43 protein-coding genes and 1 pseudogene are annotated in these 50,717 nt (G+C 72.2%); 14 read left to right on the top strand and 30 right to left on the bottom strand.

Going from position 1 to position 50,717, the window contains the following annotated elements; translation table 11 throughout:
- Positions 1-89 precede the first annotated feature (89 nt).
- The 6 genes from AC069T_RS24700 to AC069T_RS24675 all read right to left on the bottom strand — a co-directional run bounded on the left by AC069T_RS24700 (position 90) and on the right by AC069T_RS24675 (position 4,018).
- A complete protein-coding gene (locus AC069T_RS24700) occupies positions 90-935 on the bottom strand; it encodes an isoprenyl transferase (RefSeq protein WP_478784784.1) in 846 nt (281 codons plus the stop codon).
- A 30-nt stretch (positions 936-965) separates the two neighbouring features.
- Positions 966-1,712, bottom strand: a complete 747-nt coding sequence (gene recO, locus AC069T_RS24695; RefSeq protein ID WP_358851062.1) for a DNA repair protein RecO — start codon at positions 1,710-1,712, stop codon at positions 966-968.
- Positions 1,709-1,840 (bottom strand): hypothetical protein, encoded by a 132-nt coding sequence (locus AC069T_RS24690; RefSeq protein WP_478784783.1) that lies wholly within the window; start codon positions 1,838-1,840, stop codon positions 1,709-1,711. Before AC069T_RS24690 ends, recO begins: the two co-directional genes overlap by 4 nt.
- Positions 1,841-1,910: 70 nt before the next feature.
- Positions 1,911-2,162 carry a hypothetical protein gene (locus tag AC069T_RS24685; protein ID WP_478784842.1) on the bottom strand — a complete coding sequence of 84 codons (252 nt, stop codon included), beginning with the start codon at positions 2,160-2,162 and terminating at the stop codon, positions 1,911-1,913.
- Between the two features lie 240 nt (positions 2,163-2,402).
- Entirely contained in the window at positions 2,403-2,837 is a 435-nt protein-coding gene (locus tag AC069T_RS24680) for a protein-tyrosine phosphatase family protein (RefSeq protein WP_478784782.1), read from the bottom strand.
- Positions 2,838-3,256: 419 nt separating this feature from the next.
- Positions 3,257-4,018: a FadR/GntR family transcriptional regulator gene (locus AC069T_RS24675; protein ID WP_478784841.1), complete on the bottom strand. Its 762-nt coding sequence runs from the start codon at positions 4,016-4,018 to the stop codon at positions 3,257-3,259.
- A 220-nt stretch (positions 4,019-4,238) separates the two neighbouring features.
- On the opposite strand from AC069T_RS24675, the gene AC069T_RS24670 reads away from it, so the two are divergent.
- Genes AC069T_RS24670 through AC069T_RS24650 form a run of 5 tightly spaced genes read left to right on the top strand, consistent with a single transcriptional unit; the run spans position 4,239 to position 10,924 of the window.
- Positions 4,239-5,867 (top strand): ABC transporter substrate-binding protein, encoded by a 1,629-nt coding sequence (locus AC069T_RS24670; protein WP_478784781.1) that lies wholly within the window; start codon positions 4,239-4,241, stop codon positions 5,865-5,867.
- Between the two features lie 23 nt (positions 5,868-5,890).
- Complete coding sequence (locus tag AC069T_RS24665) at positions 5,891-6,853, top strand: ABC transporter permease (protein WP_478784780.1); 963 nt, start codon at positions 5,891-5,893, stop codon at positions 6,851-6,853.
- Positions 6,854-6,899: 46 nt separating this feature from the next.
- A complete protein-coding gene (locus tag AC069T_RS24660) occupies positions 6,900-8,888 on the top strand; it encodes a dipeptide/oligopeptide/nickel ABC transporter permease/ATP-binding protein (RefSeq protein ID WP_478784779.1) in 1,989 nt (662 codons plus the stop codon).
- Complete coding sequence (locus AC069T_RS24655; RefSeq protein ID WP_478784778.1) at positions 8,885-9,979, top strand: oligopeptide/dipeptide ABC transporter ATP-binding protein; 1,095 nt, start codon at positions 8,885-8,887, stop codon at positions 9,977-9,979. The genes AC069T_RS24660 and AC069T_RS24655 overlap by 4 nt, the downstream gene beginning before the upstream one ends.
- A gap of 9 nt (positions 9,980-9,988) precedes the next feature.
- The gene (locus AC069T_RS24650; RefSeq protein ID WP_478784777.1) at positions 9,989-10,924 is read left to right on the top strand and encodes a dihydrodipicolinate synthase family protein; all 936 of its coding nucleotides are present in this window, start codon (positions 9,989-9,991) and stop codon (positions 10,922-10,924) included.
- 37 nt (positions 10,925-10,961) lie between these two features.
- On the opposite strand, the gene AC069T_RS24645 is transcribed toward AC069T_RS24650, so the two are convergent.
- The 3 genes from AC069T_RS24645 to leuA all read right to left on the bottom strand — a co-directional run bounded on the left by AC069T_RS24645 (position 10,962) and on the right by leuA (position 14,927).
- Positions 10,962-12,173, bottom strand: a complete 1,212-nt coding sequence (locus AC069T_RS24645; protein WP_478784776.1) for a sialidase family protein — start codon at positions 12,171-12,173, stop codon at positions 10,962-10,964.
- A 143-nt stretch (positions 12,174-12,316) separates the two neighbouring features.
- On the bottom strand, positions 12,317-13,021 hold the full coding sequence (locus AC069T_RS24640) for a TerB family tellurite resistance protein (protein ID WP_478784775.1): 705 nt from the start codon (positions 13,019-13,021) through the stop codon (positions 12,317-12,319).
- Between the two features lie 184 nt (positions 13,022-13,205).
- On the bottom strand, positions 13,206-14,927 hold the full coding sequence (gene leuA / locus AC069T_RS24635) for a 2-isopropylmalate synthase (RefSeq protein ID WP_478784774.1): 1,722 nt from the start codon (positions 14,925-14,927) through the stop codon (positions 13,206-13,208).
- Positions 14,928-15,247: 320 nt separating this feature from the next.
- On the opposite strand from leuA, the gene AC069T_RS24630 reads away from it, so the two are divergent.
- From AC069T_RS24630 to AC069T_RS24615, 4 genes are all read left to right on the top strand, one after another.
- Complete coding sequence (locus tag AC069T_RS24630; protein WP_478784773.1) at positions 15,248-16,321, top strand: M4 family metallopeptidase; 1,074 nt, start codon at positions 15,248-15,250, stop codon at positions 16,319-16,321.
- A 38-nt stretch (positions 16,322-16,359) separates the two neighbouring features.
- Positions 16,360-16,626: a protealysin inhibitor emfourin gene (locus AC069T_RS24625; protein WP_478784772.1), complete on the top strand. Its 267-nt coding sequence runs from the start codon at positions 16,360-16,362 to the stop codon at positions 16,624-16,626.
- A 152-nt stretch (positions 16,627-16,778) separates the two neighbouring features.
- Positions 16,779-18,095 carry a GH1 family beta-glucosidase gene (locus tag AC069T_RS24620; protein ID WP_478784771.1) on the top strand — a complete coding sequence of 439 codons (1,317 nt, stop codon included), beginning with the start codon at positions 16,779-16,781 and terminating at the stop codon, positions 18,093-18,095.
- Positions 18,096-18,185: 90 nt separating this feature from the next.
- Complete coding sequence (locus AC069T_RS24615; RefSeq protein WP_478784770.1) at positions 18,186-19,001, top strand: GNAT family N-acetyltransferase; 816 nt, start codon at positions 18,186-18,188, stop codon at positions 18,999-19,001.
- A 123-nt stretch (positions 19,002-19,124) separates the two neighbouring features.
- Here the strand turns inward: AC069T_RS24615 and era are convergent, their stop codons facing one another.
- Positions 19,125-20,084: a GTPase Era gene (era, locus tag AC069T_RS24610; RefSeq protein ID WP_358851046.1), complete on the bottom strand. Its 960-nt coding sequence runs from the start codon at positions 20,082-20,084 to the stop codon at positions 19,125-19,127.
- 220 nt (positions 20,085-20,304) lie between these two features.
- On the opposite strand from era, the gene AC069T_RS24605 reads away from it, so the two are divergent.
- Together AC069T_RS24605 and AC069T_RS24600 are read left to right on the top strand one after the other, a co-directional pair.
- Complete coding sequence (locus AC069T_RS24605) at positions 20,305-21,612, top strand: ammonium transporter (RefSeq protein ID WP_478784769.1); 1,308 nt, start codon at positions 20,305-20,307, stop codon at positions 21,610-21,612.
- The gene (locus AC069T_RS24600) at positions 21,609-21,947 is read left to right on the top strand and encodes a P-II family nitrogen regulator (protein ID WP_358851044.1); all 339 of its coding nucleotides are present in this window, start codon (positions 21,609-21,611) and stop codon (positions 21,945-21,947) included. Before AC069T_RS24605 ends, AC069T_RS24600 begins: the two co-directional genes overlap by 4 nt.
- Positions 21,948-22,106: 159 nt before the next feature.
- Here AC069T_RS24600 and AC069T_RS24595 read toward each other — a convergent pair whose 3' ends face one another.
- From AC069T_RS24595 to hrcA, 17 genes and pseudogenes are all read right to left on the bottom strand, one after another.
- The gene (locus AC069T_RS24595) at positions 22,107-22,460 is read right to left on the bottom strand and encodes a cytidine deaminase (RefSeq protein WP_388783203.1); all 354 of its coding nucleotides are present in this window, start codon (positions 22,458-22,460) and stop codon (positions 22,107-22,109) included.
- Positions 22,461-22,493: 33 nt separating this feature from the next.
- Complete coding sequence (locus AC069T_RS24590; RefSeq protein WP_478784768.1) at positions 22,494-22,853, bottom strand: MmcQ/YjbR family DNA-binding protein; 360 nt, start codon at positions 22,851-22,853, stop codon at positions 22,494-22,496.
- Positions 22,850-24,157, bottom strand: a complete 1,308-nt coding sequence (locus AC069T_RS24585; protein ID WP_478784767.1) for a hemolysin family protein — start codon at positions 24,155-24,157, stop codon at positions 22,850-22,852. The genes AC069T_RS24590 and AC069T_RS24585 overlap by 4 nt, the downstream gene beginning before the upstream one ends.
- A gap of 12 nt (positions 24,158-24,169) precedes the next feature.
- Complete coding sequence (ybeY, locus tag AC069T_RS24580) at positions 24,170-24,667, bottom strand: rRNA maturation RNase YbeY (RefSeq protein WP_476751619.1); 498 nt, start codon at positions 24,665-24,667, stop codon at positions 24,170-24,172.
- A gap of 12 nt (positions 24,668-24,679) precedes the next feature.
- The gene (locus AC069T_RS24575; RefSeq protein WP_478784766.1) at positions 24,680-26,827 is read right to left on the bottom strand and encodes a PhoH family protein; all 2,148 of its coding nucleotides are present in this window, start codon (positions 26,825-26,827) and stop codon (positions 24,680-24,682) included.
- Positions 26,828-26,958: 131 nt separating this feature from the next.
- Entirely contained in the window at positions 26,959-28,068 is a 1,110-nt protein-coding gene (locus tag AC069T_RS24570; protein WP_478784765.1) for a carbohydrate kinase family protein, read from the bottom strand.
- Positions 28,069-28,290: 222 nt separating this feature from the next.
- The gene (locus AC069T_RS24565; RefSeq protein WP_478784764.1) at positions 28,291-29,586 is read right to left on the bottom strand and encodes a glucarate dehydratase family protein; all 1,296 of its coding nucleotides are present in this window, start codon (positions 29,584-29,586) and stop codon (positions 28,291-28,293) included.
- Positions 29,583-30,545 (bottom strand): 5-dehydro-4-deoxyglucarate dehydratase, encoded by a 963-nt coding sequence (locus AC069T_RS24560; RefSeq protein WP_478784763.1) that lies wholly within the window; start codon positions 30,543-30,545, stop codon positions 29,583-29,585. Before AC069T_RS24560 ends, AC069T_RS24565 begins: the two co-directional genes overlap by 4 nt.
- A gap of 419 nt (positions 30,546-30,964) precedes the next feature.
- Positions 30,965-31,978: an adenosine deaminase gene (locus AC069T_RS24555; RefSeq protein WP_478784762.1), complete on the bottom strand. Its 1,014-nt coding sequence runs from the start codon at positions 31,976-31,978 to the stop codon at positions 30,965-30,967.
- 101 nt (positions 31,979-32,079) lie between these two features.
- On the bottom strand, positions 32,080-32,985 hold the full coding sequence (locus AC069T_RS24550) for a ribonuclease Z (protein WP_478784761.1): 906 nt from the start codon (positions 32,983-32,985) through the stop codon (positions 32,080-32,082).
- 15 nt (positions 32,986-33,000) lie between these two features.
- Positions 33,001-33,354 (bottom strand): histidine triad nucleotide-binding protein, encoded by a 354-nt coding sequence (locus tag AC069T_RS24545; protein ID WP_478784760.1) that lies wholly within the window; start codon positions 33,352-33,354, stop codon positions 33,001-33,003.
- 120 nt (positions 33,355-33,474) lie between these two features.
- Positions 33,475-36,684: pseudogene (locus AC069T_RS24540) on the bottom strand (S41 family peptidase).
- A 72-nt stretch (positions 36,685-36,756) separates the two neighbouring features.
- A complete protein-coding gene (locus tag AC069T_RS24535) occupies positions 36,757-37,305 on the bottom strand; it encodes a hypothetical protein (RefSeq protein WP_478784759.1) in 549 nt (182 codons plus the stop codon).
- Positions 37,306-37,411: 106 nt separating this feature from the next.
- The gene (locus AC069T_RS24530) at positions 37,412-38,161 is read right to left on the bottom strand and encodes a 16S rRNA (uracil(1498)-N(3))-methyltransferase (protein WP_478784758.1); all 750 of its coding nucleotides are present in this window, start codon (positions 38,159-38,161) and stop codon (positions 37,412-37,414) included.
- Positions 38,158-39,240 carry a nitronate monooxygenase gene (locus tag AC069T_RS24525; protein ID WP_478784757.1) on the bottom strand — a complete coding sequence of 361 codons (1,083 nt, stop codon included), beginning with the start codon at positions 39,238-39,240 and terminating at the stop codon, positions 38,158-38,160. Before AC069T_RS24525 ends, AC069T_RS24530 begins: the two co-directional genes overlap by 4 nt.
- A gap of 265 nt (positions 39,241-39,505) precedes the next feature.
- Positions 39,506-40,642, bottom strand: coding sequence for a molecular chaperone DnaJ (dnaJ, locus tag AC069T_RS24520; protein ID WP_358855901.1), 1,137 nt, complete (start codon positions 40,640-40,642; stop codon positions 39,506-39,508).
- Positions 40,643-41,659: a heat-inducible transcriptional repressor HrcA gene (hrcA, locus tag AC069T_RS24515; RefSeq protein ID WP_478784756.1), complete on the bottom strand. Its 1,017-nt coding sequence runs from the start codon at positions 41,657-41,659 to the stop codon at positions 40,643-40,645.
- Between the two features lie 204 nt (positions 41,660-41,863).
- Between hrcA and AC069T_RS24510 the strand changes: the two genes are divergently transcribed.
- The gene (locus AC069T_RS24510) at positions 41,864-42,598 is read left to right on the top strand and encodes an MBL fold metallo-hydrolase (RefSeq protein WP_478784755.1); all 735 of its coding nucleotides are present in this window, start codon (positions 41,864-41,866) and stop codon (positions 42,596-42,598) included.
- Between the two features lie 46 nt (positions 42,599-42,644).
- Entirely contained in the window at positions 42,645-43,448 is an 804-nt protein-coding gene (locus AC069T_RS24505) for a DUF3097 domain-containing protein (protein WP_476751605.1), read from the top strand.
- 227 nt (positions 43,449-43,675) lie between these two features.
- Here AC069T_RS24505 and hemW read toward each other — a convergent pair whose 3' ends face one another.
- The 3 genes from hemW to lepA all read right to left on the bottom strand — a co-directional run bounded on the left by hemW (position 43,676) and on the right by lepA (position 49,049).
- Complete coding sequence (hemW, locus tag AC069T_RS24500; RefSeq protein WP_478784754.1) at positions 43,676-44,908, bottom strand: radical SAM family heme chaperone HemW; 1,233 nt, start codon at positions 44,906-44,908, stop codon at positions 43,676-43,678.
- Between the two features lie 80 nt (positions 44,909-44,988).
- Positions 44,989-46,875 carry an AMP-dependent synthetase/ligase gene (locus AC069T_RS24495; RefSeq protein ID WP_478784753.1) on the bottom strand — a complete coding sequence of 629 codons (1,887 nt, stop codon included), beginning with the start codon at positions 46,873-46,875 and terminating at the stop codon, positions 44,989-44,991.
- A 305-nt stretch (positions 46,876-47,180) separates the two neighbouring features.
- On the bottom strand, positions 47,181-49,049 hold the full coding sequence (gene lepA, locus AC069T_RS24490; protein ID WP_358853740.1) for a translation elongation factor 4: 1,869 nt from the start codon (positions 49,047-49,049) through the stop codon (positions 47,181-47,183).
- 307 nt (positions 49,050-49,356) lie between these two features.
- On the opposite strand from lepA, the gene rpsT reads away from it, so the two are divergent.
- Positions 49,357-49,623, top strand: a complete 267-nt coding sequence (gene rpsT, locus AC069T_RS24485; protein WP_121403109.1) for a 30S ribosomal protein S20 — start codon at positions 49,357-49,359, stop codon at positions 49,621-49,623.
- Positions 49,624-50,717: the final 1,094 nt, after the last annotated feature.

Raw genomic sequence — 50,717 nt, 5'->3', positions numbered from 1 at the left:
CCCAACAAAGACAGAAAAAGAAAAAAAAAAAAAACCCCCCCCCCCCCCCCCCCCCCCCCCCCCCCCCCCGCCCTCGTGGCGTGCGGACGCTACTGCGGGTTGCCCCGCATGGCCGCCTCCATCGCGAGCAGGTCCTCGTTCGGGACGGCGCCGCCGAAGCGGCGGTCGCGGGAGGCGTACTCGACGCAGGCGCGCCACAGGTCACGGCGGTCGAAGTCCGGCCACAGCACGTCCTGGAACACCATCTCGGCGTAACTGGACTGCCAGATGAGGTAGTTGGAGATGCGCTGCTCACCGCTTGGCCGCAGGAACAGGTCGACGTCCGGCATGTCCGGGTAGTACAGGTACTTCTGGATCGTCTTCTCGGTGACCTTGCCGGGGTCGAGCCGGCCCGCGGCGACATCGGCGGCGAGGGCCTTCGCGGCGTCCGCGAGCTCGGCCCGACCGCCGTAGTTGACGCAGAAGTACAACGTCATCTTGTCGTTGTCCCGCGTCTGTTCCTGGGCGACCTGGAGCTCCTGGACGACGGACTTCCACAGCTTGGGCATCCGGCCGACCCAGCGGATGCGGATACCCAGCTCGTCCATCTCGTCCCGGCGACGGCGGATGACGTCCTTGTTGAAGTTCATCAGGAAGCGGACCTCATCGGGCGACCGCTTCCAGTTCTCCGTCGAGAAGGCGTACAGGGACAGGTTCTTCACGCCCAGTTCGAGGCAGCCCTTGAGGACGTCCATGACGACGCCCTCGCCGACCCGGTGCCCCTCGGTGCGCGGCAGCCCGCGTTCCTTGGCCCACCGGCCGTTCCCGTCCATGACGACCGCCACATGGCCGGGGATCAGCTCGCCGGGGAGTTTCGGCGCCGTGGCGCCGGACGGATGCGGCTCCGGCGCCTTGTACTCGCGGCGCTGGCGTCCCAGGATCCCGCGTACGACCATGTGCTTCTCGTCTCCTTGATTTCCGTACGTCTATTTCTCTACGTAGCGCAGGGAGCGCAGACCGCGCTCCAGGTGCCAGTGCAGATAGGCCGACACCAGACCGCTGCCCTCACGGACGTACCGCGGCTCGCAGGCGTCCGCCGTCCCCCAGTCTCCCGTGAGCAGCGCGCCGAGCAGTTCCAGCGCCTGCGCCGAGGGTACGACGCTGCCGGGCACCCGGCAGTCGGCGCAGACGGAGCCGCCCGCGGACACCGAGAAGAACCGGTTCGGGCCGGGCATCCCGCACTTGGCGCAGTCGGTGAAGCTGGGCGCGTAGCCGTTCACCGCGAGGGAGCGCAGCAGGAAGGCGTCCAGGACGAGGTGCGGCTCGTGCTCGCCGCGGGCGAGGGTGCGCAGTCCCCCGACCAGCAGCAGATACTGCTGGACGGCGGGTTCGCCCTCGTGGTCGGTGAACCGCTCCGCGGTCTCCAGCATGGCCGTGCCCGCGGTGTAGCGCGCGTAGTCGGTGACGATCCCGCCGCCGTACGGGGCGATCGTCTCGCTCTGCGTGCACAGCGGCAGCCCGCGCCCGACCAGCTCGCTCCCGCGCGCGAAGAACTGCACGTCCACGTGCGAGAAGGGTTCGAGGCGCGCCCCGAACTTGGACTTGGTGCGCCGCACCCCGCGCGCCACGGCCCGCACGCGCCCGTGTCCGCGGGTCAGCAGCGTGATGATGCGGTCGGCCTCCCCGAGCTTCTGGGTGCGCAGGACGATGCCGTCGTCCCGGAAGAGACTCATCGCCCGCTCCCGCGGTCGTCCGGCCCGCGGGACGGCCGGTGGCCCCCGGCGGGCCGCGGCCCGGCCCGGCCCGCCGCACCGGGCGTCCGGGTGCGCAGCGCGGTGCCGTCGTCGCGGAACAGACTCATGCCCCCCATTCTCGCCCACGGTGTCCGTGCTCCGGGCCGGGCGGGCCCTCTCGGCGCCGGCGGTCCCCTTTCACGGCACCTCGCGGCGGGTGCGTGCGACGGCGTACGCCGTGGCGGCGCCGAGCCGCTCCGCCGCGGTGGCACCCCGCACGGCGTCCGGCTCGCAGTCCCACTCCCTGCCGCCGCCGTAGGGCCTCAGCTGGACGTACGGCCCCTCGTGCCCCATCACGACGCCCACCCGTCCGGTGCGGAGGTCGACGGCGTGCGCGCCGATCGGCGGCTTTACCGGGAGGTCCGGGCGGTCGGTGGACGTCGCCGGGATACCTGTTCCTGCCGCCCGCGATTCCTTCACTGCTTCCTCCGCCTCGTCGACGTGGGGCGCCGGCCCGCGCCGGGCGGTACGTTTTCCGCCCCCTCCCGTGCTCCCCGCCGCCTGCGAGTTTCACGCTTCGCATGTGGAGCGTGACGCACCGCATCTACACTCGGCCGCGGTCCGGACTCCGTACGTGCGCGGCGGGATCCGGGCTTCGTGTGCGTGGCGGACGGTGCCCCGGCGTCGCTCTCAGCCCGGGAAGCGGCGCACGTACCGCCGCTGCCAGGGTGTCTCCACGGCACGAGGGTCGTAGTGGGCGCGGACGAACGCGACGGCCTCCGCCGGCGGCACCCCGTCGAGGACGGCCAGGCAGGCGAGGGCCGTCCCGGTGCGGCCGCGGCCGCCGCCGCAGGCGAGTTCGACGCGTTCGGCGGCGGCCCGCTCCCAGGCGGTGGTGAGCACCTCGCGGGCCTCGGCGCGGCTGCCCGGCAGCCGGAAGTCCGGCCAGCGCAGCCAGTGCGACTCCCAGGGCACCTCGGGCGGCCGGCCGCCGAGGAGGTGCACGGCGTACGCGGGGACGGGGGCGTCGGCCGGGAGCGGGCGGCGCAGGGCGCGGCCGCGGACCAGGCGGCCGGAAGGAAGGCGCAGCACGCCGACGCCGGCCGGGTTCCACGTGTCGGTCACCGCCCCAGCGTAGGACGCACCACGCGCCGAGGGGACCGCCCGTCACAGGACGCGTGCCCGCCCGCCGAGCGCGGTCTGCCCGCCGGGAAGTCGCACGCCCGCCCGCCGAGCGCGGTCCGCCCGCCCCAGGACGCGTGCCCCGCGCCGAGCGGCCCGCTGGCCGCAGGACGCGTGCCGCCCGCCGCGGACGCCCGCCCGCTGAGCGGCCCGCCCACCGGAGGACGCGTGCCCGCCCGCCGAGCGCGGTCTGCCCGCCGGGAAGTCGCACGCCCGCCCGCCGAGCGCGGTCCGCCCGCCCCAGGACGCGTGCCCCGCGCCGAGCGGCCCGCTGGCCGCAGGACGCGTGCCGCCCGCCGCGGACGCCCGCCCGCTGAGCGGCCCGCCCACCGGAGGACGGGACCCCGCCCCGTGCGGCCCGGTCAGCCCACTCCGTGGGACTCCTGAGCGGCCCGGGACTCGATGCCCCGGAAGTGGTCCGCCATCGCGCGCTGCGCGGCCTCGACGTCACGGGCGCGCAGGGCCGTGACGATGTCGCGGTGGCGGCGGACGGTCAGCCCGGGCGCCGGGTCGTCCGTCCAGCCGCGGGCGCCGGCGACCCGCCGGAAGACGGTCCAGAAGGCGCCGAGGAGCTGCGGGACGAGGGCGTTGCCGAGCGAGGCGTAGAGCAACTCGTGGAACTCGCGGTCGAGTTCGGGGAAGGGCAGCCCCTTGCCGCCCGCCTCCTCCATCCGGGCGACCACGGCTTCGAGGCGGTCGAGCTCGGCCTCGGAGAGCGTGGCCGCGACCCGGCGGATCAGGCCCTCCTCCAGCACCTCGCGGACCTGGAGGATCTCGGTCAGCGCGCTGGTGTCGTCGTCCTGCTGGGCGAGCGTGCGGAAGGTGAGGCCGTCGACGAGGGGGGTCAGCGACGCCTGGCCGACATAGGTGCCGTAGCCGTGCCTGATCTCCACTATGTCCAGGGCCTGGAGAGCCTTGAGTGCCTCGCGGACGGAGTTGCGGCTCACGCCGAGGTCCTCCATCAGCTCGGTCTCGGTGGGCAGCGAGGCGCCCGCCTGGAGCCTGCGGTCGAGGATCAGCTGCATGACCTCGCGCTGGATCTGGCTGCTCACCCGCCGTTCGCGGGCGATGCGCGTCCCGGCGGGCCTGGGCCGGTTCCCGGTCTCCTCAACCATGGCCCGCATCGTACGCTCGCCGGACATCGGACGTCCCACCTCGGGCCGGATCAAACCTCAACCACCCTGGTTTCACCGGCTCATCGGTCGCACCCGTGCAAGACGCGCCATTCGTGCGCCACCCCTTGACCGCCCTCGCGGCCCCTCCTATCGTCACGCTGCCGCCCATGACATAGGACGTCGTATCTCCCCTCGTTCGAGCCGCTCTCCCACTCCTGCTGGAGGAACCGTGCGCGACGTGACCCCCGTTCCGGCGCTGCACCGCCGGTCGTTCCTGAAGTACGGCGGCGCGCTGGGCGCGGCCGCCGCCGTCTCCTCGTCGCTGTCCGCCTGCTCGTCCGGGCCCGAGTCCACGAACGACACCGGCGGCGGGAAGGGGGGCGAGGGCGGCACCCTGACCGCCGTCATCGGCTACGGCAACGACGGCAGCTGGGATCCGACGCAGACCGCGTCCGCCTTCTGCATGGCCGCCAACAACCACATCTACGAGGGCCTGCTCGACACCGACCCGATCTCCCGCGAACCGTACGCGGCCCTCGCCACCGAGGTGCCCGCCGATCTGACGGGCATCTCCTGGAAGTTCCGGCTGCGCCCGGGCGCCACATTCCACGACGGCAGGCCCGTCACGGCGGACGACGTCGTCTTCGTCTTCGACCGGATCCTCGACCCGAAGACGCAGACGCTCGCCAAGGGCTTCTTCGCGGGCTGGCTCAGGACGGTCCGCAGGATCGACGCGCAGAACGTCGAGCTGATCCTCAAGTTCCCCTTCCCCGAGGGGATCTCGCGGCTCACCCTGGCGAAGATCATGCCGAAGCACGTCTTCTCGAAGCCGGGCGCCTGGGACGAGGCGATCAAGGGCAAAGCGGTCGGCTCGGGTCCGTACCGGCAGACCGCCCACCACCCGAAGTCGAACACCACCTTCGAGGCCTTCGCCGACTACAACGGCCCGCGCAAGGCGGCCTTCGCGAAGATGAACTGGCTGACCATCGTGGACGCCGCACCCCGCGTCGCGAAGATCTCGGGGGCGAGCGCGGGAGCGCAGATCGCCGACAACATCCCCTACGCCAACATCGAGCAGCTGAAGAAGAGCGGCATGACCGTCCGGGGCGGGGCCGGAATGAACAACCTCTTCCTCATGTTCAACACCCGCCACAAGCCCTTCGACGACGTGCGGGTCCGCCAGGCGCTGCACTACGCCATCGACACCGGCAAGATGATCGAGGTCGCCCTGAAGGGGCACGGCAGGGCGGCGACCTCCTTCCTGAACGAGGCCAACCCCGCCCACCGGCCCGCGAAGACCGTCTACACGTACGACCCGGACCGGGCACGCGAACTCCTGAAGGAGGCCGGGGCCGAGGGATTGAAGATCGACATCCTCGCGGTCAACGTCAGCTGGATCGTGGACTGCCTGCCGACCATCAAGGCGTCCTGGGACGCGATCGGCGTGCGGACCACCCTCTCGCCGCAGGAGACCACGGCCGTGTTCACGAAGATGGACCAGAAGCGGGACTACCAGGTGGTGGCCGCCGCATCGAACCCGAACCAGTTCGGTCTCGACGCCGACCTGATCATGCACTACAACCACGGCCCCCAGAACCTGTGGATGGGCTACGCCCGCTGGGCCGGCGACCCCGTGGCCAAAAAGCTCTTCAAGGACATGGACCAGGCGACGCGGGAACCCGACCCCGACCGCAAGAAGACGATGATCCAGGACTACATCGACGTCGTCGCGGAACAGGCCGTCCTCTACCCGGTGGTGCACAACGAGCTCATGACGGCCTGGGACCCGGAGCGGATCACGGGCGTGCGCGCCCAGCCCTACCCGGGCGTCAACCTCCTCCAGGCCAAGTGGGCCTGACCGGCGGGCGGGAGTAGTCGTCCGTGGTCACCGTCGCCCGCATCCTGGCCCGCCGCATCGCCCTGCTGGTGCCGCTGCTGCTGGGCATCGTGCTCTTCGTGTTCCTGGTGATGCGCTTCTCGGACGTCGATCCGGCGTCCGCGTTCTTCCAGGGCGCCAACCCGACACCCCGGCAACTGCACGACTTCCGTGAGGAGAACGGCCTGCTCGACCCGTTCCCGGTGCGCTACGTCCACTTCATCGGCGACCTGCTCCACGGCGACCTGGGCATCAGCGCGCTGACCCGGGCCCCGGTCGCCGACCAGGTCACCACCGCGCTGCCGCTCACCCTCCAGCTCACCTTCCTCGGGCTGGGCATCGCCGTGGTCCTCGCGCTGCTCGGCGGGGTCACCGCGGCGATCCACCGGGACCGGCTGCCCGACCAGGTCATCCGGGTCGTCTCGCTGACCGGCGTCGCGGCCCCCGGCTTCTGGCTGGCGCTGCTGATGATCCAGTACCTCGCGGTCGGCCGGGGCTGGTTCCCGACCGGCGGTTACGTCAACCCCGGTGACTCGCCGACCGGCTGGCTGAAGACCATGACCCTGCCGGCCTTCGCGCTGTCGCTGCCGGTCGCGGCCCAGCTCACCCGGATCGTGCGCACGGCCGTGGTGGAGGAGCTCGACAAGGACTACGTGCGGACGGCGATCGGCAGCGGCCTCGCGCCCGTCGTGGTCGTCGGCCGGAACGTCCTGCGCAACGCCCTGATCAATCCGCTGACCGTACTGGGCCTGCGGGTCGGGTACCTGCTCGGCGGGGCGGTCGTCATCGAGACGATCTTCTCCCTGCCCGGCATGGGGAAACTGATGATCGACGCGGTGAAGAACGGCGATCCGGCGGTCGTCCAGGGCGTCGTCCTGACGACGGCCACGGGTTTCGTGGTCGTGAACCTCGTCATCGACATCCTCTACCTGCTGGTCAATCCGCGGCTGCGGGACGCGGCCCGGTGACCCCCGCGGCCCGCGGCCCGGCGACCACCCCGGGAGACACGCTCCGATGATCACTCGTACGCGTCTGACGGAGGCGCTCTCCCGTCCCGGCGTCCGGCTGCGCGGCCTGCGCCGGCTGCCACCGCTCTCCAAGGTCGCCGTGTGCTTCCTCGCCCTGGTCGTCCTGCTGGCGGTGTTCGCCCCGCTGCTCGCCCCGCACGACCCGCTCGACCAGCAGACCCCGGTGGACGGCAGCGGCCACCCGTCCGGCGCGCACTGGATGGGCCAGGACAGCCTCGGCCGCGACATCCTCAGCCGCCTGATGCACGGCGCCCGCTGGTCCCTCGCCATCGGCCTGGGCGCCACCGCGCTCGCCCTCGTCGCGGGAGCCCTGCTCGGCGCGGTCGCGGCGACCTCCCGCAAGGCCGTCGACGAGACGCTGATGCGCTGCCTCGACATCGTGATGGCCTTCCCCGGCATCGCGCTGGCGGCGGTCCTGGTCGCCGTGTTCGGCGGCGGCATCACCGTCCTGATCTGCGCGATCGCGTTCCTGTTCACCCCGCCGGTGGCCCGCGTGGTCCGGGCGAACGTCCTCGACCAGTACGGCGAGGACTACGTCACCGCGGAGCGGGTGATCGGCGCCCGCACCCCGCACATCGTGCTGCGGCACGTGGCCGTCAACTGCGCCGCCCCCGTGCTGGTGTTCTGCACCGTCCAGGTCGCCGAGGCCGTCGTCTTCGAGGCGTCGCTGTCCTTCATCGGCGCGGGCGTGCGCCCGCCGGACCCGTCGTGGGGCAGTGTCATCGCCGACGGCAAGAACATGGTGCTGACCGGCGGCTGGTGGGCGACCGTCTTCCCCGGGCTGCTGATGCTGGTCACCGTCCTGTCGCTGAACATCCTGTCCGAGGGGGTCTCCGACGCCTGGGCGGCGCCGGCCGCCCGCGAGGTCGCGACGCGCGGGGAAGCGGACCCCCTGGAGGCACCCCGGCCGGGCAGCGGCCAGGTCCTCGAACTGCCGGGGCTCACCGAGGCGGCACGACGCCTGCGGTCCCGGGGCCGGCCGCTGCCGGCCGGGCCGCCGGTCCTGTCCGTGGAGAACCTGGCCATCGGGTTCGACGCCCGGCACGGCGGGGTGGACATCGTCGACGGCATCAGCTTCGACGTCCGCCCCGGCGAAATCCTGGGCCTGGTAGGCGAGTCGGGCTGCGGGAAGTCGCTGACCGCGCTCGCGGTGATGGGCCTGGAGCCGAAGGGCGCGCGCGTCCGCGGCCGGGTGCGCTTCGACGGCCGGGAGCTGACGGGCGAACCGATGCGGGTCCGGCGCCGGCTGCTCGGACACGAGATGGCGATGGTCTACCAGGACGCCCTGTCGTCCCTGAACCCGGCGATGACGATCCGCGCCCAGCTGCGGCAGGTCGTCCGCAGGGGCGGCGACCGCACCCCCGCCGAACTGCTGGCCCTGGTCGGCCTCGATCCCGCCCGCACCCTGCGCAGCTACCCGCACGAACTGTCGGGAGGCCAGCGCCAGCGCGTCCTGATCGCCATGGCGCTGTCCCGCAGCCCGCGGCTGATCGTCGCCGACGAGCCGACCACCGCGCTCGACGTGACGGTCCAGGCGCAGATCATCGAACTGCTGCTGCGCCTGCGCGCGGAACTCGGCTTCGCGCTGGTCCTCGTCTCGCACGACCTCGCGCTCGTCGCCGACGTCACCGACCGGGTGGTGGTCATGTACGGCGGTCGGCTCGTGGAGACGGGCGTGACCGCGGACCTGGTGGAGGCACCGGCACACCACTACACGCGGGGGCTCCTCGGCAGCGTGCTGTCGCTGGAGTCGGCGGCCGTGCGGATGACGCAGATCAAGGGAGTCGTGCCCTCCCCCGCCGACTTCCCGGCGGGCTGCCGGTTCGCCGACCGCTGCCCGCTGGCGGGCGAGGTCTGCCGGGCGGTGACGCCCGCGCTGCGGGGCCGGGCCGCGCACGCGGCCGCCTGCCACCACCCCGCGGTCGACCTGACCACGGGGGCCGCCACCGCCACGGGGAACGAGGCCGTCACGTGACCACGCAGAGCGGGAGGAACGACGGCACGAGCGCGCTCGTCACGCTGTCCGGCGCCCACGTCGTCCACAAGGCCCGCAGCGGCGGCCTGTTCACCCGGGACCGGGTGTACGCGCTCACCGGAGCCGACCTCGCCGTCGCGCCCGGCGAGACGGTCGGCGTGGTCGGGGAGTCCGGCTGCGGCAAGTCGACCCTCGCCAAAGTGCTGGTGGGGGTGGAGCGGCCGACGTCGGGCACGGTGTCCTTCCGCGGCCGCGACCTGTGGTCCATGAAACCGGCCGAGCGGCGCCTGGCCGTCGGCAGCGGCACGGGCATGATCTTCCAGGACCCCTCGACCGCGCTGAACCGCCGGCTGACGATCCGGCGGATCCTCCGCGACCCGCTGGACGTGCACCGGCGCGGCACGCCCGCCCAGCGGGAGACCCGGGTCCGGGAACTGATGTCGCTGGTCGGGCTGCCGGCCGCGCTGGCCGACGGCCTGCCGGGGCAGCTGTCCGGCGGTCAGCGCCAGCGCGTGGCGATCGCACGGGCCCTGGCACTCGACCCGGAACTGGTGGTGGCCGACGAGCCGACCAGCGCCCTGGACGTCTCCGTACGCGCCCAGATCCTCAACCTCCTCCTCGACCTGAAGGAACGCCTCGGTCTGGCAATGGTCTTCGTCTCGCACGACATCCAGACGGTGCGCCGGATGAGCGACCGGGTCGTCACCATGTACCTGGGCCGGATCGTCGAGGAGTCCCCGGCCGAGGAGGTCACCGACCGCGCCAGGCACCCGTACACCCGCGCCCTCTTCTCCGCGACGCCCGGGCTGCTGGACCCCATCGACCCGATCCCGCTGGCCGGCCCGGTGCCCTCGGCGACCCGCCCGCCGAGCGGCTGCCCGTTCCGCACCCGCTGCTGGAAGGCCGACGACGTCTGCGCCGCGCTGATGCCGGACTTCGCGGCGGCGTCCTCGTCGGAGCACCGCTTCCGCTGCCACCATCCTGTGCAGGAGGGCCAGTCGACGCGGGACCTGGTGGCACAGGCCGCCGCGGCGGGTGCGCCCTCCCCGGCCGCCGCCCCGGCCGGCATCCCGGCCCAGCAACAGCCCTAGGGAGCACCGATGTCGATCCCCGCCCTGCTGCGCGGTGTCGTACCGCCCGTCTGCACGCCCCTGACACCGGACGGCGAGGTGGACGTCCGCTCGCTCGTCGCGCTGGTGGACCATCTGGTGGCGGGCGGGGTGCACGCGCTGTTCGTCCTCGGCTCGACGTCGGAGGCGGCGTATCTGACGGACGCGCAGCGCAGACTGGTCGTGGAGACCGTGGCCGGTCATGTCGCCGGCGGGCTGCCCGTCCTCGCCGGGGTCATCGACATGACGACCCCCCGCGTCCTCGACCACGTCGCGGCCGTCACCGCGGCCGGCGCGGACGCCGTCGTGGCCACCGCGCCCTTCTACACCCGCACCCATCCCGCCGAGATCGCCCGCCACTACCGGCTGCTCGCCGCCCGCTCGCCGGTGCCGGTCTTCGCCTACGACCTCCCCGTCGGCGTCCACACCAAGCTGTCCGCCGAGCTGGTCCTCGAACTCGCCGCCGACGGCACCCTGGCCGGTCTCAAGGACTCCAGCGGCGACCTCGCCGCCTTCCGCACGGTCGTGCTCGGCGCCCGCGCGCACCCGGACATCGCCCGCTTCACGGTCCTGACCGGCTCCGAGCTGATCGCCGACTCCGCGCTCGCGCTGGGGGCGGACGGCGTGGTGCCCGGCCTCGGGAACGTCGATCCCGCCGGGTACGTACGGCTGGACCGGCTCTGCCGGGAGGGCGACCGGGCGGGGGCGCGGGCCGAGCAGGAGCGGTTGTGCGCGCTGTTCGGGATGGTGGGGGTCGGGGATCCCGCCCGGATGGGGGGCAGCTCGTCGGCGCTCGGCGCGTTCAAGGCGGCGCTGCACCTCCGGGGCGTCATCGCGTGCCCGGCCACGGCGGAGCCGCAGGTGCCCCTGTCGGAGGCGGAGGTGGAGCGGGTGGGGAAGTACCTGGCGGCGGCGGGGCTGCTGTGAGGGGTTCTCCGCCCCGGCGCCGGAAGGCCAGCCGGCGCTAACCGCTCAGCGGCACCCGGCGGAACTCGATCGTCTCGTACGGTCCCGCCGTACCCGTCTCGTACAGCACGCCGACCCTGCCGGCACTCAGCTGCACGAGGTCGGAGTACGCCGCCCGGCGCTGCGAGAGCGTCACCGCCCGGACGAAGGTCGCCCCGGCGTCCCCGCTGCGCCAGAGGGCCATCGCCTGCCGGGCGTTCGGGACGGAGGGCCCCGAGAAGAGCAGCGGGCCGTTCGCCCCGCTCAGTCGCAGCACGCTGCCCTGGACGACCGGCACGTCGTCCAGGGTGGACTGCACGGCGTACGGCCGGTCCAGCGTCCGCCCGCCGTCGCTGGAGTAGCTGTCGAGCCGGTTGCCCGCGCCGGTCCCGTTCTGGTCCCGGGCGCTGAAGTAGAGCCGCCCGTCGGCCAGTTCGGCGGCGCTGCTCTCGTTGGCGTTGTCGTGCCCGTCGTAGGAGTCGTCGACGTAGCCCGGCCGCCAGCTGCGGCCGCCGTCGTCGCTCAGCAGGGCGTGGGCGCCGTAGTACCTGGCCTCCTGGCCGGAGTCGGCGGAGCCCTCGGGCGGCGCGGCGGAGTGGTTGGACGGCACGACCAGGCGCCCGGCGTGCGGCCCGCGGGTGAGGGCGACCGCGTGTCCCGGCCCTGTCGCGTACCACCGCCAGTCCGGCCGCTTCGCCTGCGCCGTGATGTCGCGCGGGGCCGAGAAGCGGCGCCCGTCGTCGCGGCTCGTCTGCACGAAGACGCGGCGGCTCCGCGCGGGCGTCACCTCCCCGCGCATGATCTGCGCCTCGGTGACGGTTCCGCCGTTGTACGAGGTGACGAGGACGATCCGGCCGGTCCGCGGGTCGATCACGGGTGCCGGGTTGCCCCGGGTGTCGCCGTTCCCGGCGGCGACTACGCGCAGCGGCCCCCAGGTACAGCCGCCGTCGGAGGAGCGCCTGAGGACGACGTCGATGTCGCCGGTGTCGCCCGCGCCGTTGTGCCTGCCCTCGGCGAAGGCGAGCACGGTACCGGCCGGCGTCCTGAGGGTCGCCGGGACGCGGTAGGTGTCGTAGCCGTCCCGGCCCGCGGTGTAGGGCACGGACGAGGTGCAGCCCCGTGCGGCGGCCGGGGCGGCGGACGCGGCGTCGGCCCCCGCTCCGGTGACCGCGAGGGCGGCGAGGATTCCTACGGCCGCGGCCGACGCCGTCGTACGGCTCGTGAGGGACATGACGCTCCCGGGGCTGCGAGGGACATGGGACGTGGGATGTCTGTGGCCCCGGTGAAGCTACTGCGCCCCCGACGGCTCGGCAACACCCGCACACGTACGGCGTGTTGACCGGGTCCCGCACGCGGGGGCCGGCGCGCGAAGCCCTAGGACGGCGTACGCGCCGCCGCCAGCAGCCGGGTCACGTCGTCCGAGCAGATCGTGAGCGCCGCGCCGACCGTGGCGAGGACGTCCCGCTCGGCCGGCGTGTAGGGCCCGTCGGCCAGGGCGATGCGGGCGCCCTGGAGCAGGACCGCCTCCCTGCCGACGGCGGCGAGGTGCGGTGCCAGCGGGTCGAGGGCCTCGTGGAGCTCGATGGCCAGCCCCGCCCCGCACGGTTCGCCGAAGAAGCGGCCCGTGTCGGCGGCGAGGGCCTCCACGAGGGCGTTCAGCTGCTCCTCGGTGCAGTCGTCGAAGCCGGCGGCGCGCACCGCGGCGGCCGCGGTCTCCAGGGCGGCGCGGGAGCAGGTGCCGCCCGCCGCGAGGATCGCGAGCGCGACCGTGTGCACGGCGTCGCGGAGCATCGCCGAGAACCGGGTCGTGGTGGGGTGGTCGAGGACGTCGGTGCCGAAGTGCCCGCGGCAGGCGGCGCATTCGACGACGGGGCCGGTCTCGCCGCGGGCGAGGAGCGGGACGCCGAGGAGGGTGAAGCGGCGGCGGCCGGTCAGCCGCTGGTAGTTGCGGTCGCCCCCGCAGCCGGGGCAGAAGAACTCGCCGTCGCCGGCGGCGGTCCACGCGGTGCGGATGCCTAGAACGCGGGATACACGACCAACGCGGACAACACGGTCGTTTCGTCCCCATCCTGGCAGCACGTCGCACCTCCGTAACCCCGCGGCAGCATCGCCGCGTTGGCGTGATGTTAGCCACATTGCCGACGCGGAGTCAGTACCCCGGGCGGGACCTCTGCGTGCCCCGGCCCGGGTTTGGCCGGTAAACGACGGGGCCCGTTCCGCCTCGTCAGGCGGGACGGGCCCCGAAAGGCGCCGGTCAGGCTCGTCAGCGAGCCGTGCGGTTGACGGCGGAGACGACGGCCTTCAGCGAGGCACGTGTCGTATTCGCGTCGATGCCGATTCCCCACATGACCTTGCCGTCGATGGCGCACTCGATGTACGAGGCGGCCTGCGCGGACGCGCCCTCGCTCATCGTGTGCTCGGTGTAGTCCAGCAGCCGTACGTCGATGCCGACGGACTGCAGGGCGTCGAAGAACGCGGAGATGGGACCGTTGCCGGTGCCGGTCAGGACGGTGTCGACGCCGTCGACCGACGCCTCGACGGTCAGCGTGTCCACGCCGTCCTTGTCCGTCGTGGTCTGACCGGTCTTGACCTGGATACGGCCCCAGGGGTTCTCCGGGTTCGGCAGGTACTCGTCCTGGAAGATCGCCCAGATGTCCTTCGGGGTGACCTCGCCGCCCTCGGCGTCCGTCTTGGCCTGGATGATCTTCGAGAACTCGATCTGCATCCGGCGCGGCAGGTCCAGCTTGTGGTCGTTCTTCAGGACGTACGCGATGCCGCCCTTGCCGGACTGCGAGTTGACGCGGATGACGGCCTCGTAGGAGCGGCCGACGTCCTTCGGGTCGATCGGCAGGTACGGGACCGCCCACTCGATGTCGTCGACGGTGACGCCCCTGGCGGCCGCGTCGGCCTCCATGGCGTCGAAGCCCTTCTTGATGGCGTCCTGGTGGGAGCCGGAGAAGGAGGTGTAGACGAGGTCACCGACGTACGGGTGGCGGGCGTGGACCTCCATCTGGTTGCAGTACTCGGCGGTGCGGCGGATCTCGTCGATCTCCGAGAAGTCGATCTGCGGGTCGACACCCTGCGAGAACAGGTTCATGCCCAGGGTGACCAGATCGACGTTGCCGGTGCGCTCGCCCTGGCCGAACAGGCAGCCCTCGATGCGGTCGGCGCCGGCCATCAGCGCCAGCTCGGCCGCCGCGACCGCAGTACCGCGGTCGTTGTGCGGGTGGACGGAGAGGCAGACGTACTCGCGGCGGGTCAGGTTGCGGCTCATCCACTCGAAGCGGTCCGCGTGCGTCGAGGGGGTCGAACGCTCCACCGTGGCGGGCAGGTTGAGGATGATCTCGCGGTCCGGGCCCGGCTGCCAGACGTCCATGACGGCCTCGCAGACCTCCAGGGCGAAGTCCAGCTCGGTGTCGGTGAAGATCTCGGGGCTGTACTGGTAGCCGAAGGCGGTGCGCTCGTCGAGCAGCTTCTCGGCGTACTCGACGACCAGCCGGGTGCCGTCGACGGCGATCTGCTTGATCTCGTCCCGGGAGCCGCGGAAGACGACCCGGCGGAAGACGGGGGCCGTGGCGTTGTACAGGTGGACGGTGGCCCGCCTGGCGCCGACCAGGGACTCGACGGTCCGCTCGATCAGGTCCTCGCGGGCCTGGGTCAGCACGGAGATCGTCACGTCGTCGGGGATCGCGGTCTCGTCCTCGATGATCGAGCGGACGAAGTCGAAGTCCGTCTGGCCGGAGGCGGGGAAGCCGACCTCGATCTCCTTGTAGCCCATCTTCACCAGCAGGTCGAACATCTCGCGCTTGCGGGCGGGCGACATGGGGTCGATCAGCGCCTGGTTGCCGTCACGCAGGTCGGTGGAGAGCCAGCGGGGGGCGACGGTGATTTGGTTGTCCGGCCACGTCCGGTCGGGGATGTCGACCTGGTCGTACGGGCGGTACTTGTGGACCGGCATGGAGGTGGGCTGCTGACGGTTCGGCATGATGCGAGGGCTCCTCGAAGGTGTCCGAATGGACGGCCGACGGCGCAACGCCAGACTCCGCGGGGAGGGGGTCGGCCTCGACTACAGGCCCTCGCCGCGGCAGCTAAGAAGAAGCAGCCCGAAATGCATGATGCTCCGCAGCCTAGCCGAGCCGCGCTCCGTGCGGGGGCCTGTATCAGTATGCGGGACCGCTCGGCCGTAACGGACAAAAGGTGCGCTATACCACATGGGAGTGGACGCAGAGGCTCCTTATCGCCCCTTTTTCACCAATCATGGTTGCGGGTGGTGACAGGTGCGTGACGCAGTGCGAACGTGCCCGCATGACCGCCAATCGAGCAGGCCTCGAGCCTGTCTTCTGCACCATCGTGCCGCCCCACGTCCTCGACGCGCTCGCCCGCCACGAGGACCCCGCTCTCGCCGGACCCGCGCGCCGCACCCTGGAGCGCGACGCCCTCGAACGCACCCACCGCCGGCTGACCACGGTCCTCGGCGCCCCCGCGGCGGCCGCACCGCCGCAGGCGGAGAGCGGCAGGGCCCACCGGACGGTCTACGACGCCCGCCACCACCAGGACCTGCCCGGCAGGAAGGCGCGCGGCGAGGGCGACGAACCCGGCGCGGACGCCACGGTCAACCGGGCGTACGCGGGCCTCGGCGCCACCTTCGACCTCTACCTCCAGGCGTACGCCCGCGACTCGGTCGACGGTGCGGGCCTGCCCCTGAACGCCACCGTGCACTTCGACCGGGACTACAACAACGCGTTCTGGAACGGCGAGCAGATGGTGTTCGGCGACGGGGACGGGGAGATCTTCCTCGACTTCACCATCCCGGTCGACGTCATCGGCCACGAACTGACCCACGGCGTCACCCAGTACACGGCGAACCTCACGTACTTCGGCCAGCCGGGCGCCCTGAACGAGTCCATGTCGGACGTCTTCGGCTCCCTCATCAAGCAGTACACCCTCGGCCAGACGGCCGCCGAGGCGGACTGGCTGATCGGCGCGGGCCTGCTCGCCCCGCGCGTCACCGGCAGGGCACTGCGCTCCATGAAGGAGCCCGGCACGGCCTACGACGACGACGTGCTCGGCAAGGACCCGCAGCCCGGGACGATGGACGGCTACGTCCGCACCGGCCGCGACAACGGCGGCGTGCACATCAACTCCGGCATCCCCAACCACGCCTTCTGCCTCGCGGCCCAGGCCCTCGGCGGCCACGCCTGGGAGCGCGCCGGACAGATCTGGTACGACGTCCTGACCGGCGGGGAGCTGCGTACGGACGCGCTGTTCGCCGACTTCGCCACCCTGACCGTCGCCGCGGCGCGCGCCCGCTACGGGGACGGCGAGGAGTACCAGGCCGTGTCCAAGGCGTGGGAACAGGTCGGGGTGCGCACCCTGTAGCCGTGGCCCGCCGGACGCTTTCGTACTAGACAGGACCCATGCGTATTCAGGTACGGCGCACGGGCGGGTTCGCAGGGATCGAGCGGTGCGCGGAGGTGGACACCTCGGGGCGGGCCGATGCCTGCGCGTGGCAGACCCTGGCCGAGCGGGCGGTCGCCGCCGGCCGGGGCACGCCCGCGCCCGGGGTGCCGGACGGCTTCGCCTACGAGATCACGGTGGACGGGAGGACGGTGTACGCGGCCGACCCGCTGCTGACGGAGGAGCAGCGCGAGCTGATCTCCCACGTGCTGAAGGAGGGTGCGTAGCGCGGGGTCCCCGCGCGCTGAAGGAAGGTGCGTGAAGCGGGGCCCCGCGCGCTGAAGGAAGGCGGCGGACCCGTGGTCCCCGCGCACGCCTGGGGAGATGGGGCAACTCGCAGACCGTGCCCGCCCGTTGACTTCCCTCACCGCCGGTACGGATGATCGCGCGCATGGCGACGAACCCCCTTCCGCAGTTCCCGCCCGGCTTCCTCTGGGGCGTGTCCACCTCGGCCCACCAGATCGAGGGGGCGGCCGACCGGCGCGGCCCCTCCGTGTGGGACGCGTTCACCGCCGAGCCGGGCCGGGTGAAGGACGGCTCGACGGCGGCGGTGGCCTGCGACCACTACCACCGCTACCGCGAGGACGTGGCCCTCCTGCGCGACCTCGGAGTGGACGCGTACCGCTTCTCGGTGTCCTGGCCGCGGGTGAACTCCCCGGGCGGCCTGGACTTCTACGACCGGCTGGTCGACGAGCTCCGGGAGGCGGGCGTACGCCCCGTGCCGACGCTCTTCCACTGGGACCTCCCGCTGGAGCTGGACTGGCTGGACCGCGACACCGCCTCCCGGTTCGCCGAGTACGTGTCGGCCGTCGTCGCCCGCCTCGGCGACCGCGTGGACAAGTGGATCACTCTCAACGAACCGGCCGAGCACACCCTGCTGGGCCACGCGCTCGGCGCCCACGCCCCGGGTGAGCGGCTGCTGTTCGACGCGCTGCCGGTGGCCCACCACCAGCTGCTGGCACACGGTCTCGCGGTACGGGCGCTGCGCGCGGGCGGCGCGGTGGACATCGGGATCGCCAACTCGCACGGACCGACCTGGGCGGCCTCGGACCGTCCCGAGGACGTGGCGGCCGCCGACTTCTACGACGTCCTCCTCAACCGCCTGTTCGCGGACCCCCTGCTGCTCGGGAGCTACCCGGAGGGCATCGCCGACCTGCTGCCGGGGGACGTCGGGGCGGACCTGAAGGTCATCGCCGAGCCGCTGGACTGGTACGGGATCAACTACTACCAGCCGACGAAGGTGGGTGCCCCCGAGGGCGCGGAGATCGAGTTCGGCGGACTGACGCTGCCGGCCGAACTCCCCTTCTCGGTACGAGAACTGGAGGGCTACCCCGTCACGGACTTCGGCTGGCCGGTGGTCCCGGAGGCACTGACCGAGCTGCTCACCGGTTTCGCCGAGCGCTACGGCGACCGGCTCCCGCCGGTGGTCGTCACCGAGAACGGCTGCTCGTACGAGGGGCTGGACGACCAGGAGCGGATCGCCTTCCTGGACGGCCATGTCCGCGCGCTGCACCGGGCGTCGGAGGCGGGCGTCGACGTCCGCGGCTACTTCGTGTGGTCGCTGCTCGACAACTTCGAGTGGGCGGAGGGGTACGCGCGCCGCTTCGGCCTGGTCCACGTCGACCGCGACACGCTGGAGCGGACACCGAAGGCGTCGTACCACTGGCTGCGGGAGGCCCTGCGGGCGCGGGGATGACGGCGCCGGAACACCCGCCCGAAGAGACGGCCGGGAGCGGACCGGATATCGGATGCCCCGACCGGTGCCCGTGGTCTTGGATGGGGGATCATGACCACCCCTCACCAGTCTCTCGGCCCTCTCGAGCACTACTACGACTCGGTACCGCGCGCCGCCGCCCGGGCGGAGGACTTCGGACCGCTCACCCTGTTCGTACGGGAGGGTCCCGGCTGGCCGTACTACGCGCGGCCCGCGCTCGGGTGGCAGGGACCCGCGGCCACCGCCGAGGACGTCGGCCGGGTCAGGGCCCGGCAGCGCGAACTCGGCGTGCCCGAGGCGTTCGAGTGGGTGGCGGAGGTGACGCCGGGGCTGCGGGAGGCCGTCGAGGCGTCCGGGCTGCGGGTGCACGAGCATCCGCTGATGGTCCGGGACACCGACGTCACCCTGCCCGCCCCGCACCCCCTCGTCCGCGTCCTCGGACCGGACGACCCGTTCCTGGCCAGTGCCCTCGCGCTGCCGCACCTGGCCTTCGCGGCCCCCGGCACCGCCGTCGGCGAGGCCGGGCCGGCCGAACTGGCCGCCGAGACCACCGCGCGCGCCGGTGACGTGCCCGGCGCCGCCGACCGGATCCGGGCGGGCCGCACCGTGCTGGCCGCCGCGATCGAGAACGGCGTCGCGCTCTGCTCCGGGATGCACCTGCCGGTCGGCCCGGTGACCGAGGTGGCGGGCGTGGGCACCCTGCCGTCCGCCCGCCGGCGCGGCGTGGGGCTCGCCGTCACCGCCGCCCTGGTGGCCGACGCCGAGGCCCGCGGCGTCGGCACCGTGTTCCTGTCGGCCGGGGACGACGACGTGGCCCGCATGTACGGCCGGCTGGGATTCCGCCGGGTCGCCACGGCCCTGATCGCGGAACCCGCCGACCAGAGTTAGGGCCGGGGTTCCTCCTGCGGGCGCGTGCCGGAGGACGCCCGCGGCCCCCGTCGTCCACAGCGGCGGGCGCGGCGGGCGGCGGGTCGGCTCGGGAACGGGCCGGAGCCTCCCGGCCCGGGGACCTCAGAACCCGAGCTTGCGCAGCTGCCGCGGGTCCCGCTGCCAGTCCTTGGCGACCTTCACGTGCAGGTCGAGGAAGACCGGCGTGCCCAGCAGCGCCTCGATCTGCTTGCGGGACTTGATGCCGACCTCCTTGAGCCGCTTGCCCTTCGGGCCGATGACGATGCCCTTCTGGCTGGGCCGCTCGATGTAGACGAAGGCGTGGATGTCGAGGAGCGGCTTGTCGGCGGGCCGGTCCTCGCGGGGCAGCATCTCCTCGACGACGACGGCGATGGAGTGCGGCAGCTCGTCGCGCACGCCCTCCAGCGCGGCCTCGCGGATCAGCTCCGCCACCATGACCTGCTCGGGCTCGTCGGTGAGGTCGCCCTCCGGATAGAGCGCCGGGCCCTTCGGGAGGAGCGGGACCAGCAGGTCGGACAGCAGACCGACCTGGTCGTCGGCGACCGCGGACACCGGCACGATCTCCGCCCACTCGAAGCCGAGCTCCGTGCCGAGCTGGTCGATCGCGATGAGCTGCTCGGCGAGCGTCTTGCTGTCCACGAGGTCGGTCTTCGTGACGATCGCGATCTTCGGCGTCTTCTTGATCGACGCCAGCTCCTTCGCGATGAAGCGGTCGCCGGGGCCCAGCTTCTCGTTCGCCGGCAGACAGAAACCGATCACGTCGACCTCGGCCCAGGTCGTGCGTACGACGTCGTTGAGCCGCTCGCCGAGGAGCGTGCGCGGCTTGTGCAGCCCGGGGGTGTCCACCAGGATCAGCTGCGCGTCCGGCCGGTGCACGATGCCGCGCACCGTGTGCCGGGTGGTCTGCGGCTGGTTCGCGGTGATCGCCACCTTCTGGCCGACCAGAGCATTCGTGAGGGTGGACTTGCCCGCGTTGGGACGGCCCACGAAGCAGGCGAAGCCGGCGCGGTGTGTGGCCTCGGACGGCTCGGATGACTCGGTACGAACGCTCATGGCGCCCATTGTCCCTGATCGTCGGGCGGCCGCCGTACCAAGGTTCCCAAGGACTTCCCCGCCGGGATCACCCGGCCCGCCCCCGGGCTGCGGCCGGTGAGGTCCCGGAAACGCCCGCGCAACACGAAACACGCCGGAAACGTGCGTGTGCGCGACCCGAAACGCGGGCCGGTGACCCTCTGACGACGCCCCCGCACGTCGGACGCCGCCCCGCACCGCTGGAGAGACTGTGATCCTGGCCGCCCCGCACCTCGACACCGGCGACACCGCCTGGCTGCTCGCCGCCACCGCGCTCGTCCTGCTGATGACCCCGGGCCTCGCCCTGTTCTACGGCGGCATGGTCCGCACGAAGAGCGTCCTCAACATGCTGATGATGAGCTTCGTGTCGATCGCCCTGGTCACGGTCGTGTGGCTGGCCGCCGGCTACTCACTCGCGTTCGGCGACGACGCCTTCGGCGGGCTGATCGGCGGCCTGAAGCACGCCGGGATGGCGGACCTCGGCCCGGACAGCGTCCAGGGCACGGTCCCCACCCTCCTCTTCGCCACCTTCCAGCTGACCTTCGCGATCATCACGGCCGCGCTGATCAGCGGTGCGATCGCCGACCGGGCGAAGTTCGGGGCGTGGCTGGTCTTCGTACCGCTGTGGGCGCTGCTCGTATACGTTCCCGTCGCCCACTGGGTGTGGGGCCCGGGCGGCTGGATCCTCGACGCACTGGGCGCGCTGGACTTCGCGGGCGGACTGCCCGTCGAGATCACCTCCGGCGCCTCGGGACTCGCCCTGTGCCTGGTCCTCGGCCCGCGCCTGGGCTTCAAGAAGGACGCCATGCGGCCGCACAACCTGCCCATGGTCATGCTGGGCGCCGGTCTGCTCTGGTTCGGCTGGTTCGGCTTCAACGCGGGTTCGGCACTCGGCGCGAACGGTCTCGCCGCCGCCGCGTTCCTCAACACCCTCGCCGCCGGCTGCACCGGCCTGCTGGGCTGGCTCGTCGTGGAGCAGCGCCGCGACGGGCACCCCACCACGCTGGGATCGGCGTCCGGCGCCGTCGCCGGTCTCGTCGCGATCACTCCGTCCTGCGGCTCGGTCTCCCTGCTGGGCGCCCTCGTCGTCGGCCTCGCCGCCGGTGTCGTCTGCTCGTACGCGGTGGGCTGGAAGTTCAAGCTGAACTACGACGACTCGCTCGACGTGGTCGGCGTCCACCTCGTCGGCGGTGTCATCGGCACCCTCCTCATCGGCGTCTTCGCGACGGAGTCGATGACCAAGGGCGCCGAGGGGCTGCTCTACGGCGGCGGGTTCGGCCAGCTCGGCAGGCAGCTGGTCGCCGTTCTGGCCGTCGGGGCGTACGCCTTCGTCGTCACGTACGGGCTCGGGAAGCTGATCGACAGGCTGCTGGGCTTCCGCGCCGACGAGGAGCAGGAGCAGACGGGTCTCGACCTTACGGTGCACGCCGAGACCGCTTACGATCACGGGGTTCTGGGGCACGGCGCCCCGGTGTCGTCGTCCGTCCTCCACGCCCAGAAGGTCAAGGCCCAGGCATGAAACTGATCACCGCCATCGTCAAGCCGTACCGCCTCGACGAGGTCAAGACCGCCCTCCAGGAACTCGGCGTGAACGGCATGACCGTCACGGAGGCCAGCGGGTACGGGCGTCAGCGCGGCCACACGGAGGTGTACCGCGGCGCCGAGTACCGGGTCGACCTCGTCCCGAAGGTCCGCATCGAGGTCGTCGTCGGGGACGCCGACGCGGACGCCGCGATCGACGCGATCGTCAAGGCGGCCCACACCGGCAAGATCGGCGACGGCAAGGTCTGGTCGGTCCCGGTGGAGACGGTGGTCCGCGTCCGCACCGACGAACGAGGCCCGGACGCCCTCTGACCCGGCCCGGCGGCCCGGCTCTCGCGGAGGGGTGAAGTCCGGCCCTCCGGCGTCCGAAAAGAAAGCCGGGGCGCAGAAGCCCCACCCGCGGTCCCGCCACCGGCGGGGAAAGACCCGCAGGTGGGGACCTCCGAAAGAGGCCGCACCCCCGGGGTTGGTTCAGCCCGCGCTGACGGTCGCCCGAACCACCCCGTCGCCCCCGGCGACCAGCACCGGCGTCCCGGGCCCCCCGAGATCCCGCACCGCCGCCAGATCCTCCGCGGACGCGGCCTCCGCGTCCGTCACGACCGCCGCCGCCTCCAGCGACGTCGCCCCCGACGCCACCGCCATCGCCACCGCGGTCTGCAGCGCGCTCAGCTTCAGGGAGTCCAGGCCGACGGTCCCGGCGACATACGTCCGTCCGGTCTCGTCCCGTACGGCGGCCCCCTCGGGCACACCGTTGCGGGCCCGGGCGGAACGGGCCAGGGTGACGATCTTGCGGTCCTCGGGATCGAGGGCGGGAGTCTCGGTCATACGAGGAGCTTATCGACCCGTCGGACAGAGGCCTCAGGGCCGGTCGAGCCGGAGCCGCTCGGACTTCGGCAGACCGGCGACCACCAGGTCGTACGAGTCCTCGATCAGCTCCCTCACCAGGCGGTCCGGGAGGGCGCCGTCCACCGTCACGGTGTTCCAGTGCCGCTTGTTCATGTGGTACCCGGGGGCGATCAGGCCGGGATGCTCCTCGCGCAGCCGGACCGCGTCGTCGGGGTCGCACTTCAGGTTGACCCTGAGCGGTCGCCCGTCCAGGTTCGTGAGCGCGAAGAGCTTGCCGAGCACCTTGAAGACGGACGTGTCCGGATTGAAAGGGAACTCTTCGACGGTCGCGTTGAAGGAGAGGCAGAACGCGCGCAGCGCCTGGGGCGTCACTCCGCCACCACCTCCTCCTCCGGCACCCGGTCCTCGCTCACCGGCTCCACGAGCACCGTCACGATCTTGTTGCGCCGGCCGGCGGAGTCCTCCGCGGTGAGCCGCAGTTCCCGGCCGTCGGGGAGTTCCACCGCGGCGGAGGCACCGGCGATGGGCACCCGGCCGAGCGCCTTGGCCAGCAGCCCGCCGACCGTCTCCACGTCCTCGTCGTCGTACGCCTCGAAGCCGTACAGCTCACCGAGGTCCCCGATGTCCAGACGGGCCGTCACCCGGTAGCGGTCCTCGCCCAGTTCGTCGACGGGGGGCAGCTCGCGGTCGTACTCGTCGGTGATCTCGCCGACGATCTCCTCCAGGATGTCCTCGATGGTGACGATCCCGGCCGTGCCGCCGTACTCGTCGATGACCACGGCGACGTGGTTGCGTTCCTGCTGCATCTCGCGGAGCAGGTCGCCCGCGTTCTTCGTGTCGGGCACGAAGGCGGCGGGCCGCATCGCCGTGGACACCAGCTCGTTCTCCGCGTCCCGGCTGATGTGCGTCTTGCGCGCCAGGTCCTTCAAGTACACGATCCCGACGACGTCGTCCTCGCTCTCCCCGGTGACCGGGATGCGCGAGAAGCCGGAGCGCAGGGCGAGCGTCAACGCCTGCCGGATGGTCTTGTAGCGCTCGATGACGACGAGGTCGGTGCGCGGCACCATCACCTCGCGGACGAGGGTGTCGCCCAGCTCGAAGACGGAGTGCACCATGCGGCGCTCCTCGTCCTCGATGAGGGACTCCTTCTCGGCGAGGTCGACGAGCGCGCGCAGCTCGGCCTCGGAGGCGAACGGGCCGCGGCGGAAGCCCTTTCCGGGCGTGAGCGCGTTGCCGATGAGGATCAGCAGGGGCGGGATGGGCCCCATGACCCGCGCCAGCGGCAGCAGCACGTAGGCGGCCGCGGTCGCCGTGTTCATGGGGTGCTGGCGGCCGATGGTGCGCGGGGACACCCCGACCGCCACGTAACTGACGAGGACCATCACGCCGATGGCGACCGCGAGGGCCTGCCAGGTCTTGTCGAACTCCTTCAGACACGCGTACGTGACGAGGGCGGCGGCGGCCATCTCGCACGTGATGCGCACCAGCAGGGCGACGTTCAGATAGCGGGTCGGGTCGGCTGCGACCTGCGCGAGCTTGGCACTGCCGCGCCGCCCGCCGCGGACGGCCTCCTCCGCGCGGAAGCTGGAGACGCGCGCGATGCCCGCCTCCGCGCAGGCGGCGAGCCAGGCGACGACGACGAGCGCGATGGCACCGGTGACGAGCTGAGGACTCATGAGGCCCCGCCCCTAGGAGACGGTCGGGGCCGGGGAGGGGCCGGTCAGGCCCTTCTCCGTGCGCCAGCCGTCCACGATGGCCGCCTGCAGCCCGAACATCTCGGCCTTCTCGTCCGGCTCCTCGTGGTCGTAGCCGAGGAGGTGCAGCACTCCGTGGACGGTCAGGAGCTGGAGCTCCTCGTCCATGGAGTGCTGCGTCGGGGCGTCCTTGCCCTGCCGCTCCGCGACCTCCGGGCAGAGCACGATGTCGCCGAGCAGGCCCTGCGGGGGCTCGTCGTCGTCCTTCGCCGGCGGACGCAGCTCGTCCATCGGGAAGGACATGACGTCCGTGGGCCCGGGCAGGTCCATCCACTGGATGTGCAGCTGCTCCATGGCGTCGGCGTCCACGGCGATCACCGAGAGCTCGGAGAGCGGGTGGATGCGCATCCGCGCGAGCGCGTAGCGGGCGATGTCGAGGATCGCCTGCTCGTCGACCTCGGTTCCGGACTCGTTGTTGACGTCGATCGACATGGTCGTGCGGTTCTACTTCCCCTTGGGTCCGGCTGTGCCGCGGCTCTTGTGCGTGCCGTTCTCGGTGCCGTGCGTGCTGTCGTACTTCTCGTACGCGTCGACGATACGGCCGACCAGCTTGTGCCGGACGACGTCGTGGGACGTCAGGCGCGAGAAGTGGACGTCGTCGAGGCCCTCCAGGATGTCCTGGACCTGCCGCAGACCGGACTTCGTCCCGCTCGGGAGGTCCACCTGCGTCACGTCACCCGTGATCACGATCTTCGACTCGAAGCCGAGCCGGGTGAGGAACATCTTCATCTGCTCGGGGCTCGTGTTCTGAGCCTCGTCCAGGATGATGAAGGCGTCATTGAGGGTGTTGTGCGTCAGCAGATGGTCCTGTGTGACGTACAGCGAGTCCTCGGCTGCCACCTGGATGCAGACGGTCTCCTCGCGCCCCGCGGGCTCGATACTGTCGATGAATCGCATGGGGCGCCCGCCGCCCCCTGCCGCCCGGTACGTGTCACGCTTGCGGGTCAGCCGGAACGGTTCGATCTCCTCCGGAAGCCGGATGTCGACGATGTGGGCATCACGGTTGAACCGGACGTCACGGCCGTTGACCGTGCTGGGCCGCCTGCCCTCAGCCGCCCGTCGGCGGGTGTACGCGACACCGCCCAGCGACTGCACCAGCGAGATCACGTCGTCACGCAGCAGAATCGACGTGGTCGTGTACTGGATGCGGCAGGTGCGGTCCTTCTGCGTGACCGGACCACCGTCGGAGTCGAGCAGGCCCTGGAGGAGCGCCAACCGCACCTCGGCCGAGTTGTACAGGTAGTCGTCCGGCACGGACTTGCTGTGCGACCGTGTACGCAGCAGGTCCAGCTCCCGCAGGACTCGCGTGACGGGGTTCTCCAGCGTGATCACGTCACCGGGCGACTTGATCCGGTTGAGGACGTAGTCGGGGCCGCTCCTGTGCCGCACCGCGACACCGGGCAGCGCCGCGTCCAGCGCTTCGGCCAGCTCTCGGTCCGCCGTGGAGAAGGAGGGAGTCGTGGAACCCGTCAGGCATCCGTCGCCCAGCAGCAGGCCCAGCGCGTACGGATCCATCGGCACGTCGCGCTCCGGGAAGCACACCGGAGCCGTGAGCATCGGCAGTTCGTACCTGCAGGCGTGCGCAGCCCGCAGGTTGCCGATCATGTCCTGGGTCTCCAGGACCCGCCACGGTTTGTTCCGGCGCTTGTCGGAGGCGGTACGGACCGTCCACAGGTGCTCGCCGCAGCACAGGGTCCAGGAGCCGTCCTGCGCGGTGACGCGGTAGACGTCCTTCTCGCCCTGCGGGTACACGCCGAGGACCGGGGTCGGCTCGCCGTTGGAACCGATGACGAGATCACCGACCCGGAGGTCGCCGATGGGGCGCCAGCCGTCCGGTGTGAGGACGTTCGTGAAGACCGGTTGCGCCCTTCCACGCATGTACGCCAGCGGGGCGACCTCGATCGTGCCCGAGGCCATCAGCTTCGGGATCGAGTCCGGGTCCAGCATGTCGTGCAGCGCGTCGTACAGGGGGCGCAGGTACGGGTCGATCTTCTCGTAGAGCGTGCCGGGCAGGAAGCCGAGGCGTTCGCCGGCCTCGACCGCGGGGCGGGTGAGGATGATCCGGTTGACCTGCTTGGACTGCAGTGCCTGGACCGCCTTGGCCATGGCCAGGTAGGTCTTGCCGGTGCCCGCGGGGCCGATGCCGAAGACGACGGTGTGCTTGTCGATGGCGTCGACGTACCGCTTCTGGTTGAGCGTCTTGGGGCGGATGGTGCGGCCGCGCGAGGACAGGATGTTCTGTGTGAGCACCTCGGCGGGGGTCTCCTCGCCGTCGCCCTCCCCGTTCTCGCTCGCCCTGAGCATGGCGATCGAGCGTTCCACTGCGTCCTCCGTCATCGGCTGTCCCGTGCGGAGCACGAGCATCATCTCGTCGAACAGGCGCTGGACGAGCGCGACTTCACCCGCGTCGCCGGTCGCGCTGACCTCGTTGCCCCGGACATGGATGTCGGCCGCCGGGAAGGCCTTCTCGATCACGCGGAGCAGCGCGTCCCCGGAGCCCAGCACGGTCACCATGGGGTGCGCGGCCGGAACGGTGAACTGCGCTCTCGCCTGCCCCTGTGCGGGGTCGTGCACTGTGGGTGTGTCAGTCATGGGCCGGCTCTGTAGGCCTTGCTCGTCCTCCTCGTACCGGGGCCGCTCGGCGTGGGCCGCCCTCGCTCTGCCAAGGGTACGTCGGTGCACCGACAACGCCGTAGGCCTTTTCCACACCCGTCGCACCCGTGTCAGGCGGAGCCGCGGAAACCGATCGTGGGGACGGCCCGGCGCAGCGGCCACGGTCTGCTCACCTCGGGGATGAGGTCCTCCAGGAAGGCGTACCGGGTGAGGGCGGCGGGGGCCTGGTCGTCGACGGACTGGACGCGGCGCCACCAGGCGGCGATCTCGGACCAGCCGGGCGCCGAGAGGGAGCCGCCGAACTCCTGGACGGAGAGCGCGGCGGTCAGCCCGGCGAAGGCGAGCCGGTCGGCGAGGGGCCAGCCGGCGAGTGTGCCGGTGACGAAACCGGCGACGAAGACGTCACCGGCGCCGGTGGGGTCCAGTGCCTCCACGGCGATCGCCGGGACCACGGCGCTCTCGCCGGTGCGGCCGTCCACGGCGTACGCGCCCTCCGCGCCGAGGGTGACCACGGCGAGCGGTACGTGTTCGGTCAGCGCGTGGGCGGCGGCGCGGGGGCAGTCGGCGCCGGTGTAGCGCATGGCCTCCTCGGCGTTCGGCAGGAAGGCCTCGCAGTGCCGGAGGTCGGTGAGTCCGGCGAGGTCCCAGCGGCCGGTGTCGTCCCAGCCGACGTCGGCGAAGATGTGGGTGCCGGCGCGGGCAGCCTCGGCGATCCACGGTGCGCCGGTGCCGGGGATCAGCGAGGCGACGGCGGCACGCGCGCGTGGGGCGTGGTCGGGAGCGGGTTCCTCCGGGGGCGGCTCGTGCCCGTGGCTGACCATCGTCCGCTCGCCCTCGTAGGCCATCGACACGGTGACCGGCGAGTGCCAGCCGGGGACGGTGCGGGAGGGGCCGAGGTCGATGCCCTCGCCCTGTTCCAGGGCGTCCCAGCAGTACTCCCCGTAGTGGTCGTCGCCGAAGGCCGCGGCCAGGGACGTACGCAGCCCGAGGCGGGCGAGGGCGGTGGCCATGTTGGCGACGCCGCCGGGGCTGGACCCCATGCCGCGGGCCCAGGACTCGGTCCCGCGCACCGGGGCGGTGTCGAGGCCGGTGAAGACGATGTCGAGGAAGACGGTGCCCGTGAGGTAGACGTCGCACGGCGGGTCGTGCGGGGTGCGCAGCCCGGCGAGCGGGTCGACGTGGGCCTGGCGGTGCGGTCCCTCTCCGTCGGACGCGATCACGGTGGGCTCCCTGGCGTGGTGCGGATTCAGGCCAGTGTGCCACTCCCGTCGCTTCGGGCCCGGTCACCCCGGGGACGCCGCGGTCTGTGTCGGGCCTGGTCGGCGCGGGCGTGCCGGGCCGCTTCGGGCGGGGCGCGGGTCCTTCGGTGCGTCGCCGCGATCCCGGGGAGGCGGCCGGGCGTGTCCGGATCCGGACGCCGCGTCCGCCGCCCCGGGTGGGGTCTACCAGCGGGGGACGGCGGGGGTGACCCATCCCGGGTCGGCGACCCGCATGGCGGCCGCGTCGTCGCGGTCGCGCAGCGTTCCGTCGTCGTCGAGCCAGCGCCGGTGCAGGAACTCCAGCCTGGCGCGGTCGAGTTCGACTCCGAGTCCCGGTGCGTCGGACACGGCGACCGAGCCGTTCTCGAAGGTGAGGCGCTCGGTGAGTACGTCCTCGGACTGCCAGGGATAGTGCGAGTCGCAGGCGTGGCGCAGGCCGGGGACGGTCGACGCGACGTGGGTCATGGCGGCGAGCGAGATGCCCAGGTGGGTGTTGGAGTGCATGGACACGTCGACGCCGAACGTGCGGCACATGGCGGCGAGTTCGCGGGTGCTGCGCAGGCCGCCCCAGTAGTGGTGGTCGCTGAGCACGACCTGGACGGCTCCCCGGGTGAACGCCTCCGGGATCTCCGCGAAGGTGGTCACGCACATGTTGGTGGCGAGCGGCACCTTCGCCCTCGCCGCGACCTCGGCCATGGCGGGCGTGCCGAGCGCCGGATCCTCCAGGTACTCGAGCACGTCACCCAGCTCGTCCGCGACCCGCAGCGAAGTCGCCACCGACCAGGCGCCGTTGGGGTCGAGCCGCAGCGGATGCCCGGGGAAGGCCTTGGCGAGGGCGCGTACGGCGGCGATCTCCTCCTCGGGCGGGAAGACCCCGCCCTTGAGCTTGAAGGAGGTGAATCCGTGGCGCTCGGTGAACTTCCGCGCCTGCGCGACGACTCCGGCCGGGTCGAGGGCGGCGCCCCAGTCGTCCTGCTCCGCCGCGACGCCCGCGGGGTGCCCGGCCCACTTGTAGAAGAGGTACGCGCTGTACTCCACCGCGTCCCGCACCTTGCCGCCGAGCAGCGCGTGCACGGGCAGCCCGAGGGCCTTGCCGAGGGCGTCCAGACAGGCCACCTCGAAGCCGGAGACGACCGACAGCCGCAGTTTGCCGGCGGTCTGCACGCCGCGCAGCCCGCCGACGTCGACCTTGTCGTCGACCCGCTCCCGGTCGACGGCCACCGCGTCCGCAACCGTGAACAGGCCGTTGAGGTCGGAGACCTGCCGCCCCACCAGCCGCGCGGCGAAGGGCCGGGCGAGCTCCAGGTACTTGCTGTCGCCGTACGTCTCGCCGACACCGGTGACGCCGTCCGCGGTGACGACCTCCACGATCAGGCGGGGTGTGTACGGCTGGTGCACTCCCTGGGTGTTGAGCAGCGGCGGGTCGGCGACCAGGACCGGGGTCAGCCGGACCTCGGTGACGGTCAGGTCGCGCGTCACAGGGCGGCTCCCACGGGGGCGTGGGCGGACGCGAGCCGCAGCCCGGCGGTGAGCAGGGCCTCCAGGTCGGCGAGGTCGGCGGGCGAGGGGTCGGTGAGCGGGGCGCGTACGGGGCCGACGGGATGTCCGCGCAGCCGGGCGGCGGCCTTCACGAGCGAGACGGCGTAGCCGGTCCGCCGGTCGCGCAGTTCGACGAAGGGGACGTAGAACTCGCGCAGCAGCCGGTCCATGACGGCGTCGTCACCGCGCCGGTGGGCGGCGAAGAAGAGGTCGGCGATCTCGGGGGCGAAGGCGTGCACGGCCGACGAGTACGCGGGCACGCCGACGGCGGCGTACGCGCGGGCCTGGATCTCCGCGGTGGCGGCGCCGTTGAAGAACAGGAAGCCCTCGGGTGCGGCGAGGGTCAGCCGCTGGAGCCGGTCGAGGTCGCTGTGCCCGTCCTTGAGCCCGACGACCCCGGGGATGCGGGCGATCCGGCGCAGCGAGGCGGGGGTGAAGGCGACCTGCCCGCGCTGGTAGGCGATCAGCGGCAGCGTGGTCCGTGCCGCCAACTTCTCCAGCTGGGCGACGAGTCCGTCCTGCGGGGCGGCGACGAGGTAGTGCGGCAGGACGAGCAGGGCGTCGGCGCCGGCGTCCTCGGCGAGGCGGGCGAACCGGGCGGCCTGCGCCCAGCCGTACCCGGTCCCGGCCACGACGGGCACCCGGCCCGCCGTCACCTCCACCGCGGCGGTGACGACCTGGCGGTACTCGTCCTCGTCCAGGGAGAAGAACTCCCCGGTGCCGCAGGCCGGGAAGACGGCGCCGGGCCGGGTGGCGAGCTGGGTCTCGAGGTGGGCGCGGAAGCCGTCGAGGTCGAGGGAGCCGTCGTCGTGAAAGCTGGTGAGCGGGAACGACAGCACTCCGTGCGCCATTCCGCTCCGCAGCCGTGCGACGACGTCGGCCTCCGTGTCCGTAGGCATGCCATCTCCATATGTAGACGCTATCCACGTATGAGGATGAGGCTAGAGAGCGGCTCCCGGCCCGTCAATGGCCGGGACCGGCACGGGGGCACACCTGTCCACAGCTGGAGCCGGCCGCACCGCAATCGGTAGGGCCCGCAGTCGCCCTCTCACCGAAGGGGCCGTGTCGGTACATCAGCTGCCCGTCGCGGGTCGGGCAGGAAGCGCAGGTTCACCCTGGTGACCAGGGTGCACGCCCGGCCTGCGACGGGCGGATGTACCGGCGCGGCCCCGCCCCGCCCACCGGAGAGGCGGCGCCCCACGCACCTGAGATGGGGCGCCCCACCGACCGGAGGGCAGGCGCCCCCACCACCCGCACAAACGGCCCTCGCCGCCGGGGACCACTCGGCACCGGGACCACCGGGCACCGGGCACCGGGGCTACTCCGTGCCGGCGGCCGCCGGGCGGAACTCGTACGCCTCGACCTCGGCGAGGTACCGCGCCCGCCGCTCCTCGTCGTGTTCGAGGAAGGAGGCCAGGAACGAGTTGCGGGCCAGCTCGCGCAGCCGCTCGTGACCGAGGCCGAGCGCCTCGTGCACGGCGTGGAAGGTGTCGCCGACGTACCCGCCGAAGTAGGCGGGGTCGTCGGAGTTGACGGTGCACAGCAGCCCGGCGTCCATCATCGCGGGCAGCGGGTGGTCCTCCAGGACGTCGACGGCCCGCAGCCGTACGTTGGACAGCGGGCACAGCGTCAGCGGTACCCGCTCCCGCACGAGCCGTTCGACCAGCTCGGCGTCCTCCATGCAGCGCAGCCCGTGGTCGATGCGCTCGACACCGAGCACGTCGAGCGCCTCGGTGATGTAGGCGGGCGGCCCCTCCTCGCCCGCGTGCGCGACGCGTCGCAGTCCGAGCGCGGCGGCGGCCTCGTACACCTCGCGGAACTTGGCCGGCGGGTGGCCGACCTCGGCGGAGTCGAGGCCGATGCCGACGATCCGGTCGAGGTAGGGGCGCGCGGCCTCCAGGGTCCGCAGCGCCGACTCGGCGGACTCGTCCCGCAGGAAGCACATGATCAGCTGGGTGGAGACGCCGTGCGTCTCCTCGCTGCGGCCGAGCGCGTGGGTGAGGCCGTCCACGACGGTGCCCATGTCCACCCCGCGCGCGAGGTGGGCCTGCGGGTCGAAGAAGATCTCCGCGTGCCGTACGCCCTGGGCGGCGGCGCGCGCGAGATACGCGTCGGCGAGGTCGGTGAAGTCCTGTTCCGTCCGCAGGACGGCCATGAGTTCGTAGTACAGGTTCAGGAACGTCTGGAGATCGTCGAAGAGGTACGCCCGGCGTAGCTCTTCGGTGTCGGCGTACGGCAGCGTGACGCTGTTGCGTGCGGCGAGCGCGAAGGCGAGCTCCGGTTCGAGGGTGCCTTCGATGTGCAGGTGCAGTTCAGCTTTGGGGAGGGGCATCGAAGCATCGTACGGTCGCTCCCCCGACGTCCCGAACCCGAAACCGGCGCGCCACCAGCGCATTCACCCGGCGCATTCATCCCGCGCACGCTTCCGCGCGTTCACCCGCGCCTGGGTACCGGCACCCTCATGAGATCGTGCGCCACGGTCAGCTCCCCCTCGAACCCGGCGGCCCTGGCCTGCCGCTCGAACTCCCCGGGTTCGGAGTACCGCTGGCTGAAGTGGGTGAGCACGAGATGCCGCACACCCGCGTCCGCCGCGACCCGCCCGGCCTGACCGGCGGTCAGATGGCCGTGGTCGGTGGCCAGTCGCACGTCCTCGTCGAGGAACGTGGACTCGATGACGAGCATGTCGCAGCCCGCGGCGAGCGCGTGCACGCCGTCGCAGAGGCGGGTGTCCATGACGAAGGCGAACCGCTGCCCGCGCCGCACCTCGCTGACCTCGTCGAGGGTGACCCCGCCGACCGTGCCCTCCCGCTGGAGGCGTCCGACGTCGGGCCCCGTGATCCCGTGTGCGGCGAGCCGCTCCGGCAGCATGCGCCGGCCGTCCGGTTCGACCAGCCGGTAGCCGAAGCTCTCCACGGGGTGGGAGAGCCGCCGGCTCTCCAGGGTGTAGGAGGCGGTGGTGGCGAGCACCCCGTCGGCGTCGACGGGGGCCTCGGTGAGCGCGACGGTCTCGCGGTACGCGGTGGCGTACCTGAGCCGGTCGAAGAACCGCTGTCCTGAGCGCGGGTAGTGCGCGGTGATCTCGTGCGGCACCCGGTCGAGGTTGATGCGCTGGATCACGCCGGCGAGGCCGAGGGAGTGGTCGCCGTGGAAATGCGTGACGCAGAGCCGGTTCAGGTCGTGCGCGGCGACCCCGGCGCGGAGCAGCTGCCGCTGGGTTCCCTCGCCGGGGTCGAAGAGCAGGCCCTCGCCGTCCCAGCGCAGCAGATAGCCGTTGTGGTTGCGGTGCCGGGTCGGGACCTGGCTGGCGGTGCCGAGGACCACCAGTTCACGTACGGACAAAGCGGGGTGCCGTCCTTACCCGGGAGGCCACGTCAGGCCGCGTCCGCCCAGGAGGTGGGCGTGCGTGTGGAAGACGGTCTGTCCGGCGCCGCTGCCGGTGTTGAACACGATCCGGTAGCTGTCCAGCTTCTCCTCGGCCGCGATCTCCCCGGCCTCGCGCAGCACGTCGGCCGCGAGCGCCGGTTCGGCGGCGGCGAGTGCGGCCGCGTCGGCGTGGTGGGCCTTGGGGATCACCAGTATGTGGGTGGGGGCCTGCGGGTTGATGTCCCGGAAGGCGAGGGTGGTGTCCGTCTCCCGCACCACGGTCGCCGGGATCTGCCCCGCGACGATCTTGCAGAACAGGCAGTCGTCCTGCGGCTGTCCCGACATGCGTGTGCCTCCTCGCGCCCGCTGATCACTGTTGACGGCATCGTAGCGGCCCGCCGGTCCCGCGCCCCGTGCGGAGCGGTCCTCGCCGGCGGGCCACCGCCGGGCGAGGACCGCGGCGGGTCACAACTCGGGCAGCGGGGGCGCGGACTTGGCCGGGTTCTCGGCGAGCGCCGCCAGCGCGATGCGGATCGCCTCGTCCAGCTGGACGTCACGTCCGGCCGCGTGGTCCTGGGGCCGCTGGACGACCTCGACGTCCGGATCGACGCCGTGGTTCTCGACGCCCCACTCGTAACCCTCCAGCCAGATCGCGTACTTGGGCTGGGTGACCAGGGTGCCGTCGACGAGCCGGTAGCGGCTGTCGATGCCGACCACGCCGCCCCAGGTCCGCGTGCCGACCACGGGGCCGATGCCGAGCGCCTTGACCGCCGCGTTGACGATGTCGCCGTCCGAGCCGGAGAACTCGTTGGCGACCGCGACGACGGGGCCGCGCGGCGCGTCCTCGGGGTAGCTGAAGGGGCGCAGCCCGCGGGGCACGTCCCAGCCGACGATGCGGCGGGCGAGCTTCTCGACGACGAGCTGGGAGGTGTGTCCGCCGCGGTTCTCGCGGACGTCGACGACGAGTCCTTCGCGGGCCACCTCGACGCGCAGGTCGCGGTGGATCTGGGCCCAGCCGGGCGCCTGCATGTCCGGCACGTGCAGATAGCCGAGGCGTCCGCCGGACTTCTCGTGGACGTGGGCGCGGCGGTCGGCGACCCAGGCGTGGTAGCGCAGCGGCTCCTCGTCGTCGAGGGGGACGACCACCGCGTGCCGCAGGTCGCCGCCGCCGGACGGGGAGACGGTCAGCTCGACCGGTTTGTTCGCCGTCCCGACGAGGAGCGGTCCGGGGCCGGCCACCGGGTCGACCGGCCGGCCGCCGACCGCGACGACGGCGTCCCCCGGGCGGACGGCGACTCCGGGAGCGGCGAGCGGCGCCTGCGCGCGGGGGTCGGAGGTCTCCGAGGGCAGGATCCGGTCGATGCGCCAACTGCCGTCCTCGTGGCGGGAGATGTCCGCTCCGAGCAGTCCCTGGGCGGGTGACCCGCCGTTCCGGCCGCGGGGGGTGACGTAGGCGTGCGAGGTGCCGAGTTCGCCCTGTACCTCCCAGAGGAGGTCGACCAGGTCGTCGTGGGTGGCGACGCGCTCCAGGACCGGCCGGTACCGGGCGAGGATCCCGTCTCAGTCGACGCCGCCGAGGTCGGGACGCCAGAAGTTGTCCCGCATGAGGCGGCCGGTCTCCTCGTACATCTGCCGCCACTCGGCGGCCGGGTCGACGCTCTGGTGGACCCGGGAGAGGTCGACGGTGATGTTGCTGTCGCTCTCGTCGTCGTGCGAGGCGCGGCGGTCGCTCGGTACGACCTTGAGCTTGCCGTCGGTCCACAGCAGGACCCGCTTGCCGTCGCCGCTGACCGTGAAGTGGTCGGCGTCCGAGGCGAGATGCTCGACGCGCTGCTGGAGGAGGTCGTAACGCTCCAGGTCGCTGCCGGGGTCCGGGTGGCCGGGGGTGGCGCGGGAGGCACCGAGCACTCCGCGCACCGGGTGGCGCAGCCACAGCAGGCCGTCCTTGGCGGCCCGCAGCCCGGAGTAGCGGGCCGCCTCGACGGGGAACGGCACGATGCGGTCGCCGAGTCCTTCGAGGTCGATCCGGGTGGCCGGGGCGCCCTCGCTGTCGGGTGTCTCGTCCTTGCCGGGGGCGTCGAAGGGGCGGCCGTGGCGCTGCGGGCCGAAGGGCGAGGGGGTGGTCGCGGCCAGCGTGATGAGGTGGGGCCGGGCCCCGCCGACGAAGGCGAGGTCGAAGACGTGCTCGTCGTAGACGGGGTCGAAGGACCGCGCCGACAGGAAGGCGAGGTGCCTGCCGTCGAGGGTGAACGCGGGCGCGTAGTCCCGGAAGCGCAGCGGGGTCGCCTCGGTCACCGACAGGTCGGCGGTGTTGGCGAGCTTGAGCTGGCGCAGCGGGCGCGGGCCGGGGTGCGACCAGGCGAGCCACGCGGAGTCGGGCGAGAAGACGAGCCCGGAGACCTCGCCGTCCTCGCCGCGGTCGACCTCCCTGACCTCTCCCGTCTCCCGCTCGACGAGCAGGACGCGCCCGTCGTGGGCGGCGACGGCGGCGCGGCTGCCGTCGGGTGCCATGGCGAGCCCGAGGACCCGGCCCAGCCGGCCGGCGGCGAGGCGGCGCGGGGCGGCGCCGGGCGCGGCCCCGGTGGCGGGCGCGAACTCGAGGGCGTCGTCGCCCTCGGCGTCGGTCACCCACACCACGTACTCCTCGCCGTCGGCGCGGAAGGTGCGGGGCAGCCGGGCGCGTACGCCGGGTTCGGCGGCGAGCGCGCGGGCGGGGCCGGAGCGGTGGGTGATCCAGTGGACGGCGCCGCGCACGGAGATCGCGCTGCCGCGTCCGGTGTGGTCGGGCGCGCCCGCGCCGAACCAGCGGGCCGCGTCGACGGGGTGCGGCTGGAGGTCGACGCGCCGGCTGCCGGTCCGGACGTCGAGCCTGCGCGCTCCGGCGCCGTCGAGGTCGTCGAGGAGCCACAGTTCACCGGCGGACGCGTAGACGATCCGGGTGCCGTCGGTGGCGGCGTGCCGGGCGTAGAAGCCGTCGACGCCGGTGTGCCGGCGCAGGTCGGAGCCGTCGGCGAGGGAGGAGTAGACGGCTCCGACGCCTTCGTGGTCGGACAGGAACGCGACGCGCTCCCCCACCCACATCGGGTATTCGACGTTGCCGTCGAGGTCCTCGTGCAGCCGGACGAACTCGCCGTCGCCGTCGCGGTCGATCCACAGCTTGCCCGCCGTGCCGCCGCGGTAGCGCTTCCACCAGGCGGCCTCGCGGCCCATGGGGGCGGACAGCAGGACGGTGCCGGGGCCCCCGCGGGCGACGTCGCCGACGGGCCCGTACGGGAGGGTGGCGGCGGGTCCGCCGTCGAGCGGGACGGCGCGGGCCCAGCTGCGCCGCAGGGAGGCCTGGCCCGCCGTGCTGAGGGCGAGGACGTGTCCTTCCGGGGTCCAGCCGCGGACCTGGGTCCGGTCGCTCCCCCAGTGGGTGAGCCGCTTGGCGGGGCCGCCGTCCAGGGGGGCCGCGTGCACCTCGGGGGCCCCGTCCCGGGTGGAGGTCCAGGCGACGGTGGTGCCGTCCGGGGAGATGCGCGGATGGTTCACCGGGACGTTGTCGGCGCTGACCCGCCAGGCGCGGCCCGCGGTGTCGAGCGGGGCGGCCCAGACGTCGTCCTCGGCGGTGAAGACGACGTGGTCGCCGTGCAGGTGGGGGAACCGGAGGTACGCGAGGGGTGCGGACTGTGTCACCCGTTCACCCTATGCAGCGTCCGGCCGCCCCGGCAGGAGTTTGGATCACTTGCCGTCCCGCGCACGCGCGGCTCACTTGCCCTGGACGGGCCGGCAGGAGGGGTAGTTCTCGCACCAGATGGTCTGGGTCTCGGTGACGGTCACGGTGGATCCGGGGCGCTGGGGGTCGTAGGAGACGGGCGGGGTGCCGGCGGCGTCGCAGTTGCCCAGCACGCTGACGTGGAAGCGCTGTCTGCCGCCGACCTTGGCGGTGAGGTCGCCCCGTACGCACTTGCCGTCGATCTCACGGGTGACCTGGCCCGTGATGGTGATGTCCTGCCCGCTGCGGGTCTCCCCCTGGCAGTCGACGTCGGCCACGGTGCGCACGGTCGGCGAGGGCGACTTCCCGGGCGTGACGGCCTTGTTGCCGTCGCCGTAGTTGCCGGTGCAGCTCAGCCACTGCACGTCGACGCCCCGGCGCTCCAGTTCCCTGGTGCCTGCCTGGTCGGTCGTGTACGCGGCCGACGCGGCGCTCAGCCCGTCGCCCGGTTCGCACGCGGCCACCCCGAACACCGCGACCGCGCCGAGCCCGGCCGCGCCGAACATCCGCCTGCGGGCCGCCCCTTGCCTTGAAAGCCTCATAACGCCCATGCACGGCAGCGTGCCACCGTCCCGGGCCCGGCGGTAGACCGCATGCGGCCAGTTGCCGTGTCAGCCGCGCGGCAGGAGCCGTATGGAACCGGAGCGGTCAGGACCAGCGTCCGGTGCGGCCCAGCAGCAGGGCGGCCGCCGCGGTCCCGGCGGTGGAGGTGCGCAGCACGCTGCGTCCCAGCCGGTACGCCTTGGCGCCCGCCTCGGAGAACAGCGTCAACTCCTCCGGGGAGACGCCGCCTTCGGGGCCGACGACCAGCACGATCTCGCCGGAGGCGGGGAGTTCGGCCGTCGCCAGCGGCTCGCTGCCGTACTCGCGGTCCTCGTGCAGCACCGCCGCGAGTTGCGCCGTGGCGAGAAGCGCGCCGACCTGCTTGGTCGTCATGGCGTCCGTGACCTCAGGGAAGCGCACGCGGCGGGACTGCTTGCCGGCCTCCCGGGCGGTGGCCCGCCACTTGGCGAGCGCCTTCAGGCCCCGGTCGCCCTTCCACTGCGTGATGCAGCGGGAGGCGGCCCACGGGACGACGCGGTCCACGCCGGTCTCGGTCATGGTCTCGACGGCCAGTTCACCGCGGTCGCCCTTGGGGAGGGCCTGCACGACAGTGATGCGCGGGGACTCCTCGGGCTCCTCGGCGACCGCGTCCATGTGGACGGTCAGCCGGTCCTTGCCCTCGGTGTCCGTCACGACGCACTGCGCCCAGCGGCCCGCCCCGTCCGTGAGGACGACGTCCTCACCGGCCCGCAGCCGCTTCACGGAGACCGCGTGCCGTCCTTCGGGACCGTCGAGCACATAGCGTCCGCCCCGGCCGGCCGCGAGGTCCTCGACCACGAACACCGGCGCGGTCATCGGTCCGCGCCCCCGGGGAACGACGACAACGCTGTTTTAGCGGCGTCGAGTTCGGCGGCCAGCACCTCCACGAGCTGCGCGGCGGGCAGTTCGCGTGCCATGCGGTGGCCCTGCCCGGCCCACAGCGCCATGCCCTGGGGGTCGCCCGCCTTGGCCGCCGCCTTGCGCAGCGGGGAGGTGAGGTGGTGAACCTCGGGGTAGGCGGCGGGGGCGTACGGGCCGTGCTCACGCATGAAGCGGTTGACCAGACCGCGGGCCGGCCGCCCGGAGAACGCCCGCGTCAGCTCGGTGCGGACGAACAGGGGGTTGGTCAGCGCCTGCTTGTGCACGGGCGCGGCACCGGACTCCGGGGTGGCGACGAACGCCGTGCCGAGCTGGGCCGCGCTCGCGCCCTCGGCGAGCACCGCGGCGATCTGCGCGCCGCGCATGATGCCGCCGGCCGCCACGATCGGCAGACCGACGCTCTCCCGGACCTGGGCGACCAGCGAGAGCAGTCCGATGCCGGCGCCGTCCGCCTCCGGGGTGTCCCGGTGGGTGCCCTGGTGGCCGCCCGCCTCGACGCCCTGCACGATCACGACGTCCGCGCCCGCCCGCTGCACGGCCTGCGCCTCCTCGGCCGTGGTCGCCGTGACCATGGTCACGGTGCCGACGCGGGCGAAGGAGGCGAGCACCTCGGGCGTGGGGCAGCCGAAGTGGAAGGAGACCACCGGCACGGGATTGTCGAGGAGGACGGCGAGCTTGGTGTCGTAACCGTCGTCGCGGCCGCTGTCGGGGTCGCCGAGCTCGGTGTCGTACCAGCCGGCCTCACCGGCGAGCTGATGGGCGTAGACGTCGACGGCGGCCGGGTCCGCGTGCTCCTGCTGCGGCATGAAGAGGTTCACGCCGAAGGGGCGGCCGGTGAGGCCGCGCAGCTGCTTGATCTCCTGGTACATGCCGTCGGCCGTCTTGTATCCGGCGGCGAGGAAGCCGAGCCCGCCGGCCTCGGACACGGCGGCGGCCAGCTGCGGTACGGAGACGCCGCCCGCCATGGGGGCCTGCACGATCGGACACCGAAAGAGATCGGTCAGCGCGGAGGACATGACGGCATGGTGTCACGTCCCCCGGACAAGTCCGAATCCGGCGGCCACCCGGCACAGGCCACCGGAATGTGTCTCTCCGGGGGGGCTTCACACCCGCCGGGCGGTCCCGCCGGGACGGTCCCCGATGCCCGGAGTGGGTGTCCCGCCGTGCGGTGGTCTCCGGCGAGCAGCGGGCCGTCCCCTCGCACCCACGGGGTGTCCCGCCGGGACGCCGGCAGGGGCCGGACCCGTGCGGGCAGGCCCCGAGGGCCTGCCCCAAGCGCCGTCAGCGGCCGTTGAACGCGTCCTTCAGCCGCGAGAACAGTCCCTGCTGGCCCGGCTGGAACTGCCCCGTGGGCCGCTCCTCACCGCGCAGCTTCGCCAGTTCCCGCAGCAGGCGCTCCTGCTCCGCGTCCAGCTTGGACGGGGTCATGACCTCGACGTGGACGATCAGGTCGCCCCGGCCGCCGCCGCGCAGATGCGTGACACCCCGGGCGTGCAGCGGGATCGACTGGCCGGACTGGGTGCCCGGGCGGATGTCGACCTCCTCCAGGCCGTCCAGCGTCTCCAGCGGCACCTTCGTGCCGAGGGACGCCGCCGTCATCGGGAGGGTGACCGTGCAGTGCAGGTCGTCGCCCCGGCGCTGGAACTGCGCGTGCGGCAACTCGTGGATCTCCACGTACAGGTCGCCGGCGGGGCCGCCGCCGGGGCCGACCTCGCCCTCGCCCGCGAGCTGGATCCGCGTGCCGTTGTCGACACCGGCCGGGATCTTCACGGTCAGGGTCCGGCGCGAGCGCACCCGCCCGTCGCCCGCGCACTCCGGGCACGGCGTCGGCACCACCGTGCCGAAGCCCTGGCACTGGGGGCAGGGGCGGGACGTCATGACCTGGCCCAGGAAGGACCGCGTGACCTGGGACACCTCGCCGCGACCGCGGCACATGTCACAGGTCTGCGCGGAGGTCCCGGGGGCCGCGCCCTCGCCGCTGCACGTGGTGCACACCACGGCCGTGTCGACCTGGATGTCCTTGGTCGTGCCGAAGGCCGCCTCGTCGAGGTCGATCTCCAGCCGGATCATGGCGTCCTGGCCCCGGCGCGTACGCGACCGCGGGCCGCGCTGCGACGCCGTGCCGAAGAACGCGTCCATGATGTCCGAGAAGTTCCCGAAGCCGCCGGCGCCGAAGCCGCCCGCGCCCGCGCCGCCGCTCTGCGAGAGCGGGTCGCCGCCGAGGTCGTAGACCTGCTTCTTCTGCGGGTCCGACAACACCTCGTAGGCGGCGTTGATCTCCTTGAAGCGCTCCTGCGTCTTCGGATCGGGATTGACGTCCGGATGCAGCTCGCGGGCGAGCCTCCGGAACGCCTTCTTGATCTCGTCCTGGGAAGCGTCGCGGCGCACGCCGAGTACGGCGTAGTAGTCCGTGGCCACCTACGACTCCGCCAGGATCTGTCCGACGTACCGTGCCACTGCGCGTACCGCTCCCATCGTTCCCGGGTAATCCATGCGGGTCGGTCCGACCACGCCGAGTTTTGCGACTGCCTCGCCGCCCGAACCGTAGCCGACCGAGACCACGGACGTGGAGTTGAGTCCCTCGTGGACGTTCTCGCGACCGATCCGTACGGTCATGCCCGAATCCGTCGACTCCCCCAGCAGCTTCAGAAGCACGACCTGCTCCTCGAGGGCTTCGAGAACCGGCCGGATCGTGAGGGGGAAGTCATGTCCGAAGCGGGTGAGATTGGCGGTGCCGCCGATCATCAACCGCTCCTCGTTCTCCTCGACGAGCGCCTCCAGCAGCGTGGAGAGCACCGTCGAGACCGTACCGCGGTCCTCGGTCTCGAAGGCCTCCGGCAGATCCTGCACCAACTGCGGGACATCCGCGAAACGGCGGCCCGCGACCCGGCTGTTGAGCCGGGCCCGCAGATCCGCCAGGGACGTCTCACCGAAGGGCGCCGGACAGTCGATCATGCGCTGCTCGACCCGGCCGGTGTCCGTGATGAGCACCAGCATCACGCGGGCCGGGGCCAGCGAGAGCAGCTCCACGTGCCGCACCGTCGAGCGCGTGAGCGAGGGGTACTGGACGACGGCGACCTGCCGGGTGAGCTGCGCGAGCAGCCGCACCGTGCGCCCCACGACGTCGTCGAGGTCGACGGCGCCGTCGAGGAAGTTCTGGATGGCGCGGCGCTCGGGCGCGGTCATCGGCTTGACGCCGGCGAGCTTGTCGACGAAGAGGCGGTAGCCCTTGTCGGTGGGGATGCGCCCGGCGCTGGTGTGCGGCTGGGCGATGTACCCCTCGTCCTCCAGGGCTGCCATGTCGTTGCGGACGGTGGCCGGGGAGACCCCCAGCCGGTGGCGCTCGGTCAGCGCCTTGGAGCCGACCGGCTCCTCCGTCCCGACGTAGTCCTGGACGATGGCGCGCAGTACCTCGAGCCTGCGTTCACTGAGCATCGCGCACACCTCCAGATGTCGGCACCGTGGTCGTCGCGGCCTTCTTCCTGGCACTCAGCGCGTGCGAGTGCCAGCGTTCCCCGGCTCAGTGTACGGCGGGGAGGTACGACCCCGGCAAGGGCGGGCCCGTGACGCCCTCGCCGCGGGCGGGGACGTGTCCCGCCATGTCGCGCCGTCGTACCCCGTTGCCGCTAGCGTCGCCGTGTGAAGGTGACTTGGGAAGAGGCGGGGTGGGAGCAGCTAGCCCCGCGGGTCGGACGGTGCCGCCTGCCGGGCTGGGACTGCACCACGGGGCTCGTGGTCGGCGAAGGTGCCGCGCTCCTGATCGACGCGGGGTCGAGCCTGGCGGAGGGCGCGCGGCTGCGGGCCGAGACCGGGCGGCTCCTCGGCACCCGGCTGCGTGTGACACACCTCGCACTCACCCATCCCCACTTCGACCACGTCCTCGGCGCCGCCGCCTTCTCCGGAGTGGAGGTGTTCGGCGCGGTGGGCCTGGACACGGTCCTCGACCACGGCCGCGAGGAACTGCGCGCGGACGCCGTGCGCAACGGTCTGGACCCGCGCGACGCGGCCGAGGCGGCGGATCTGCTCGTCCGCCCCCGCCACCTCGTGTCCGGCGAGTGGACCCTCGGGCTGGGCGGCGGGGCGCAGGTCCTGCTGGCGAACGTGGGTCCCGGCCACACCGCGCACGACCTGGCGGTGCTCGTACCGGGAGCGGGCGGCCCGGAGGTCGTCTTCTGCGGCGACCTGGTGGAGGAGTCGGGTGAGCCCCAGGCCGGCCCGGACGCCGTTCCGTCCCACTGGCCGGCGGCGCTGGACCGGCTGCTGGACCTCGGGGGCGAGGACGCCGTGTACGTGCCGGGGCACGGGGCCGCGGTCGACGCGGCGTTCGTCCGGGCCCAGCGGGACGCGCTGGCCGCCCGCTTCGGCGTGTCGTAGGCGCGGCCGGGGGCTCCGGCGCTCGACTTCTCCTATCGTCATCCGAATGCGCCAGTACTCTCCGGACCTGACCCCGCCGTGGAAGAAGCCCAAGCCCGTGCCGGAGGTCCCGGCCGATCCCGGTCTGGTGGTGGAGGAGCCCGGCACCGGTTTCTGCGGTGCCGTGATCCGCTGCGAGGCGGGCACGGTGACGCTGGAGGACCGCTTCGGCAAGCACCGGGTGTTCCCGCTGGAGCCGCGGGGCTTCCTGCTGGAGGGCAGGGTGGTCACCCTGGTCCGGCCGGCCGCCGGACCGGCCCGCCCCAGCCGCACCGCCTCCGGTTCGGTCGCCGTGCCCGGCGCCCGCGCCCGCGTGGCCCGGGCCGGCCGCATCTACGTCGAGGGCCGGCACGACGCCGAGCTCGTGGAGCGGGTGTGGGGCGACGACCTGCGCATCGAGGGCGTCGTCGTCGAGTACCTGGAGGGCGTCGACGACCTGCCGTCCGTCGTCGAGGAGTTCGGTCCCGGACCGGACGCCCGGCTCGGCGTCCTCGTCGACCACCTGGTCCCCGGCTCGAAGGAGTTCCGGATCGCGGAGGCGGTCACCAGCGAGCACGCGCTCGTGGTGGGCCATCCGTACATCGACATCTGGGAGGCCGTGAAGCCGTCCTCGGTCGGCATCCCCGCGTGGCCCCGGGTCCCGCGCGGCCAGGACTGGAAGACCGGCGTCTGCCGGGCCCTGGGCTGGCCGGAGAACACCGGCGCGGCCTGGCAGCACATCCTGTCCCGGGTCCGCTCCTACAAGGACCTGGAGCCGGAACTCCTCGGCCGCGTGGAAGAACTCATCGACTTCGTCACGGCCCCGGAGTAGCCCCGCGACAGCGGAGGACATTTCAGCCCGTCCGGCGTTTCGAGGACGAGCGCGACACCGCGGCCCCCGGGGCGGGCCGAGGCTGGGATTTCAGCCCGTCCGGCGTTTCGAGGACGAGCGCGACACCGCGGCCCCCGGGGCAGGCCGAGGCAGGGATTTCAGCCCGTCCGGCGTTTGAGGACGAGGCCGTCAGGCCGATACGGGGGTCCGGGGGCAGCGCCCCCGGGTCAGTCCACCAGGTCGCGGACCACCGCGTCCGCGAGCAACCGCCCCCGCAGGGTGAGCACAGCCCGCCCGCCCCCGTACGGCCCGCTCTCGAGCAGCCCACCCGCCAGCGCGCGCCGAGCCGCGGCCAGCCCGTCCGGCCGCAGCAGCGCCAGCGGACAGCCCTCCCGCAGCCGCAGCTCCAGCAGGATCCGCTCGACCCGGCGGTCCTCCGCGGACAGCAGCTCACGCCCCGCCCCGGGCGACCTCCCCGCGGCCAGCGCCCCGGCGTACGCGCCGGGATGCTTCACGTTCCACCAGCGCACCCCGCCCACATGGCTGTGGGCCCCGGGTCCCGCGCCCCACCAGTCGGCGCCGCGCCAGTACAGCTCGTTGTGCAGGCAGCGCCCCGCGTCGGACGTAGCCCAGTTCGAGACCTCGTACCAGTCGAAACCGGCTGCCGAGAGCACCTCGTCGGCGATGAGATACCGGTCCGCGTGGACATCGTCGTCCGTCATGGGGACCTCCCCGCGACGGATGCGGCGGGCCAGCTGGGTGCCCTCCTCGACGATCAGCGCGTACGCCGAGACGTGGTCGGGTGCCGCCCCGAGGGCCGCGTCGAGCGAGGCCCGCCAGTCGTCGTCGGTCTCCCCCGGGGTGCCGTAGATCAGGTCGAGGTTCACGTGGTCGAAGCCCGCCGCGCGCGCCTCGGCGACGCAGGCCTCGGGCCGGCCGGGCGTGTGCGTGCGGTCGAGCACCTTCAGGACGTGCTGCCGGGCGCTCTGCATGCCGAAGGAGATCCGGTTGAAGCCGCCGGCGCGCAGGGTGGCGAGGTAGGCGGGGTCGACCGACTCGGGGTTCGCCTCCGTGGTGATCTCCGCGTCGTCCGCGAGCCCGAACTCGTCGCGGATCGCGCCCAGCATCCGTACGAGATCGTCGGCGGCCAGCAGCGTGGGCGTCCCGCCGCCGACGAAGACCGTGCGGACGGGGCGCGGGTCGTCGCCGAGCACCTTGCGCGCCAGCCGGACCTCGTCGGTCAGGGTCGACGCGTAGTTGTCGCGGGAGGCGAGCACGCCTCCGCTGCCCCGCAACTCGGTGGCCGTGTAGGTGTTGAAGTCGCAGTAGCCGCAGCGGGTCGCGCAGTACGGGACGTGGAGGTAGAACCCGAGAGCGCGCTCGGCGGCCCCGGCGAGGGCGTGCGCGGGCAGCGCCCCGTCGTCGGGGACGGGCTCACCGTCGGGGAGTGCGGAAGGCATGTCCTCCATTGTCCAGCACGCCGGCCGCGCCTCGTCCGCGTGCGCGGGCCCGGACGTCTCCGGACCCGCCACACCGGGGGCTACGCCTCGCGCGAGCCCGCGTACATCTCGTCGATGAGGTGCTTGTACTCCCGCTCGACGACCGGACGCTTCAGCTTCAGGCTCGGGGTGATCTCCCCGTGCTCGACGTCCAGGTCGCGCGGCAGCAGACGGAACTTCTTGATGGTCTGCCAGCGCTGGAGACCGTCGTTGAGCTCCTTCACGTAGCCCTCGACCATCGCGACCGTCACCGGGGCCGCGACGACCTCGGCGTACGACTTGCCCTCCAGCCCGTTCTCCTTCGCCCAGTCCAGGATCGACGGCTCGTCGAGGGCGATGAGCGCGGTGCAGAAGTTCCGGTCGGCTCCGTGCACGAGGATGTTGGAGACGTACGGGCACACGGCCTTGAACTGGCCCTCGACCTCGGCGGGCGCGATGTACTTGCCGCCGGACGTCTTGATGAGGTCCTTCTTGCGGTCGGTGATCCGCAGGTACCCGTCCGGGGACAGCTCGCCGATGTCGCCGGTGTGGAACCAGCCGTCGGACTCCAGTACCTCGGCGGTCTTCTCGGGCAGCCGGTGGTAGCCCTCCATGATGCCGGGGCCGCGCAGCAGGATCTCGCCGTCGTCCGCGATGCGCACCTCGGTGCCGGGCAGCGGCTTGCCGACGGTGCCGGTGCGGTAGGCCTCACCGGGGTTCACGAAGGAGGCCGCGGAGGACTCGGTGAGGCCGTAGCCCTCCAGGATGTGGATGCCGGCGCCGGCGAAGAAGTAGCCGATCTCCGGGGCGAGCGCGGCGCTGCCGGAGACGCAGGCGCGCAGGTTGCCGCCGAAGGCCTCGCGGATCTTGGCGAAGACGAGCCTGTCGGCGACCTTGTGCTTGGCGCCCAGAGCGAGCGGGACGGAGGCGACACCGGTGCGCCGGAAGTTGTCCTGGCTGACCTTCGCGTACTCGCGGGCGACCTCGGCCGCCCACTGGAAGATCTTGTACTTGGCGCCGCCGCCGGCCCGCGCCTTGGCCGCGACCCCGTTGTAGACCTTCTCGAAGATGCGCGGCACGGCCGCCATGTACGTCGGCTGCACCACCGGCAGATTCTCGATGATCTTGTCCACCCGGCCGTCGACGGCGGTGACGTGGCCGACCTCGATCTGGCCGGAGGTGAGCACCTTGCCGAAGACGTGCGCGAGCGGCAGCCACAGGTACTGCACGTCGTCGCTGGTGATCAGCCCGGTGGCCACGGTCGCCTTGGCCATGTACGACCAGTTGTCGTGCGGCAGCCGGACGCCCTTGGGACGGCCGGTGGTGCCCGAGGTGTAGATCAGCGTGGCGAGCTGGCCGGGGGTGATCGCACCGACCTTCTTCGTGATCAGGTCGGGGTTCTTCTCCAGGTACGCGGCGCCGCGCGCCTCCAGCTCGGCGAGCGACAGCACCCAGTCGCCCTCGTCCTCGGAGGTGTCCACACCGGTGGGGTCGATCACCACGACATGGGCCAGCTCGGGCAGCTCAGCCCGCTTGGCACGCGCCTTGACGACCTGCGCGGCGTCCTCCGCGATCAGGACCCTGCTCTCCGAGTCGGACAGGATGAACGCGGACTCCTCCGCGTTCGTCTGCGGATACACGGTCGTCGTGGCCGCGCCCGCGCACATGATGCCGAGGTCGGCGAGGATCCACTCGACCCGGGTCGAGGAGGCGAGCGCGACGCGCTGCTCCGGCTGCAACCCCAGCTCGATCAGGCCGGCCGCGATGGCGTAGACCCGCTCGGCCGCCTGCGCCCAGCTCAGCGACTTCCATTCGTCCGGCCCCCCGCCGGCGGCCGATGGCACGGGGTAGCGATAGGCCTCGGCGTCGGGCGTGGCCGCCACGCGCTCCAGGAAGACCGCCGCCACGGAGGGCGGACGGTTCTCGATCAGGGTCTGTGTGTCGCTCACGACATCCTCCGGGGCCCGCGACAGTGCGTGCGACTGGCTCGGTCGACTGCTGTGCGGCTGGCTGGTTGCGGCTGTGTTGTCGTCACTCACGGCGCCTTGTTTAACTCGTGAGTAACTACCGAGCAGAGATCAGAGTAAGGCCCGACCGGCCGGTACGTAAGGGGCAGCGGCCTGTCACTTCCTACAGAGAGCAACCGGCCGCATGCGCAAGGGGGCCCGCCCCGCACACGCGGAACAGGCCCCCTGCACCCGGTCCGTTTCCGGGCTTTGTCCCTGTTTGGACAGCTGCTTCTCGGCCGTACGGGCTACTTCTTGGCCTTGCCCGAGCCGGCGTTCTCGTCACTGGAGAGCACGGCGATGAAGGCCTCCTGCGGAACCTCCACGGATCCCACCATCTTCATCCGCTTCTTGCCCTCCTTCTGCTTCTCCAGCAGCTTCCGCTTCCGGGAGATGTCACCGCCGTAGCACTTGGCGAGGACGTCCTTGCGGATGGCGCGGATGGTCTCGCGGGCGATGACCCGCGAACCGATGGCGGCCTGGACGGGGATCTCGAAGGCCTGGCGCGGGATCAGCTCGCGCAGCTTGGCGACGAGGCGTACTCCGTACGCGTAGGCCGCGTCCCGGTGCGTGACGGCGGAGAAGGCGTCGACGCGGTCGCCGTGGAGCAGGATGTCGACCTTCACCAGCTGGGCGTCCTGCTCGCCGGTGGGCTCGTAGTCCAGGGACGCGTAGCCGCGGGTCTTGGACTTCAGGTTGTCGAAGAAGTCGAAGACGATCTCGGCGAGGGGAAGCGTGTAGCGGATCTCGACGCGGTCCTCGGAGAGGTAGTCCATCCCGAGAAGGGTGCCGCGACGGGTCTGGCAGAGCTCCATGATCGAGCCGATGAACTCACTGGGAGCGAGGATCGTGGCCCGGACGACCGGCTCGAAGACCTTGTCGATCTTGCCCTCGGGGAACTCGCTCGGGTTGGTGACCGTGTGCTCCTTCCCGTCCTCCATGATCACGCGGTAGACCACGTTGGGCGCGGTGGCGATGAGTTCGAGGTTGAACTCGCGCTCCAGGCGCTCACGGATGACGTCGAGGTGCAGCAGGCCGAGGAAGCCGACGCGGAAGCCGAAACCGAGGGCCGCGGAGGTCTCGGGCTCGTAGACCAGGGCCGCGTCGTTGAGCTGGAGCTTGTCCAGCGCCTCACGGAGGTCGGGGTAGTCCGAGCCGTCCAGGGGATAGAGGCCGGAGAAGACCATCGGCTTGGGGTCCTTGTACCCGCCGAGGGCTTCGGTGGCGCCCTTCTCCTTGCTGGTGATCGTGTCACCGACCTTGGACTGACGGACGTCCTTCACGCCGGTGATGATGTAGCCCACCTCGCCGACGCCGATGCCGTCGGCCGGGGTCATCTCGGGGGACGAGACGCCGATCTCCAGCAGCTCGTGCGTGGCGCCGGTCGACATCATCTTGATGCGCTCGCGCTTGTTGAGCTGGCCGTCGATGACACGGACGTACGTGACCACGCCACGGTAGGAGTCATAGACCGAGTCGAAGATCATCGCCCGGGCGGGCGCGTCCGCGACGCCGACCGGGGCCGGGACGTCACGGACCACCCGGTCCAGCAGCGCGTCCACGCCGACGCCGGTCTTCGCCGAGACCTTGAGCACGTCCTCGGGCTGGCAGCCGATGAGATTGGCCAGCTCCTCGGAGAACTTCTCGGGCTGGGCGGCCGGCAGGTCGATCTTGTTCAGCACCGGGACGATGGTGAGGTCGTTCTCCATCGCCAGGTAGAGGTTGGCGAGGGTCTGCGCCTCGATGCCCTGGGCCGCGTCGACCAGGAGGACCGTGCCCTCACAGGCGGCGAGGGACCGCGAGACCTCATACGTGAAGTCGACGTGCCCGGGGGTGTCGATCATGTTGAGGATGTGGGTCCTGCCCGGGTCCTCGGTGGGCGCCCAGGGCAGCCGGACCGCCTGGGACTTGATCGTGATGCCGCGCTCGCGCTCGATGTCCATCCGGTCGAGGTACTGAGCACGCATCTGACGCTGCTCGACCACCCCGGTCAGCTGGAGCATCCGGTCGGCGAGCGTGGACTTGCCGTGGTCGATGTGCGCGATGATGCAGAAATTGCGGATCAGAGCCGGGGCGGTACGGCTCGGCTCGGGCACATGGTTAGGGGTCGCGGGCACGCAGGGTCCTGTCTCTTGAGGCGCCTGTCGCCTCGGGTCGGATCGATACGTAGGCTCCATGGTCCCACGGGCGGGGAGCTGCGACCGGTTTGGGCCGCTCCTGGGACGACTGGTAGCCTGGGTGGCTGTGTCTCATGCCCTCTCTGCACGAGGCACAGACGGCTCCTCCGGTTCACCGGCGGGGTATCGGCTTCGCCGGGCGACCGGCGGGGCAGCAGCTCCGCCGGTTCACCGGTGGGCTACTCGAAGATCAATCACCGGCGCGTGAGGCCTGCCCTCGCGCGCCTGAACCTGAAAAGGCTCATTCGTGGCGAACATCAAGTCCCAGATCAAGCGGATCAAGACCAACGAGAAGGCTCGGCTGCGCAACAAGGCCGTCAAGTCCTCCCTGAAGACCGCGATCCGCAAGGCCCGCGAGGCCGCTGCCGCGGGTGACGTCGAGAAGGCCACCGAGTACACGCGCGACGCGTCGCGCGCGCTCGACAAGGCCGTCTCGAAGGGCGTCATCCACAAGAACCAGGCCGCCAACAAGAAGTCGGCGCTTGCTTCCAAGGTCGCTTCCCTCAAGGGCTGAGTCGGCTGAGCCCATCCGGGCTCATCCCCTGACTTGACCGTCGGCTGGACCCGAGCGGGCCCTCTCTCTCCGCTCCCAACCCGACACCCCCGGACCCACGCGCGACCTGCGTTCGCCACGCGGGCGTGGATCCACAGAGCTTGCTTCGAAGGCCCCGGTCACCTCTCCTTCCCCAGGAGGGGAGACCGGGGCCTTCGGTTGTGTCACGGGAGGGACGCGCCGGGGCCTTGGGGTGCGGAGGGGCGTGTTGGGGGGCTGGGGGTGTGCTGGGGGGCTGGGGGTGTGCTGGGGGGCTGTGGGGGCGGGATTTCGGCCCGGTCGACGGCTCTGTCTTTCCGCCCGGTCGACGGCTCGGTCTTTCGGCCGGTCGACGGCTCTGTCTTTCCGCCCGGTCGACGGCTCGGTCTTTCGGCCGGTCGACGGCTCGGTCTTTCGGCCGGTCGACGGCTCGGCCTTCGGCCCGGTCGACGGCTCTGTCTCTCCGCCCGTTCGACGGCTGGGCCTTCGGGCCGTTGACGGCTCGGCCGTTCGGTCCGTGGAGCGGCTGCGGCCTTCCAGCCTTGGCAGGGGTTGCTGCTCATGCGGCCCGTGCGGCGGCCGGCGGCTTTCTGTCTCTGCCGCGACTGGTGTCTTTCAGCCCGTCCGGCGTTTGAGGACGAGGCCGCCAGGCCGATACGGGGGTCTGGGGGCGGAGCCCCCAGGTACGGGACGGGTAGGGGCGGAGGGGGCGAAAAAGCCTTGTCAACAGCCGGGATACGCCGGGGACAGGCCCACAGGGGGAGCTCACCCACATCTGTGGCTCACCCCGGTTTGGGCTCACCCCGGGACTCGGGGTCACCTGATTTTTCGGGTCACCTGGAAACGGGCGCACGCGGGCACGGGGTCACCCCGGTTCAGGCTCACCCGCGGTAATGGGTGACCCGTTCTCCGGGTCACCCCGGGCCCCGGACTCACGCGTGCTCCGGGTCACCCCCGGTCAAGAACTCACCCGTGCTCGGGGCTAGGGCCTGTCGTTTGGATCAGGCTGGCTGTGACCGACGGTTCGTCCTGACCGACCCGAGCGGGGTCTGGCGCGTACAGCTGCAAGGCGGAGG

This window comes from Streptomyces sp. NPDC043867, from assembly GCF_056435845.1.
The sequence above is the reverse complement of the archived record's forward strand: the minus strand, read 5'-3'. Positions and strand labels throughout refer to the sequence as shown.

Coding starts and splice junctions, on each gene's coding strand:
- leuA (WP_478784774.1), bottom strand. CDS start 14,927: ATGCCGAACCGTCAGCAGCCCACCTCCATGCCGGTCCACAAGTACCGC.
- AC069T_RS24645 (WP_478784776.1), bottom strand. CDS start 12,173: ATGTCCCTCACGAGCCGTACGACGGCGTCGGCCGCGGCCGTAGGAATC.
- hemW (WP_478784754.1), bottom strand. CDS start 44,908: ATGCCTTCCGCACTCCCCGACGGTGAGCCCGTCCCCGACGACGGGGCG.
- hrcA (WP_478784756.1), bottom strand. CDS start 41,659: ATGCTCAGTGAACGCAGGCTCGAGGTACTGCGCGCCATCGTCCAGGAC.
- AC069T_RS24650 (WP_478784777.1), top strand. CDS start 9,989: ATGTCGATCCCCGCCCTGCTGCGCGGTGTCGTACCGCCCGTCTGCACG.
- AC069T_RS24575 (WP_478784766.1), bottom strand. CDS start 26,827: ATGACTGACACACCCACAGTGCACGACCCCGCACAGGGGCAGGCGAGA.
- AC069T_RS24585 (WP_478784767.1), bottom strand. CDS start 24,157: ATGAGTCCTCAGCTCGTCACCGGTGCCATCGCGCTCGTCGTCGTCGCC.
- AC069T_RS24600 (WP_358851044.1), top strand. CDS start 21,609: ATGAAACTGATCACCGCCATCGTCAAGCCGTACCGCCTCGACGAGGTC.
- AC069T_RS24625 (WP_478784772.1), top strand. CDS start 16,360: ATGCGTATTCAGGTACGGCGCACGGGCGGGTTCGCAGGGATCGAGCGG.
- AC069T_RS24700 (WP_478784784.1), bottom strand. CDS start 935: ATGGTCGTACGCGGGATCCTGGGACGCCAGCGCCGCGAGTACAAGGCG.
- AC069T_RS24690 (WP_478784783.1), bottom strand. CDS start 1,840: ATGAGTCTGTTCCGCGACGACGGCACCGCGCTGCGCACCCGGACGCCC.
- AC069T_RS24525 (WP_478784757.1), bottom strand. CDS start 39,240: ATGTCCTCCGCGCTGACCGATCTCTTTCGGTGTCCGATCGTGCAGGCC.
- AC069T_RS24560 (WP_478784763.1), bottom strand. CDS start 30,545: ATGCCTACGGACACGGAGGCCGACGTCGTCGCACGGCTGCGGAGCGGA.
- AC069T_RS24615 (WP_478784770.1), top strand. CDS start 18,186: ATGACCACCCCTCACCAGTCTCTCGGCCCTCTCGAGCACTACTACGAC.
- AC069T_RS24660 (WP_478784779.1), top strand. CDS start 6,900: ATGATCACTCGTACGCGTCTGACGGAGGCGCTCTCCCGTCCCGGCGTC.
- AC069T_RS24535 (WP_478784759.1), bottom strand. CDS start 37,305: ATGAGGCTTTCAAGGCAAGGGGCGGCCCGCAGGCGGATGTTCGGCGCG.
- AC069T_RS24675 (WP_478784841.1), bottom strand. CDS start 4,018: ATGCGGGCCATGGTTGAGGAGACCGGGAACCGGCCCAGGCCCGCCGGG.
- recO (WP_358851062.1), bottom strand. CDS start 1,712: ATGAGTCTCTTCCGGGACGACGGCATCGTCCTGCGCACCCAGAAGCTC.
- ybeY (WP_476751619.1), bottom strand. CDS start 24,667: ATGTCGATCGACGTCAACAACGAGTCCGGAACCGAGGTCGACGAGCAG.
- AC069T_RS24545 (WP_478784760.1), bottom strand. CDS start 33,354: ATGTCGGGACAGCCGCAGGACGACTGCCTGTTCTGCAAGATCGTCGCG.
- AC069T_RS24505 (WP_476751605.1), top strand. CDS start 42,645: ATGCGCCAGTACTCTCCGGACCTGACCCCGCCGTGGAAGAAGCCCAAG.
- AC069T_RS24555 (WP_478784762.1), bottom strand. CDS start 31,978: ATGCCCCTCCCCAAAGCTGAACTGCACCTGCACATCGAAGGCACCCTC.
- AC069T_RS24630 (WP_478784773.1), top strand. CDS start 15,248: ATGACCGCCAATCGAGCAGGCCTCGAGCCTGTCTTCTGCACCATCGTG.
- AC069T_RS24595 (WP_388783203.1), bottom strand. CDS start 22,460: ATGACCGAGACTCCCGCCCTCGATCCCGAGGACCGCAAGATCGTCACC.
- AC069T_RS24530 (WP_478784758.1), bottom strand. CDS start 38,161: ATGACCGCGCCGGTGTTCGTGGTCGAGGACCTCGCGGCCGGCCGGGGC.
- era (WP_358851046.1), bottom strand. CDS start 20,084: ATGGGCGCCATGAGCGTTCGTACCGAGTCATCCGAGCCGTCCGAGGCC.
- AC069T_RS24620 (WP_478784771.1), top strand. CDS start 16,779: ATGATCGCGCGCATGGCGACGAACCCCCTTCCGCAGTTCCCGCCCGGC.